This window comes from Bradyrhizobium sp. CCBAU 11434 (assembly GCF_028128895.1).
GTDB lineage: Bacteria > Pseudomonadota > Alphaproteobacteria > Rhizobiales > Xanthobacteraceae > Bradyrhizobium > Bradyrhizobium zhengyangense.
This window is the reverse complement of record NZ_LBJX01000075.1, coordinates 1-46,688: the sequence shown is the minus strand read 5'-3', so window position 1 is coordinate 46,688 and position 46,688 is coordinate 1. Positions and strand designations below refer to the sequence as shown.

Sequence of the window (46,688 nt, the reverse complement as noted above, 5' to 3'; positions counted from 1 at the left end):
TCAAACCGGCAGCAGCTCAGAATGGAAGCCTGTGCCGGAGCACACCACCTGGGTCGCAAGCTCGAGAAATTAGGCCACCAAGTAGGCCTCTTGCCCAGCATAGTATGTGAAGCCATACCTCAAGGGCCACAAAATGACTTCCGTGATGCCGAAGCCATCGCAGAGGCGGCGCAACGCCCGACCATGCGCTTCGTCCCGTTGAAATCGGCCGAGCAACTTGACTTGCAGGCGCTGCACAGAGTTCGCAGTCGATTGGTGACGCAGAGAACGGCGGTCATCAATCAAATCCGAGGTTTTTTGCTTCAGCGAGGGCTGGCAGTTCGGCAGGGAACGGCAGCACTCCGATTGGGACTTCCACAGATTCTCTCGATGCTCTAGGATAACCTGCCGACTCGAGTGGTTCGGCTCATTCAGGACTTGGCCGAGGGCAGGCGCTTTCTCGAGCGGCCGGTCGTATCGATCACAAAGGAAATTGACGAACTCGCTGATCAAGACACACACTGTCGCCGCCTGATAAATGCGCCGGGTGTCGGACCAATCATCTCAAGTGCAATGATCGCCGCGGTCGGAACTGGTGATGCCTTCCATCAGGGTCGCGACTTAGCGCGCATGGCTTGGCATCGTACCGAAACAAATCTCGACTGGCGATCGAACCATTCTCGGCCGCATATCGACGCGTGGCAACCGGTACCTGCGAACGCTCTTCAAGGGGCCAGAGCCGTACTTCTGAGACGCCAGAGTTGGCCCAGGCATGGCTTCGGAGCCTGATTGGAAGCAGCATCCAAGCGGCTGCACTCGAATGCACTGGTTGTCGCCCTGGCCGCAAAACTCGCGCGCCTAGCCTGGAGCATGCTCGCAAAGGGCCGTGATTACGACGCCAACTTCACGGGCCACCCCGCGTGCCGGGAAGGAAGAAGATCCACGATCCATCCCGAGACGCACAATATCCCGCCGAGGTTTGCGAGACGGAAAGGACGAATTGAGCAACGGTTGCACCGACATTTCTGAAGCCTGGTTCGACGCCATGGCCCTTCTTGAGGCCGACGAGTTATTGAGGACAGAAGTGGGCGGATATCGATAGTGGCTCGAGGCGAGAGCCTCAAATCGAAGCCGGATAGATTGGCGCAGACTGCTACATCCCTTTGTCGATTCCTCTCGCAACGCGGGCGTGGTCCATGGTTCGGGCGTCAGAGCCTCCATCGTCACCAACAACCGCCGTTCTCGCGGTGGCCTGTTCGTGCTGCAAGCCACGGCGCTACCCGATAACCCGCACGACTGTCACACCTTGCGGGACGTCATGGACCGCACCGAGACACTCACCGGCTGCGCGATCGAGCGGGCCTATGTCGACAAGGGATACCGCGGCCACGACGCACAAAATCCCCGACCGAATCTCCATCTCCGGCCCAAGCGCGGCGTCTTCGGTGTCATCAAGCGCGAGCTGCGCCGCCGCTCCGCCATCGACCCCATCATCGGACACCTGAAGGCCGATGGTCACCTCGCCCGCTGCTACCTCAAAGGCCGCGCCGGCGATGCGGCTAACGTCATCCTCTCGGCCGTCGGCCACAACTTCCGCCGCATCCTCGCCTGGCTCAGAGAACTCTGTGCCTCATCCTGCTCCAGCTATGGCGCACGTTCCGCCGTCCCGCCCCGCTCAATTCGCCTTCTCAACGGACGGCTGTTTAGCTCCTAAAAGGAAAACTTTCGCCTTCGCCATTGACTGCAAGCGCCTGAGTTAGGCAATTTTGAAAACCTTTGAACGCTCTAGGTACCCCTCAGTCCGGGAAGCGTTCGCGCAGTTTGATTTTCGAGAACTTACCAGTGGACGTTCGCGGTATGGCATCGATGAGCTCGAAGCGATCGGGCAGCTGCCACTTCGCGAAGCTTCGCGCCAGCAAATATTGCTCGAACTCCTTTGTGTCCACCTGCTTACCGGGCTTGAGCACGACACAAGCGAGCGGCCTCTCGCTCCATTTCGCGTTAGGAATCGCAATCACCGCAGCTTCGGCGACTGCCGGATGCTCCATTAGCACGGTCTCAAGGTCCGTCGAACTGATCCACTCGCCTCCCGATTTGATCAAGTCTTTGGTCCGGTCGGTGATACGCACGAAGCCGAGCGGGTCGACCGAGCCAACATCTCCAGTGCGAAGCCAGCCGTCCTCGGTGAACTTGTCGCGGGTTACGGGTAGCTCGTGGTAGGAACTCGTGATGAAGGGTCCCCGTACCTGGATCTCGCCGACGCTCTTCCCATCCCACGGCTGTTCGCCTTCCTCGCCCCAAAGTCGCAGGTCCACAAGCGGCACGGGTACGCCGGCCATGGCAGCGCGCCGGTACTTCTCGTCGGCACCGGCGGCGCGCAATTCGGCCCGACCATACGATCTGGTGCAGACCGGTGAAGTCTCAGTCATGCCCCATCCTTGATCCAGCCATACGCCGCGCTCGTCGTAAGCGCGAATCAGAGACTCCGGCACCGCAGCGCCGCCTGTCATTGCGCGCATTGTCCTCGGCAACTTCCATCGACCCCGGTCGGGAGAGGCTTCGGATTGTGCCGCATCGAACCTCTGCATTAAGGTCATCCAGATCGTCGGCACACCGATGGCGAGCGTCGGCGGTTCGGTCTCCATCAGATCGAGAAGGTCATCGGCGTGCAAATGCGGCCCAGGGAACACCAGCTTCGCACCCAGGTTCACTGCGCCGTAAGGAATTCCCCAAGCGTTTACATGAAACATCGGCGTGATTGGCAACACGACGTCCGTGCTACGCAGACCCCAGAAGTCGCCAAGGCTCGCGACAAGCGTATGCAGAATCGTCGAACGGTGGGAATACACGACGCCTTTCGGACGGCCTGTCGTGCCGGACGTGTAACACATCGCGACCGGATCGCCTTCATCGTGCACCTCGTATTCGAAACTGTCAGGATTCGCGCGCTCCAGCAGGACCTCGTAGTCTTGCAATTCGGGCGAGACCGGCGGGCCGGAGAATGGAAACACGATCACTTGTTCGAAGTGGTGCATGTGCGCGAATTGATTATACAAAGGCAGCAGGACGTCATCGACGATCAGGAAGCGATCCCTGGCGTTGCCCGCGATCCAGCCAATCTCGTAGGGCGCCAGGCGCAGGTTGAGCGTATGCATCACCCCGCCCGCCGCGGGGATGCCGAAGTAGCACTCCAGGTGAGCATGGTGGTTCCAGCACAGCGTCGCGACGCGGTCACCTTTCTCTAGACCAAGCCCCCGCAGCGCCGACGCAAGCGAGCGCGTGCGTCGATAGAACTCGCCATAAGTGTGGCGGCGAAGGCTCTTGTCAGGCATGCGCGAGACGATCTCGTTTGCGGCGAAGATTTTTCCGGCCCGCTCCAGCAGGTGATTGAGCGAGAGCGGCACATCCATCATGGTGCTTTGCAATGTCTGTCTCCCTCTCTGGTCAACGAAACTGCGGTGATACGACATTCTAGACGCTATACGCCCCGCGCGCCGCTGCGGGAACGACGCATCGGAGGCGCGAGTTCATCCCGGCCTTGGGTGGAGGCACTGAGCCGAGGGACTCGGCGACATTGCGCACATTGGTGCTGTAGTGGAAGGAGCGGCTCGCACTCCTGCCTGAGGGTATGATCGCGATTGGTGCTCGCGCTACTACCTGATTTCAGAGTGATCGCTGGAGGTCCTGCAGACCACAATCTAGATATTCCATATCGAGCATCTCAGGCGACCTCGAACAGACCGGCAGCTCCCATGCCGCCTTCGACGAATATCGTTACCACCAAATACTTCACACCGCGGCGCTTGCCCTCCATGAGTTCATAGCCCACCGGTCGGGCGCCGGTCATGCCAGAGGGAGGGCCGATTGAGATGCTTCCCTGCATTGACATTGTAGATGGCGGGGTCGATCCCGAGATCGTCCCGGCAGTAAATAGCCTGACAAGCAAAAGCATCGTTGAGCTCCCGACGTCATCAATATTTTGCCATGCAGCTTTATCAGCTTCGGATCGCCTAGATTGGATCAATCCCATTGGGGACACCCGGCGACCGCGATGCCACGGCGGCTTCCGAGCGGCTCTATGCCACGCCTCTCGGCGAGCGATCGCTCCATCCAACGCAGGGGCGGAGAGCTGGCTTGCGTTACCGCGCGTGACGACTCCCCCTCCATCAAGGGCTTAAGCCCTCGAAATGTCTCGAACGTCGATCCGGCCGATTTCCTTCGTCCGCAGTGAGAATGACCGTTATATAGCTTGTCTCACCTGTCGGCTTGTCCTTCAGCACGCGGTCGTAAGAGAACGATTTCGTCATCAAGTCGCCTGGATTCCTGGGCTGCCGCAGTACGCTGTTAGGACCGCAGGGCGTACTGATCCTGGGCCTCGCGGCTGACTTTGTATTTTTTGAGATGAATTCGGCGGTCCAAACGAAGTAATGCCTTCGACCTTTTGCGGCACCATGATACGGGGCCGACCGATCATGAGTACTTCTGGACAGACGAAGAGGCGGCGAAGGGAACATGGGTTCAATGGTCTGGGCGAGACTTCTACAGGGAGACCGGCGGCGATTACGCTGAGGCGAGCAACATTCATGCTCGCGGCGTCGGCGGCGCTCGCGACTTGATGCTATTGAAAGCGCCTCGCTGGCGGCCATAATGCATTTGAGAGTTTACTGGGCATCCACTAACCGAACTGTTTTCCTCATGCACGACCGTAAAATGATCCATCGTACTTTTGACCTCAGATAGTCCGATCCGGTCCGCTATAAGAGCCGGCCCACTCTGGTAATCGGGAAAGCCGTATCCAGCGGTCCACACAGTGTCGGCGAGATCCCCTCGTCAACAATCTGGAGCCCTCATTGATGAGCGTGTACACTGGCCGCCAGCTGATTTCCTGATCTGTGACGTCGTCGCGGCTCGCAATTCCATGCTCCCGTGCCAGATCCAGCGAGCGTCGGTCGGAAGATCCTGAATGCGCGCCGCAGCGCGTCAGCGAAGCACAAACGCCCTCAACGCTCGCGCGATACTGCTCAAATGTAGTTATTCGCGGGCCTCCAGCCGTTTACCTTTCCCGAACGGCAGATTCACAACTGTTTCAACAGCACGCACGATTGCACCGAGCGCCGAATAGTCCGCCTTCCTTGCTGCCCTAAAGCATGATGGCATTAGCTTCGATAGTCTGAGTTTTTGAGGTGGTTGGGCATTCCTCTGAGGTGAAGACATCGAGTGCATGGCCAATTGCAGCGCAGATGGCGTCGACGGTTCGCGCGGCAGCTTTGCGGACCAAGTGCTTAAGCTTGGAAAAGACCTGTTCGATGGGGTTCAGGTCTGGCGAGTATTTTGGCAGGAAGAAGAGTTTGGCGCCGGCCGGACGGATGAGCTGGCGAACCACTTTGCTCCTGTGGCTACCGAGATTGTCCAATACGACGATGTCATCGGGCTGAAGGGGTGGCAGGAGAACCTTCTCGACATAGGTACGGAAGCTTACGCCATCGATCGGCCCCTCGATGAACCATGGCGCATCGATCCGGTCATGGCGCAGGGCCGCCAGGAAGGTCATGGTCTTCCAGCGGCCATGGGGGACTTTCGTGTGAAGTCTGCTCCCGCGCGGCGCCCATCCCCGCAAGGGGGCCATATCGGTCTTAGTCCAAGTCTCGTCGATGAAGACCAGCCGTTCAGCTTTGACGCGATCTTGATACTTTGCCCACTGGGCTCGCCGCCGCGCAACCTCGGGACGATCACGTTCGCCAGCCGCCACGCTTTTTTTGAAGTTGAACTTCTCGGCATGCACGAAGCCCCATACCGAGTGATAATCGACTTTCAGGCCGCACCCGGCGAGCTCAGAAACGAGATCGCGTATGGTGAAATCGCCGTCCTTGATCCGCTGCGACAACCAAACTGCGTGCTCACCCGAAATTGCCTTTGGCTTGTAGCCGCCGATCTGGCCAGGCTCGACACTGCCGGTCTCATCAAGCCGCTTCATCCAGCCGATGGCCGTGCTGATTGCCACCCCAAACTGCTCGGCGGCCTGATTGCGGGACATCCCGCCCTCGATCGCGGCCACAACACGCTTGCGAAGATCAAGAGAGTACGGCTTGCCCATCCATACTGGCCTCCGTCCAGCCAGTAAGGTGAATCAGAAATCGACTGATTTGGGAATCCCAAATCGATTCAGACTAAACCCATCCCGCTTTAGCTACCGCTTCCGCGAAGGGCCTGCGTTGTCGCTGTGTGGGCCGTAATCTGCAAGGCGCTTAAGCGCCGCAGCGGCCTGTTCGCCTCGACCGGAGCGTTCGGCCGTTACGACACCGAGCGCACGCGGCTCTCCTTCCGCGATCTCATTGATAATGCCTGCGGCGAGCGCATCATTTGAGACCTACTGGTGGGTACGGATCAGATTGAACGCGTGCGACATTCCGGCCAGACGAGGAAGGCGCTGCGTGCCTTAGGGGCCGGGGAGCAGGCCACGCCTGACTTCCGAAAAGCCGAAAAGCGCGTCCGCGGCGCCAGACGATAGTGGCAGGCCATCGCAAGTTCCAGGTCCGCCGCCGGACGTGTCATGCAGCGTTGCAACAACCAGGCATCGCGGTGCATCCAGCCTCGTAAGCAGCGAGCATCAAACGCCGCAGATTCAAAGCTGGCGATGTCACCACTCGCAACGAAAGTGCGTCCTTCGCAATTAAATGACGAGTGCTCTCGCTTTGGCAGTGGTCTCAAAGGTCTGGCGAGCGCACCGCGCAGGCCTACACAACTCGGGCGCGATGGCGTGGACTGGAGGATTGGAGATGCTCACCAGACCGATGCCATTATGGTTGTCATAGCTGAGGGCGTTTACGGACGTTCTCTCGCTCGTTCTGTTGGATTCTGGGCAGGTCAAAGGCGAGCTTCCGGCATCGGATCGCCCGATAATCAGATCGCGGCGGGTATGACGTTGCTGGGGCATCGATGGACGAGACGACAGTCGCTCGTGGGGCGCCGCGTTCTGACGGTAGAGCTGCGGATTTGCGTCACTTCACCTTCCACGGGCAGCGTCTCACCGGCGAAGGTCATCGACTTCATCCTGAACGACAGTCGCGCGACGAAGGCTCGCGGCCCGGCCCGATCTATGACGGCACGCGCGAACAGTGCACCGAAAGTCTGCCCGTCAATGACAACATCCGGTAGTTTCATGGCCCGGGCGAACTCGATATCATAGTGGACGCGGCGCCGGTCTCAGGTGGTGGCTCCTAGTCGGCCTGATCATGCTTTTCCAATCGGCTGGTAGAAGACCGTCTCGTGGTTGATGGCCATCATCTCGCCCGTTGCGTCCCTGTAACGGACAACGGCCGCGCGATAATGGCACCGCGGCATGACCTGCGGCACCTCTGCCAGCGGACCTGTCATGACCGTGATCTGCCATCAGGCGAACTGGATATCAGTCATGCTCCTCAAAGATAAGGCCGTCCAGAGCGGCGAGCCGGCGCAAGTGATGGCTGGCATCGCCGAACAGCGTGTCGATCATGCTGACGCGCTTGAAATAGTGCCCGATGCGGTACTCCATCGTCATGCCGACGCCGCCATGGAGCTGGATGGACTCACAGCCGATCGTCTTTGCCGACTGGCCGATCTGCGCCTTTGCCGCTGACATCGCCCGCTCCCGCGCGGCCTGGTCATTTGCGCCCGCCATCATCGTGGCGTACATTGCCATGGAGCGCGATTGCTCCAGTTCGACGAACATGTCGACGCCCCGGTGCTGCAGCGCCTGGAACGAGCCGATTGTCGCGCCGAACTGCCTGCGCGTCTTCAAATAGGCAAGGGTGATCACCTGCATTTCAGCGAAGCAGCCGATCGCTTCAGCGCAAAGAGCCGCAACGGCCTCGTCTGCTACTCGAGCGATGACCGGAGAGGCGCTCGCCGGATGGCCAATAACGTGGTCTGCTTCGACCCGCACGTTATCCATCGTGATTTCGGCTGCACGTAACCCATCCTGGGTCTGATAGCCGCGGCGCGTGACGCCAGGTGCATTGCCTTCTATCAGGAATAGCCCGACCCCGTCCTTATCGCGCGCTGTACCGGCCGTCCGCGCCGACACGACGATCTTGTCGGCTGCAGCGCCGTGGAGCACGAGGCTTTTGATGCCGTTGAGTGTCCACCCGTCACCATCCTTCTCCGCCCGCGTCTCAACGTCAGAGAGGTCGTAGCGGGACTGCGGCTCGGCACAGGCGAATGCGAGCTTCAAACGGCCTTCTGCGATCGCCGGGATCAGTCCAGCCAGTTGCGCTTCGCTCGCTCCGTGTCGCAGAACGCCGCCGGCAAGTACCACGGTTGCGAAATAGGGTTCGAGGATCAGCGCCCTGCCAAATGCCTCCATGACGATCATCGACTCGACCGCGGTGCCGCCGAACCCGCCGTACTGCTCGGGAAAGGGCAGCGCCAGAAGCCCGAGCTCGGCATAGCGCGTCCACATCCTCTCGCTGAAGCCCGGGCCCTCGTCCTGGTACTTCCGTCGCTCGTCGAACCCGTAGCTGTCGAGCATCAGCCGCTCGACGCTTTCCTTCAGAAGCCGTTGCTCCTCGGAGAGATCAAAGTCCATGTCACGAATGCTCCTGAAAACAATGCTGTCCCCGTTGCCGTCCCGCGCTTTGCATAGCGACCCCCTTCCCCGCGTTCGCGAACTGATGTGCGAGCGTCAGAGGCCGAGGACCGCCCTTGCGATGATGTTCTTCTGGATCTCATCGGAACCACCATAAATCGATACTTTTCGCGCATTGAAATAGGCGGGTGCGATCGTCGCGGCCCAGTCAGGACCAATCGGCGGCCGATCCGTAAGTTGAAAACTCTCCTCCGGCTCGTACGGCAGGGCATAAGGACCGACCACGTCCATCAGAAGCTCCGACGTCGCCTGCTGGATCTCCGCTCCCTTGATCTTGAGAATGGAGCTTGCTGGATCCTGTGTGCCTTTCTGCCGTTTCGATTCGTTTGCGAGCACGCGAAGCTGCGTGATCTCGAGCGCCTTCAGCCGGATCTCGACTGCGGCGAGCTTTTCGCGGAAGTGGGCCTGGTCGATCAGCCGCCCGCCTCCGGCACGAACGCGTGAGGCGAGGTCCTTGATGCGCCGGATGCGCTCCTTGGAAACCCCGACGGCGGCGATGTGGAAGCGCTCATTGCCGAGCAGATATTTCGCATAGTCCCAGCCACGGTTCTCGTCACCAACAAGATTCTCGGCCGGCACCCGCACGTCCTCAAAGAAGACTTCATTGACTTCGTGGCTGCCGTCAATCAGCTGGATCGGACGAACGGTGATACCGGGCGACTTCATATCGATCAGGAGGAATGAAATGCCCTTTTGCTTCTTCGCCTTCGGATCCGTCCTCACCAGACAGAAAATCCAGTCGGCATATTGTGCGTGCGTTGTCCAGGTCTTCTGGCCGTTGACGACGTAGTGGTCGCCGTGATGCACAGCCCGCGTCGTGAGCGAAGCGAGATCGGAGCCGGACCCGGGCTCGGAGAAGCCCTGGCACCACCAGTCCTCCAGCGTGACGATGCGCGGCAGGAAGCGCTTCTTCTGGGCATCGTTACCGAAAGTATAGATGACCGGTCCCACCATGTTCACGCCGAAGGCGAGCGGGGCCGGCGCCGGCGTCTGGCTCATCTCTTCGGTAAAAATGTACTGCTTGACCGCGCTCCAGCCGGTGCCGCCATGTTCGACCGGCCAATGCGGCACGCCCCAACCCTTGTCAGCAAGTATCCGGGTCCAGCGCACCATATCGTTCTTGCTCGGGTGAATTCCCGCGACAAGCTTTTCGCGAATATCAACCGGAACGGCGGCGCGGAAGAATGCCCGGACCGTATTACGGAAGAACAGTTCGTCGGCAGTTAAGTTCAGATCCATCATTGCTGCCTTGTTAAAGGGTTTCTTGAAAGATACCTGCAGCACCCGTTCTGCCTCCGATTACATTCCGATCGGATACCTTGCAGCATCCAGGCCTGCCTTGCCCTTTGCAGAGTTTTCGGCCGACATAGATATCGCCTGCCGAAATCGCTTCGATGTTGGCAGTAATCAGGGGGCCAACAACGTAGTCACGACAAGAATGATCATTGGGGCGGCGACTCCGTCAAGGGAATGGCGCCTGCGCGCGCACTTGCGAACCCGACACTGATCTGCAGCCCGATCAACACAAGACGCGACGCAATTCTCTTGGTGAAACAGCCGCGTCAAATCGCGAACACCGCACCTGGTTGCCGAGCAAGGACCTTCTGAAGCGCAACGATCGAATGCTCTGTGCACCAAATCCCAGCTTCTGAGCTCTCGTCCCGCAATCCGATCGCCAGTGCTCCGTCGATGATCACCAGTCAGAAAGCCGTAAATGGTCACCCACATCCCTTCAGCGCAAGCAGATTGTCCTTCCAGATGCCATCCGCGTGGGTTTGCAGAAATTTATTACCAGCAGCGCTCGTACGCACGCCGACCCAGGCTGTCGCACCACCTTCCGCCGTGTAGAAGCGGTGCGCGCCCTCCTCGATGAACCGCACTACGTTCGGAACAGTATCCTTCCAACGCCCTCAGCTGTCAGGCCTGGGACCTCCCACGTGCGTGATGTGCTCGTGCGGGCTGTTACGGTCCGGCTTATTCACACAATCAATCCTGTAGTCAGCCATTGCTTGTCCTCTTTCATGAACACCCGTCCGAAACACCGGGCTACCGATTTCCATGCGGTCACTGGATTACAGTGCTCCGGGCTGAATGGCGGGGCCTCGACTTTGAGCTGCAAACCGTTTACGGCGCCGCCTGGACAGGCTGTCCCGTCCATCGAAATGCACAGCCACGCATTGCTGCCCTCCCTTCCCAAAGCCTCAACATCAACGAAAGGGCGGCAGCGCGCCTGATCCAGCCGCCCCGCTCGACCACCGCGCCGGACAATCGCCCGACGCAGCAGTGTCTCGATTCGGCGAGCATCGGCCCAGAACAGCTGAATGCTTCGCGAGCGCGCCCAACGGGACAAAGAATCAGGACGCAGCAGCTGGACAGAGAAAGTCGTGATGGCGGGGAGACATATCATCCGATGCATTCGCCGGGCTCTCGCTTGGAAGGCCATTGATTTCGTGCCGCGCCGCCGTTCGATTTCAGGCCGCGCACAATTTGTGTCTGCATCTCAGCTAGTCGAGCTCGACGACCCGTCAAAGGGACAGGTCTGCACGTAACGTACAGACCCGTTTCTTGTCTTGTGAGCTGTATCGCAAATGCATCGATTTCGTCCGATACGGACCAACTGAACTCCTCCGGCCGCTTGTCTCCTCCAAAGGGAACTCGCGCGCAAGCATGTCAGTCACGCGCTGCTCCGTTCCCCAGAAGCACTGGCCGTTGCTCTGCGCGAGTGGATTGTCGAGCGAGCCGGACTGATGCAGCGCCTGCCTTCGCGCAAAGAGACGCGTGCGAGCGGCTGCGTAAAGTCCTGTGACTTCGCCGAATCCTCATAGTCCAGTCCGATGGCGCCGGCCAGCCGATCGGCCTCGTCATCCAGATATTCTCATGAGAGAGCAGCAGCATCGAGCTGCCGGGCTCATGAAGAAGATATCGCGCGCATCGAGTGGCCAACTCGCCACAACTCAACATACGCAGTCACGAGTCAACGTCGCCATGCCACTCCACTATAATCGCCTCGCGCCGAGATCCTTAGCAGCCGACCTTCGCGGTCATCTTCCTCGCGCTGGTATCATCCAGCTACAATGTCATGAGGATGGGTATGTACGGCCGGGCCAACGTAGACCGTTTTGGAATCAGAGACGTTAGGCAAAGCTGCTGCGCGAAATATCATACAACGAACAGCCTGCAGGGGCGCAACCTCTTTATGATAACTTGTTATCACATTCTTGAAGAAAACTGGGGATGTACAGTGAACCCGCCAGCCACTTCATTATCTCTGTGGGACGGATCGCATCGCCGGCGCGAACGCCGACTGCGGCGGATGGAATGCTCCCACGGCTCTTCACTACCTGAGAAACACTCACTAGTTGGCTAGGTCTGGCCTCGTCTCCCTCAGCGCCTCCGCCAAAGACACTTCGAAGATGTCAATGCCCTGGTTTAGCGTCTCCAGATCGATCGTGAGCGCAGGCAAGAACTTTATGACCTGATCAATGGGCCCGCATCGCTCGAGCATCAACCCTTTCTCGAAGGCCTTGCGGGTCGTCGCCTCCGCAATTTCCGCTCTTTGGCAATCAAATCCAAATGCCATGCCTCGTCCTCGAACGGCAAAACTGCCTGCATCCCAGGATGCAATGGCCTCAAGCCGGCTCCGCACAATTTCTCCCATACGCTGCACTTCCTCCGCGAACGTTTTGCTGCGCCAGTAACTGTTGATGGCCGCGGTGGCAGATACAAGCGCAAGGTTGTTTCCCCGGAACGTGCCCGTGTGTTCTCCTGGCCTCCACGCGTCGCGCTCCTCCTTGATCAACAACATCGATAGTGGCAGGCCATACCCGCTTAGTGATTTCGACATGACGACAAGATCCGGCGAAAGCCCTGCGAACTCAAAGCTGAAGAACTCGCCCGTGCGGCCGCAACCCATCTGGACATCATCAACTATGAAGAGCGCACCAACATCTCTCGCTATGGCCTGAACCGATTGCAACCACTCTTTGCTAGCAACATTTATCCCCCCTTCTCCCTGCACAGTTTCGACGAGAATGGCGGCCGGAGCATCGACACCACTGCTCCCATCCAACAACACCTTACGTAGGTAGTCTGCCGTATCAAGGGCAGGTCCAAGATAGCCGTCATAGGGCATGAAGGTTGCGTCGGCCAAGGAGACGCCACTGGCCCTTCGATAGAAAAGATTGCCCGTGGCGGCCATCGCCCCCAGACTCATGCCATGATATCCACGGGTGAATGAAATGACGTTCTTACGTCCCGTGATCTTGCGCGAAAGCTTGAGTGCCGCCTCGACGGCATTGGCACCTGTTGGCCCCGTGAACTGGAAACGGTAGCGCAACCCCCGTTCGCGAAGTATGGCAGAATTAAAGGTCTCCATAAATTCGCGCTTCGCAGGAGTGGCCATGTCAAGCCCGTGGACGACGGCATCGGATGCCAGATACTCGGTGATGGCAGCTTTGATCAGGTGATTGTTGTGACCGTAGTTCAGAGCCCCTGCACCAGAGAGAAAGTCAATGACCTTCCTGCCATTGTCTGTCAGCATGAGGGATCCACGCGCCCGGGTAAAAATGGCCGGTAGCGACAATGGGTATGAGCGCACATTCGACTCCAGGGCTTCGAAAGCCCGCATGCCACATGGTTCGCCAATCACTCGACCCAAGATCGCCTCCGCAAAACAAGGACGCTCGCGCGGCTTTCTCGAGCTGCGGACACAGGGCAGCCGAACGCCTGCACATCTGGCAAGACTTATGTTGCGTGAAGCGTGTCTCCCGGATCACTCAGATATATGAGCCGCAGGAACAACCAACCTGCCAATACTGGTAGTTGGTTGCGTCAGAACGTTCAATTGTGTTCTGTCACATAAACGCGCTGTGTCCCTCGAAAAACTCCGGTCCCGGCGCCAAAATAACGACTGTCCGAAATATGAGATCTAGCGCCGTAGACACGCGGCTAGTGGCGATAGTCAACGTGGAAAGTATTGAAGGCGGAGCATTTTTTGCCCGGTCTTTGAAAATCACAGGAATGAGACTGCCCGCGGCTGCTAGATCTAACGGCCGCCTCTATCTGAAGAGGACAACGAGCCTTGTTAAGGATCAGATTATGATGGACTCGTCTGTTTGCGAGAATTTGGAAACGCGACACGTGGTCACGGTTGACAGGCCGATCCAGATACCAACGATGCGCAGTCCCATCTTCAAACCAAGCAGGTAACTGAGAGAGAAGCCAATCAGCCGGTAAGCGATCCCAATGAAGAGGAGCGGCACCCATTCCACGAAGACTTCCCGTCGCAATGAGCTGCGCGCCATCCGTGATAAAAAAGCTCGCACCGATCAAAAGTAGTTTTCCGGCCAGTCCGATTGTCGCCTCGGCATCGTCCTGCGATTCATTCAGGAACAATCCGGCAATCTCAAAATGCGCGGCGATCATGGCGAGCGTCAGTATCGCGGCGATCACGACACCAAGCAGAATTGGAGCCAGACCTGCGCGCTTGACGCCGGAAGGGTCGTGGCGGCCAACCGCATGGCCGACACGCACGGACGCCGCTATGCTGATACCGAAAGAAATCATGGACAGGATCGTGGGCACCTGAAGAGCGATCTGATGAGCAGCGAGTGCGCTGGTACTGATCAGGCCTGCCAGGAGCGCCGCTGCCGAGAACACCCCACGCCCATCAACGAGGCGATCGAGATCGGAGCTCCAATCACAACCAGTTGCCGCATGACGCGCCAACCAAATTGCAAAACATGTGCAAGTAGGTTGTAGTCACGGAAAGGAGGACGCATTATCCCGAACCACAGAATGGCTAGGAACGTCACACAGTTCACCAAGGTGGTCGCGAGCCCGGCCCCGAACAACTCAAGACGGGGCAACCCGAGCTTCCCGTTTATCAGCAACCAGGCTAGAAGAGCATTGACGGGAATCGCCGCGAGCGTGATCCACAAATCGGGCTCAGGCCGGTTGACCGCGCCCATGAAACCGCGGAGACCTAGAAAACCCGGGATCGGCGTCACGCCCCAGGTCAGTCCGAACAGATATTGCTGGGCGAGCCGCGCCGTATCGGGCGCTTGGCCGAAGGCCAGCAGTACTGGCTCTCCGCGCGACGCAAACGCCATGATCGGTAACGACAGTGTCATCGCCGCTCACAATCCCATGCGCACCGAGCGGCGTACCACAGCGAGATTATCTGCCCCAAACGCCTGTGCCGCCAATGATGCAATTGGCGCCAGCAGACCCGAGCCGAAGGTAAACGCGAGGACATTGATTCTGCTGGCCAGCGCTGCCGCGGCCACCGCCTCCGCACCGGGGTACCCGATGAACGCGAGATATGTTGTCATCATGACGATCTGGGCAATCTGGGTCAGCCTTATCGGCCATGCCAGCTTTGCTGTCTCGCTGAGCTCGACAGCGACGTGCGGATCATCCGTCTTATTCGTAAAAGCGAGACGGAGAACGGCTTTATTTCGGCTATCTTATGCATGGAAATTAATGCTGCCCGGTTTGCCTCATACCTTTTCCCGGCCTTGAATTCGAGGGTTGTTGCGATACTCGGCGAATTGCTGATGCGACGATGCTTCACGAGGTGCGCCAGAAGCCGGACGTGCTGTTGAGCTTAGGTCTGGTGCATCTTCGCCAACTGACGAGATATCTGCCTGCTGTTGCCCGGCGCTCATCTCGCATTGGAGCATGTCAGGCGCGAGGAATGAGGGTGATCCGCACAGCGGGCCGGTTGATCACCGGGATCGCGCCATGGATCGCGTACGAACCGAGACCCGGAAGTGGGCGATCACGGTAACGGAATCGTACGCCGCCACCAACCAGGACGAGAAAGTAGCGCGCTGGTCGACCTACCAGGCGATGCGACGAAAACTGACGGCGATGCACCATCACTTGAATTTCTTGAGCCGCGATGCGGAGTAGCATCTGGATGGCATGTTCTCTTCAAAGGTTGTGCCAAATGCGAGAGTCTCGTTGTCACGACTATTTGCGAGCGAACGTGTCGCTCCCCCAAGAAGGTCGCAGATGCGACTGTCCCGATATTGCAGTGATCACTCGACCGTAAGTTTGGCAGTTCGTCGCCCGGATCGTAGATTCTGGTCGATCCAGCCAATCGTGGCGAGCCGATGGCGCGGCGGCGGTCGAAAATCCAGTACCGAAGAGGTGTAATCTAGCGCGATCGCACCAGGCTGCCGCCGTGCGAGCCGATTCGAAACCGGAATCGGGAGGTGACAGTGTGGAGCTTTCGCCATCGGCTTCCCCGGTCTTCCATTAGCCATAGCCTCGGCCGATCGCCACGCCCGGCGCCATGCTAGGCAGTCTGAAACGCGATACTCGACCGCCGCACAGCTGCTATCCTGGATGTGACCGAAGACCTGACAACTGATGCCGCGCTCCCCACCGACTTTATCAGTATGCCTGTTTGCTTCTCTTTTCGCCAGGTCGCATCGCCTTACCCCTTAGGATCAGGCTTGGTTGGCGCCGATTGCCGGGCTCTCGCCAAAGGTGTGCCGCCACTCTGCGAATGGAGAAGTCGTCAGCCTTGCTGTATTGGAGCTTTGCTTGCTCTCTCCGCCGTGACTACAGCACCCTTTCGCTCGGCTGCTTGAGCTCCACGTGCAACAGCTGATTGACAGGCTCCATCTTCTTCCGCATCCCTGACCAAGGGTACCGGTTCAAGCCTTAGACCCGCCGTGACTGACGCACCCATGACTTCTTGCGCAACTACTGACGTGTCGAGTAGAGCCGTCTATCAAATTTCCAGGCTGCGAAATCCGAAACGCGGTTGCGAATCTGGCGACTATCGATCTTGGTAGTGTCAGAGCTTGGCTAGGTGTGTAGTCTACCCAACCTTACTAACCAACTTTGATGATGTGTTTTCGATGATCAAGCGGATGGAGCGTCATTTTCATGCAGGATAGCCACGCTTTTAGAAAGGCGGTGACAATGGGCGAGGTGCAATGCCGAACATTATGGTGACAGACGTAGTTCCACCTTCCATCGTAAAGGCAATCGAGGGGCGCCTTGATGATCCCGACGTTGTTATCACCAGCACCGGCGACGATCGTCCTCTTGTTGTGGCGTTGCAAGATCCCAAAACTCAACACGTCGTCGGAGGTGCGATCGGACTTTCGTCAGTCGGGTTGCTATTCCTGGATGCATTCTTTTTGCCCAAGCCATTCCGCGGAAAGGGCTTAGGAACGATGGTCTTGAACGAATTTGAAGATGAAGGCCGGCGGCGTGGCTGCCGATGGGCTTTCCTCTACACCATCAGTCTTTCAGGTTTCTACGCTCGAAGTGGATGGAAGGCCCTCGGGCGAACACCTTCCGACCGGCCCGGAACATTCCGGACTTTCATGACCAAGAGCTTGGAAGCATGTTCATAGGTCCTCATCCATGTTCTTTACCAACTGCAGACCTACTTGACCCAGAGTTCAAGCGCAGTCGGAGCGTGGGGCTCCCAGTGGAGCTCGGCTTGCGCGCCAGCGCAAGACTGTCGATCTGCAATCAGCCCCTGATTGCGTCTCGCTCGGCAGGGGTGTCGCTCGCTGGAGTGCCGGCGGCCATGGTGATGTCCGCATTTGGTTCGTCCTCCACTTACCTGTTCGACTAATAGAGCACATGAGAATAGCACAGCCTGGCTTTATTGAAGTCGTCTTCAGGGGTTCTCTCGCAGGAACTCCGCTCGATGCCGAATTCAGCGTGCCGGCCAATGGAATAACGGCTATTTCAGGTTGCGGCAACACAACCGTCGCGCGTTGCATTAGCGGTCTCGAGCGTCTGCCAACTGGATTCTGTGCCTTGGATGGGGAGGTTTGGCAGGACGAAGACACTTTCCGCCCGCCGCATCTGCGTCCCATAGGCCATATTTTCCAACGGCCGATCCTTTTTTCGGATCTGTCTGTCAGGCGTAACTTACTTTACGGCGAATCAAAATTCGAACGGACTCCGATAGAGCTTGATGCGGTAATCGAACTGCTCGATCTGGCGCCGCTGCTTGACCGTTCTCCCTCACTGATTTCCGACGCCGAGCGGCAGCGTATTGTCATTGGCAACGCGTTGTTATCGCAGCCTCGACTGCTTGTGATGGAGGAGCCGCTTGCCGGGCTCGATCGCTCTGGCAGGCGCGAGCTTCTGCCATTCCTAGAGCGATTGCATGAGAGACTCACGGTGCCAATAATCTATGTCAGCAATGACATGGCTGAGATAGAACGCCTGGCCGATCATCTAGTCATGATGAAACACGGTATGGTTACAGCGGCTGCGCCGCTGCATGTCCTGCAGAGCGACCTTGCGTTGCCGCTTGCCACACGCCAAGAAGCCGCCGTCAGTCTTGATGCCGTCGTCAGCGGCTATGACGAGAGCTATGGATTGCTCGTCCTCGTCTTTAAAGGTGCACGCCTGTTGATCCCAAGCAAGCCAGTTGCGCCGGGCACGCAGCAACGGCTTCACATCGCAGCCGGCGACGTTAGCGTCTCGCGTGAGGACCCACGCGGGAGCTCGATACTCAATGTGTTTCCGGCCCGCATTAAGGACTCGGTGCCGCTCGGCGGCGCGGAGGTCACCCTACTCCTTGCGCTCAAAACCAGTGGCTCCGGCGCGCAATTTTTATCGCGCGTTACGCGCCGCTCCTTTGATGTGCTGGAGCTCGAGGATGGGATGGACGTGTTTGCCCAAGTCACGGGCATCTCGCTCGTACCGACTTCTGAAGGGTTGCTGCGAGGGCTGCCAACTTACACGAGAGAGGAAGATCCTGGACCAAAAACGAAGGGCTGGTTGAGTCCATCAACATGTAAGGGCGGCATAGCCTTCTAGGAGATGAAATACGCCAGCTGTCGCCCGCAGGCGGCGTCCGAGCGTGGCTGATCCCAGTAGCGGATAATTGTACGCCTTCCTGAATATCACTCTCGATAGAAGTGATCGCCTGCTTGCCAGCGTTGGCCAGCAGCGTGGATATTCTAAGGCCCCCATGAGGGCACACTTTGAAGCTATTGAGATCGTTGGTCGGAGTTATTGTCAAGTGTTTATCCCTGGTCAGGCGCGACTGCAAAGAGCGACGTCGCCGCAACGACGTTATCCGAGAATATTGGTACTTGGCGGAAAGCCGTACTTTCGGGTGCGCGGCTGCTGGGCGGATCCATGGCGGTGATCCAAGACTATGCTCCTCACCCTTTGCCGCTGATGAATTCAGTCAGTAATAGGCGTCGCGCCCCTCCGCGTCAGTATGCATTGTGCGACGTATGATCTCAGGCAGAACTCCAGTACTTAGATGAGAACTGAGATCCTGCCTACCAAGGCCGGCAGTATCGCTGAGGTATCCACGCGCGGTAGACTCCACGACCAGAACAGGACAGGCCCTCTATTGCGATGGTGCAGCGAAACGCTCAAGCCCGACCCACTTCGATCGACGCAGCTATCAATTGCGGTTCCTCCGAGCCTCCGAACAGCATTAGAATTCCAACAGTGAGCGGATACCGGCCTGTCTCATACCCTTGGTCCGTGAGATGTGCTCGAGAGGATCCCACCATTGTTGATGGGCTCGCTCCGCCCTATCCGGACGAACTTCTGGTCTGTGCTCAATCGCCGCTGCCGCAGGCGGATATCAGCGGGACCCGATCAATGGGACGCCTTCGGTGGCGGCTCTCCAATAGGCGGCTGACCACGCGCATTGGGAGTCCTGTGCTCGGTGCAACACCCCACTGCCGGCAGCACGAAACGCACGTTCAAGGTGAGGCAAATTACGTGGCCGGGGTACCCCCCTCTCTGGTGGCTTCAGGGATTTTCCTCCCAACGAACGCAATGCATCAACTGGCGCTTGTAGGGACAGAACAGTGCAGACCACCCTGTCAAGGGATTAACCTTCAGCTGTCATTTCGGCGGCGACCGTGAATATTGATAGCGCCTTTCCCTGCGGGAGCCCCTCTCTCCCGGCAGGCCTTATTCAAGATGAGGAGCTGAATCATGATCATCGCAACACCGGTCCGTTGCACCAGCTACAGCCTCAACCCAGGTGACGAGCTGAACGACCTTCGCATGTCCGAGGGAGTGCGGCCATTGTACGAGCGGGTGCGCAAGTTCATCCGCGAAACCGTGGAACCGATTTCCGCCGAGCTCGAGAAGCTTCCCGAGGAGACAGCCGACCGCTGGAGCTTCACACGGACGCAGCTCGAAATGATCGAAAAAGCGAAATCGAGGGCCAGGGTGGAGGGCTTGTGGAACTTCTTTCTGCCCAATGCACACACTGGCGAAGGAATGAAGAATCTGGACTTCGCCTACATCGCCGCCGAGCTTGGCAAGGACCTGCTTGCACCTGAGACCCTGAACTGCGCGGCGCCCGATACCGGCAACATGGAGGTGCTTGAGCGTGTCGGCACGCCGGAGCAGAAGGAGAAGTGGCTGAAGCCGCTGCTCAAGGGTGAAATTCGGTCGGCTTTTGCCATGACTGAGCCAGACGCGGCCTCATCGGACGCCAGGAACATCTCGACAAGCGCAAGGCTTGTCGGTGACGAGTGGGTGATCAACGGCGAGAAATACTTCATCTCCGGCGCAGGCGATCCGCGCTGCAAGATCATGATCGTGATGGCGAGAACCAACCAGGATGCACCGCCCAGCAGGCAGCATTCGCAAATTCTGGTGCCGAAGGACACGCCCGGCGTCGAGATCCTCGGACCCATGCACGTTTTCGGGCAAGACCACGCGCCGCGCGGCCACATGCACCTGCGCTTCAACAATGTCCGGGTACCGAAAAAAAATATCCTGCTCGAGGAGGGCCGCGGGTTCGAGATCTCGCAGATCCGCCTCGGTCCGGGCCGCATCCATCACTGCATGCGCGTCATCGGCAAGGCTGAGAAAGCACTCGACATGATGGTGCGCCGTGGGCTCACCCGCGAGGCCTTCGGTCGGAAGATTGCTCGTCTCGGCGGCAATCTGCAAATCATCGCGCAGGCCCGATGCGAAATCGAAGCCATGCGGCTGATGGTCCTGAAGGCTGCGAGGGCTATGGATGTGCTCGGCAACAAGGAGGCGCGTGTCTGGGTCAGTATGATCAAGGCCATGGTACCGGAGCGTGCCTCCCGAATTATCGATCAGGCGATTCAGATGCACGGCGCAACCGGCATTTCAAACTGGACGCCGCTCGCCGAGATGTACACGGATGTCCGGCAATTGCGCATGACCGACGGTCCCGACGAGGTCCACTGGATGGTTGTGGGACGGCACGAACTGAGCATGGAGTAAAGGACGACGCGCGGCCGAATCTGATCTGCCGCGCACGATTCTTTGGGATGCTGTCTTGGCGGGCGCAAGGAAGCCGCCTCAGGCAACAGACCTCCCCCGTTGTGGGGAGGAGGGTGACTCAGGCCAGCGCCTTTCGGCTTTAGCGGTATGAGGACGCATTCGCGCATCGGGAGGAAAGATGCAAGAGGCCCAAATCGATAAGAAAGCTCGCGAAGGCGAGCGGATGCGGCTTTAGCTCTCTTGGAAAGGCATCCTGGACAGCGAACGTTCGGATCCTGCACCTCGCGAAATTGGGCTTCCGCTCACGTGTCCCTGCGTAGTCAGATTGCTTCATGCGGATTCCGCTCGATGTCGCCCAGCATTCGGAGATGATCTCGCCCAGTATTCCGGGATGATGTCGCCCGGGTGACGAGGCCTCTTCTGGCTCCCATAGGGTCAACCCTTTCGGCTTTGCGAAGGGACCCTGGATGCCGACGGAGAGGTGCGATGCGCCGTGTGCGCGATGTGATCAGGATGAAGGCGGCGATCGGCGAACTGCTCACCAGTCTCAATGAGGAACGACCGATCCGGCGGCTCGGCGTGACGCGCCGCCGGCTGCTTGAGGAGGTCGACCGGCCGGCGCTCAAGCCGTTGCCGGCGAGCCCCTACGTACTCGCCGAGTGGCGGATCCGCCGCGTCAGCCTCGATTATCACGTCGAGCTGGAGAAGCATTACTACGGCGTCCCGCATCGCTTCGCGCGTGCCGAGGTCGAGGTGCGGTTCACCACCCGCACCGTCGAGATCTTCCACAAGGGCGAGCGGATTGCCGCGCATCAGCGCATGAACGGCAATCACAAACACACCACCGTGCCGGAGCACATGGCCCCCGTCATCGGCGTTACGCCGGCTGGACCATCGCGCGTATCCGCCAGGACGCTGCCGCGTCGGGCAGGCGACCAGCGCGTTGTGCGACCTCATTCTCGACGAGCGCTCGCACCCCGAGCAAGGCTTCCGCGCCTCCCTCGGCATCCTCAGGCTTGCCGCCTCATATGGGCGCGAACGGCTGGACGCCGCGGTTGCGCGGGCGATCGACATCGGCGCGCGCACCTACGGCTCGGTCAAGTCGATCCTCGCCAACAATCTCGATCGGCGTTCCGCTCCCCAGCGCTCCGCGGACGACGCGCCGATCCTGCATGCCAACATCCGCGGACCGCGCTACTATAATTAGGAGACCCTCTCTTGCTCACCCGTCCGACCCTCGACCGCCTCAACGCCTCGGCCTCCACGGCATGGCCAAAGCCTTCGTCGACATCGAAGCCCCCGGCGAAGCGGACAGCCTCGGACACGCCGAATGGCTCGCCCTGCTTCTCGAACGTGAAGCCTCGCTGCGCTATGACAAGCGGCTCGCCACGCGCCCGCGCTACGCGAAGCTACGCCAGCAAGCGTGCGTCCAGGACATCGACTACCGCACTCCGCGCGGCCTCGACCGTCCGCTGTTCGCCAAGCTTGTCGAGGGGGATCGACGACCATGCCAACCTGCTGATCCGCGGCCCGGCCGGCGTCGGCAAGAGCTGGCTCGCCACGACGCTCGGCAAGGCCTGCCGTGACAACCGCTCGGCGCTCTATCAACGTGTTCCGCGGCGGTTCGATGATCTCGCTCTCGCGCGCGGCGACGGCCGCCATCCGCGCCTATTGCGCGGGCTCGGCCGTGTCGATCTGCTGATCCTCGATGAGCCGCTCGACGCCGGTGCCCGCCACGACCTCCTGGAAATCCTTGAAGACCGCTATGGTCATCGTTCCACCATCGTCACCAGCCAGCTCCCCGTGGACCAGTGGCATGTGCTCATTGGAGATCCCACCTATGCCGACGCCATGCTCGATCGCCTCGTCCACAATGCTCATCGGCTCGACCTCACCGGCGAGGGCCTGCGCCGAAGCCGCCAACCCGCCCGAACGGTCTGAGCTCATTACACTGTGGACATGCCACTTGGTCAGTCCCTTTCCCAAGGACCGCAGGGGCTGTGCGGCCGCAAAGTTGATCGGCCGGAGCGGAAGTGAGCGGTTTGGCGAAACGGCGAAGCCGGCGCGGAGCTTCCACAAGCTAAAAAAGAAAAGGTTGCCAACAAGCAAGCGCACTCGGACAAGCCACGGCGCTCCGACAGGTTAACTTTGAAGTTGCTCATCTTCGCTGCGCCCAAAGAGGCCATGCCAGATGTACAGCCCCAAAATTCGAGCGACTGAAATATCGCACTGGATTTGATGGCACTGACAGGCGGGGTATCCTAAGGCAAAGCAAGCATAGGAGACGCTCGATGGAGCACGAAGAATGTCCCTTTAAATGGGGAGACCGGGTCAGCCACAAGCTGTTCGGATTTGCCACCGTGAACGGCGAGCCAACAGCCGTTGTTGGGCCCGATGCCACGCTCCGCAGAACGGTGCCCAGGGGCTGGACCGTTCCGGTTGAGTGGGATGATAAAGGCCAGGCGCCCGCTCGTTTAGCCAGTGACCACCTCACCAAAATATCTCGCCCGATGCCAAAGGTGCTCAGTACTGTCACCAGGAATGGCAAAAACGCGTGAATGTGTTCGCGGAACTGCGGCGCAAGACCGACGCCGCTATCAGCAAGAGCTTTCGCTCAACGCCATCGATAACGTCCGACGATCTGACCGAGTTGTTCGCCCACGAGCAAACGGCATTGAAGGACCTGGTGGAATTCCTGCGCCAAGACGCTGTCGGCGAGCACCAATAACTAGATCGCGAACATCTAAGGCATTCGCACAACCATGCTGCCCGCGATCAGGGGAAAACGAGTACGTGTTTCGTATTACCTGCCGCAATCGCCTGGTGGCGCGGCCGTTTTATTCCTGCAGAAGGTGTATTCGGAAGCGGTCATCAATCACCGCCTTAACGTGTGGGATGTTCACGTGAGTGACGGGCGTTGGTGGATCATCACCAACCCAACCAATCTTCATTCGCAAGAGCAGTTCCGATTGCGGATGGGCAGGCATTCCGGCTCGGTGGCCGAGTGCGATGATTACGACGCAGCCCTTTTTTACAGGCATCGAAACGGGCGATGATGAGCATGTACTACCGAAGCCTGCTCCATACAGGGAGCACGTCTTCACGTGATAGATCGCTTTGCCTTCACCGAAAGATGGGCGGGGCTTGCGCTCCAGCGCGGCGAACATCGCCGCAGAACAAGCTCTTCGTCAGTTTCATTGATGGACCTCCAGGTTGCGAGAACATGCGTCCCGTCCCATACGATCCGCCTTGCGCCCTCATTGGTGCTTGACGGAACGAAACCCCAAGGCCCGCCGGCCTCGTCTTGCGAAAACGCTAGCCTCATGTATCGAAATCGACGTTTATTAATCCGGGCCCTCGCGGCTGCCAAACTTTGCGCGTAAGCCGGAACACTCGCGTTTTTTTTTGCGATCAGACCGTCAGCCTGAGCTCGACAGTGGCTGGTCGACTGTGGACTTTGCCGGCGGCATGATCCGCACGGTCGTTGTTTCAGAATGGCGGCTGTCCTGACTGGCGTGATCAATGGCGCAATGCGGACAGATGCTGGACAAACGCTGGGAGAGGCAAGCTCATTATCCCTATGCACGCCCCCGTCTCCGACGCGCTTTTCCCATCAGAGATGGAACGGCGCGGTCTCACCGGCGGGTTGCCTGTTGCTCTCGAGAGCACCGGCATCATCTTAAAAGCACGCCGAGATTGGGCTGCGCGCCCGCCGCGCAACCAACCTTCAGCGCGAGCCAATTGAAGGAGAACCGCCTCGCGAGAGCTCGCAGCGATCAGTCGATGCTGAAACAGCTTTCAGGCAACGGCTGATTCCCTTGAGAGCTCATCGAGCACCTGCCGTGTCGCCCCGTGCGCCAGTTCGACAATCTCGTCGATTTCGGCTTCGGAGACAACGAGAGGCGGTGCAAAACCAAGAATGTCGCCATGCGGCATCGCGCGAGCAATGAGCCCGCGATCACGTGCAGCTTTCGAGATGCGGGCACCGATCTTGAGCTGCGGATCAAATCGCCGTTTCGTATGGCGATCTGCAACGAACTCGATCCCGCCGAGCAAACCGACGCCTCGCACTTCCCCGACATTCTCGAGCTGCGCGAACCGCTCCCTGAGTCTGTTCTGGAAATGCGCGCCGACGATTCTGGCGCGATCGCTCAGTCGCTCCTTTTCAACAATATCGAGTACGGCGTTGGCGGCCGCGGCCGCGATCGGGTGACCTGAATAGGTATATCCGTGCGAAAATGCCCCCACTCTGTCCCCAGCTTCCTCCATGACGGCGTAAACCTTTTCACCAACGATAGCTGCCGAGAGCGGCACGTAACCGGAGGTCAGGCCTTTGGCGACGGTCACGAGGTCAGGCTCGATTTCGTAAAGCGTGCTGCCGAAGTCCGCCCCGGTTCGCCCGAACCCACAAATCACCTCATCGGCGATCAGCAGCACGTCGTAACGACGAAGCACGGCCTGGATTTCACGCCAGTAGGCCGCCGGCGGCGGGGTGATGCCGCCCGTCCCGAGCACCGGCTCGCCGATGAAGGCGCCAACCGTTTCGGGCCCCTCCCGCAAGATCAGCTGCTCGAGCTCGGCAGCACGCCGGCGAGAGAAGGCCTCCTCGCTCTCGCCTTGCTCGGCGCCCCAATAATGGTGGGGTGCACCGGTATGCAGAATGCCCGGAAAGGGAAGGTCCATATGATCATGGTAGAACGACATTCCGGTCATCGAGCCGGAAACCACCGAACAGCCATGGTAGCCGCGGTCGCGAGAGATGATCTTTTTCTTCTTCGGCTTGCCACGCAGGTTGTTGTAGTACCAGACGAGCTTAGCCTGGGTTTCATTGGCGTCCGATCCGGACAAGCCGAAGAACACCTTGGCTGGCTTGCCCGGCGCCATTCGCACGAGACGATCAGCCAGCTTTGCCAGCTCCTCAGTCGTGTGGGCGGCATATGTGTGGTAGTAGGCCAGCTTATGAGCCTGCCGCGCGATGGCGTCAGCCACTTCGGTCCGACCGTAGCCAATGTTTACGCAGTAGAGGCCGGCAAAGGCATCGATGTAGCTGCGTCCAGCGGCATCTTCAATGCGGATGCCTTGCCCGCCCGTGACGATCGTCGGATCACCGATCTTGCCTGTGGCGAATTCCTTGAGCTGGGTGAATGGATGCAGGACACTTGAGCGATCCCGTTCGGCGATGGTTTTCATGTCGATCATTCCAGTTCTCCTAAGCTACCAGATCGCCGAAGCAGACGTATTTTAGTTCCATGTATTCCGCCAGGCCGTGGCGCGAGCCCTCGCGGCCGAGACCGGACTGCTTCCACCCGCCAAACGGGATCGGCGCGCCCGTGAACGAGGCCGTATTGATACCGAGCATGCCGCACTCGATCTGCTCGGAAAGGCGAAGCGCCCGACGCAGATCGTTCGTGTAGATGTACCCGGCCAGTCCCATTTCGTTGGCATTTGCCCGGGCGACAACCTCTTCTTCAGATTCGAACAGAAGTACGGCAGCTACCGGTCCAAACGTCTCCTCACGCGCAATGAGCATGTCTTCAGTGACATCGCCCAGCAGCGTCGGCGGAACGAAGTTCGGACCCAGACTGGCGCCTTGATGAGTGCAAAGAATGCGGGCGCCCTTTTTCACGGCATCATCGATCTGGGCCCTGCACTTGTTGGCGACTGACAACCTGGTCATTGGTCCAATGTCTGTTGCAGCTTCGAGACCATGCCCGACTTTCAGTTGAGCCATCGCCGCAGCAAAAGCCTCAACGAAGGCGGGATAGATGGCTTTTTGAACATAGATGCGGTTGGCGGCGAGGCAGTCCTGGCCTGACGTAGCGAACTTCGCGGCCATTGCCCCGTTGACGGCCTTCCCGAGGTCAACATCATCAAAGATGAGGAAAGGGGCATGTCCGCCCAGCTCCAGCGAGACCTTCTTGATCGTGTCGGCCGCCCCCTCGAGAAGCAGGCGGCCGACCTCGGTAGAACCGGTGAATGAAAGGGCACGTATCCTCGCATCGCGCAGCAGCGGCATCGACAGTTCGACCGGATGACCAACCACCACCTGAAACACGCCGCGCGGGAAGCCGGCCTCTTCAGCGAGCCTGGCCACGGCAAGTGCAGTAAGCGGCGTCTCCGGCGCGGGCTTCACAATGGCTGGACAACCGGCCGCAAGGGCGGCCCCGGCCTTTCGAGTAATCATCGCGACAGGAAAATTCCACGGAGTAATCGCCGCCGCCACGCCGATTGGCTGCATTCGCACCTGAAGCAGGCTTCCCGCCTTGTGGCTCGGGATCGTCTCGCCGTATGCACGCTCGCCCTCTGCGGCGAACCAGTCGAGAAATCCAGCACCGTATGCAATTTCCTGGCGAGCCTCCCGGAGTGGCTTGCCCTGCTCGCTCGTCACCAGGACGGCAAGCTCTTCCGAATGGTCGAGCATCAATGACGCCCAGGACCTGAGGAGCGTTCCACGCCTTGCTGGCAACAACCTTCGCCACGCAGCAAACGATCGATCAGCCGCCGCGATCGCAAGACTCATATCCGAAGCTGAGCAACGAGCCACATCCGCGATCTCTTCCCCGGTCGCCGGATCGACCACCACGTCCCTCTGGTCGCTCGAAACCCAGCGGCCATCGATCAGCGCGTCTCCTGCCAGAAAATCGCGACGACGCAGGTCCTGCAGGTAGCTGGCTGCAAGACCGGGCAAATTAGGGCTTTTGTGCCGGCTGGTTTCAAGGGCCATTCGAAGGTCCGAAGTGTACAGTTTGTTGAAGTTTCCTGTGCATTCAGGATACTGGCGCCGCAGGAGACATTTGCGTCGCATTACCTGAGGCTAGGATGATTTCCTGCATCGCGCAGGCATTTTGCGACGAAACTCACCAAGGCTGGAGACGACATGCAGTACGATCGGATAGACGCTCGAATCCTCGAGATCGTGCAGAAGAACAATCGTTTGACATCCGAGGTGATCGGCGAAATGGCAGGCCTTTCCCCGACCGCGTGTCAGCGACGACTGAAGAGGCTCCGTTCGGAAGGTATCATCGAGGCCGATGTCTCCATCGTTTCTGCGAAGGCGGCGGGAAGGCCCATTCAAATGCTCGTGCTAGTCAACCTAGAGCGGGAGCGTTCGGATATCATCGACAGGTTCAAGAAGGCGATCAAGTCGTCTGTTGACGTCGTCAATGGCTTCTACGTCACCGGCGAGGCCGATTTTGTCCTGTATGTCACCGCCCCCACCATGGAAGAATATGAGCAGTTCACCCGGCGGTTCTTCTATGCGAACCCGGACATCAAGGGCTTCAAGACGATGGTCATCATGGACCGCGTCAAGGTAGGCTTTGCTGTTCCAATTGCGGCTCCGGCCGAGGGTTGATGTGGCTGTCCCCTCTCGCGCATCGGTGCATCGAGTCCTCTTCATCTAGAGGCGTGCTGATCCCGGACGAGCCGCAGATCATTTTGACGCGATAACTCAGCTTGCCTGACTTGTCGGTATGACCCCGCGGAGCTCAGTGACAAACCGAGCTGCGCCTCCAGCCTGACGTGATAGCAAGCGTGTACACGTGAGGAGTGCTCAGCCGGTCGTCATGCAGGACGCACTTTCGTACGTTGCGTACGGATTAGCGCCGTCGAAATGATGCTGCCCGACCATCCGGAAGTGTTCGGATGTCCTGAGCTGTCAGGGAAGGCATATAATGTCACGCACCAATCGGCAGCGCAGGTGACGCCGCCGCAAGGCAGTTTCGTCCAGAGTCGAAAGGCTGGAGCAGAACGTCTACAGTGACTTTTTCAGTCGGCTGCCCCCTCCCCTGAGATCACGGACCCGGACGAAGAATAAGCCTCCGAAACAAGCTTGTAACAGCCACACGCCATCCGTTCGAGATTACTGCGTTCATCGATGTGCAAGACGCCGCGCATCTTGCGAATCAATCCCTGTTCTTCGAATCGGATCAGGGTTTCCGTTACGGTGGCGCGGCGCAATCCCAGGACAGACGAAAGGTACTCATGGGTGACTGGAAGTACTTGAGTGCCAGCAGCGTCACCCGCCAGACATAGCCAGCTCGCAAGCCGCTCTTCGCGACGGTGCCGAACGGCGCATAATCCTGTCTGGGCGCAATGCAGGGCCAGCGCCTGAGCGTACCGAAAAAGGCTTCCCCGGATTTCAGGACGCTCGTTCATCATTCGACGCAAGTCCTCGACACGAATTCTGTGTCCGCTTCCAGGAAAGAGAACAACAGCTTCAAGCGTCGAAAGATGTCCTCCCGTGAAGAACGAGGCACCGACCGCCCCCTGATATCCGATCACTGCAGTTTCAAGGATGCTTCCCGCTGCGACAATTCTCAGCGAGACGAGCCCTGATTCGACGAAGTAAACATACTGAGGAGGCTTTCTCCGCTCCTGCAGAACCATGCGCTCGTTCAGGACGACCGGCTCGAGAAACTTCGTCATTGCTGCGAGATCCTGAAGGGAGACTCTCGCCAGCACCGCATTTCTGACACAGGGGTACGTCCCGGGGCCAGGCCGCTGAAGCAACCAATGAGTGCTGGGCCCCGGCTTGAGAGCTGCATCTGCGGAGCGATCACGCACGTCCAGGCCGGCGGGCACGCGGTCAGCCATAGTAACTCCGTGTCCTGACATTCGATCGTTGCGAGCTAAGCTCGCCAAGTGTCGCAATGTCTGAATCTTGATAAATGCAAAGAGCCTCCCGTTGACACTCAAATCCCGCTTTTTGGGCGTCCTTTTCGATGGATTTCGACAAGCCGACGGTTTGTTTGTTGTAATCTGGCTTGAAGCAGGCGCCGCCAACTTGCCTGGGCGCAATCAAAAGCGGCTGTTTGCGAATCCGGTTGTCGTGCACGTCACGCTCGCTTGTGATGGTCTTGCCATTGAAGACAAGCTGTCTCGGGAGCATGTTCGCCAGTTACTCTGCTTGGCTGGTCCTGCTCAGGACTAGGCAAACGCCGTCAGCTGCCTTCTGAGCAAAGTCATCCTGTCGTTTGTGCCGCACGCGACTCCGCTAATGAAGTGACTGCGCCGCAGCACGGAAGTTGAATGGCGACTTGGACGCACGATCCGCAAAACAACAATACCTGTTGGTCTTCATGACAGATTGTGCCGCCCGCGAAACGTCGACCGCGCAGGTAAAAGGACCTGGACGCACCCGCGGCAACAACACCGAAGCCGGCGGATGTCCTTCGCCATGAAGGCTACAGGCATGAACAAAAATCCTCGATCAAAGTCAAATTATTTTTTTTGTTTGACTATTTATTTTCATTCTCGATAGTGTCCGAATATGGGCATCCCATTTTCCGCCAATCAGCTTTTGCAGCCATCATGACCGTGCGTGAAACAATAAGGCGTGAAAGCGCCAATCTGACCGCCAGCGAGCGCAAGATTTCCAATGCCGTGCTCGCGGACTATCCATTCGGCGCCCTCCAGACCATCCAGGAGCTGGCCGAGCGCACGGGGGTTAGTGCGCCGTCGATCACGCGCTTCGTCACCAAGATTGGCTTTGCCGGCTATCAGGAGTTTCAGCGCCAGTTGATAGGAGAATTGCGCGAAAGCCGACGCTCGCCGCTGGAGCTCAAGGCTACTGAAAAGCCAGGCAGCCGTCGTGCCTTTCTGGCCGACTACGCCCGGCGGGCTTCCGACCGGCTACATGAGATGAGCGCCAGCGTTCCGCAGGAGCAGTTCGACCGGATCCTTGGGCTCATTGCCGACCCCACCCGGGCAGTTTTCGTGCTTGGCGGGCGCGTCAGTGACAGCATCGCCCGCTTCTTGTCGGTGCACCTCAAGCAGATTCGACCGAAGGTCTATCATCTTCCATCCAATCCCGAGCACTGGCCCGACCAGCTGCTGGCGATCCGCAGGCAGGATGTCCTCGTCCTGTTCGACTTTCGCCGCTATCAGCCCGACCTGCAGACGCTTGCCGACATCGTCGCAAGGGAATGCCGGCCGTCGATTGTGCTGATCACTGACAAGTGGATGTCGCCAATCGCTCGCCATAGCGACCATGTTGTTGCCCTGCCGATCGAAATTGAAACAGCGTGGGACACGCTCGTCTGCGCACTCACCATCGTCGAGGCCTTGATCGTCAAGGTATCGGAATCGAACTGGTCGACGACAAAAAAACGGCTGGAGGCCTGGGACAGACTTCGTCTGGTGCCGCCGGCTCAGCCTTCGGAGGAAAGAGATGATCGCTGAGGAAATGCTGATCGCATGCTGCACGGATCTTGCCGGCAAGGTTCGTGGCAAGGCGTTTCCCGCTTCGCAGCTCGACAAGCGGGCAAAGCGGGGCATTGGCTGGACGCCGACCAACGCCCAGATCACCTGTTTCGACACCATTGCGGAAAGCCCGTTTGGCTCGCTTGGTGATCTCGTCCTCATTCCCGATGAAGCTGCAAGGGTGTGCGTACAACTGAGCGAGGATTTGCCGGCGGAGCATTTCGCGCTCGGTGACATTCGTCACACTGATGGCAGGCCGTGGGAATTCTGTACCCGTTCGATCCTGAGGGGTGCTCTCGATCGCCTCGATCGGGTGACAGGCCTGACGCTATTCGGGGCTTTCGAACACGAATTCCAGTTCCGGAACGATGCAGGTCGCATTGGAGAGGCCTACAGCGTTAACGGCTTCCGCATCGAGCGACGCCTGGCCGAAGCACTTGTGGCAGCGATGCGCGCCGCAGGGCTGGAGCCGGACACATTCATGAAAGAATTTGGCGCGGGGCAGTATGAAGTCACGATGGGACCCTCGCGAGGGATCGCCATAGCGGATCAGTCTGCGATACTGCGCGAGCTCGTCCGCCTGGTTGCCAACGCATTCGGGAAGGACGTCACATTCACCCCGATCAGGGACCCGGCCGGCGTGGGCAACGGCGTTCACATCCATCTCAGCTTCCTCGATGACGACAGGCCGGCAACGTGGGATCCAAACGGCAAACATGAGCTTTCCAGGACCGCAGGCCAATTTGTTGCTGGCATCCTCAAGTATCTTCCCGCGATCGTCGCGATCACAGCGCCGAGCGTCGTGTCCTACCTGCGGCTCACACCACATCGCTGGAGCGCGGCCTTCAATAACCTCGGCTTCCGCGACCGCGAGGCTTCAGTCCGGATCTGCCCCGTTTCTGATCTGAGTGATGTTTCCAAGGCAGCTCAGTTCAATTTTGAATTTCGCGCTGCCGACGCCACCGCGAGCCCGCACCTGCAACTCGCCGCCATCGTACACGCCGGCGTTCAGGGCATTGAAGACGAACTGCCGACACCAGACGCAACCACCGAGGACCTTTCGCTTCTCGATCCATCGGCTTTGGCGAGACGTGGATACTGCCGTCTGCCCACATCCTTACCGGAAGCGCTTGATCGCTTGCTGGCGAATCCCACGGTAATCGAGTGGTTTCCGGTCGGGTTCGCTGAGACATACGCAAAGCACAAAAAGGGAGAGATAGCGTTCGTGGAGGGAAAAACTCAACAGGAGATCTGCAGCTTGTACGAGCAAGTCTACTGACAGACCCAAAGCTCCATCATCAGTCCGATCGGCGATTCCCGTATCAGCCATTTTGTCACGGAATGATAACTGGCAACGCTGTATGAGCGCAACTGGACGGGGGAGTCCGCCTGAAAGTTACAGCCAGTGTTGGGACTTCGCTGGCGACGCGTTAGCCGTCACGATTGAGCTCATCAAGAGATGACCGGGAGGACGCCAGGCCGAAGCACCACATGGTCTACCGCCCCGGGCAGCCCGTGCACGTCTGGTATGGCTCTGCCAGTACACGGCGCATGACGGCCGAGAACTCTTCAGGAACTTTCTGCACCTTGCCATCGCCCTCCATCGTTCATTTGATCCGCAGGCCATCGGAGGGCTGGCAGGGCCGTCTTTCCAGTCCGAGCGGACATCTCCTGATCAAAGCCCTGGGCGGGCATGATCACAAGTCGCGCTGCCGCAGCTGAAAGCGACGAGCCGCGCCAACGGCGAGGAGGACTGCCGCAACGATGCGGTAGCCGACCGACCGCATTCTCGATACTGCGAGCTATCTGGAGTTCGCGCGGCACACCAGGAGCTTCTGTTCGGAAACAGACCTGCGACCGTCAGTAATCTGACAATTTGTTGCAAACGCGACAATTACCTGGACGTCTCGCAGCAGTTTTCGTCGACATACCTGGCCCAACTCATGCACGTGGGTAACTCAGGTCAATCCATCATCGGGAGCGCCACAGCCCTTGAGCCTTCTCGCTCAAACCGGATCTACGCTCGGGCGCCTTGTCGATGCGGCCTCTCCCAGCATCTGCGCTCTTGATGCGAGCCGAATCTGCCAGATGCCGTGGAACGAACACTCCCTCTTCGCTTCGCAACGGGGATCGCCGGGTCCATCGTGTTGCGTCACGAAGGATGGCGCCACGTGCAGATCAAAACAGGCGAGCTCTCCAGTGGAGTTCTGTCCGCAATTGCAGCAAAAGGACACGCAGGGATGGCGTCAGGGCCACGCTGCGCCATCGTGGCAAGCTCGCGATGCCCCCTAACGAGACCTGGGCCATGGACGTCGTCATTGATCAACTGGCGAGGCGGCGTTTTTCAGCAAGACCGCCGGCTCAATTGCCGGTCACCCATGGCGGCCGCTCTTCATTTTGGTATCTGCGCCCTCCATCCAAATGTCGAGGCAAAGAGAGACATGGGGCGCATGGGCGCCATCGGCCAGAACAGCAGCCCAAAGCGATGGAGTGCCTGGTTCCGGGAAGCAACCCGATATTCCCGCGGAAAAAAGCACGTAAGGAGAACTGTTTCCCATGATGATTGAGACGGTTACGGGGGCGATCCCGGTCGAGAGCCTCGGACGCACACTGATGCATGAGCACCTGTTCATCGCCTTTCCAGGCGCCTGGTTCGATCCGCTCGCTACATTCAGCCGTGCGGACTTGATTGCGGAGGCCGTCCGGCGACTGGTGCAACTGCGTACTGACCATGGCGTACGTACCTTCGTCGACCCCTGTCCAATCGAGCTCGGCCGCGACGTCACCCTGATGAAAGAGGTTTCTGAAAAAGCCGGCATGCAGATCATTTGCACCACCGGATTCTACTACGAGGAGAGGGGGCTGCCGTTCTACTGGCGCGCCCGCACCGAAGATGAGATCGCGGAGCTCTATATCCGCGAGATCACCCATGGGATCGGCGAAACTGGCGTGAAGGCGGGCGCCCTCAAAGTCTCGACGAGCGCGCCGGCTGTCACCGATCAGGAGAAGAAATTCCTCGCCGCCGCCTGTATCGCACAGAGAGCAACGGGAGTGCCGATAATTACTCATACCACGGATGGGTACGCCGGGCCCGAACAGCAGAAGCTGTTCGCGATCGGCGGCGTTGCCGCCCATCGATGCCTCATCGGGCATTGCTGCAGCAACGCCGATCACCTTTACCATCGACGGATCGTCGATCGTGGTTCTTACATCGGGTTCGATCAAATCGGGGCAAACCACTTCCAGCCTGACGAGGTTCGCGCCAGCAATGTGGCGAAGCTCGTGCGCGATGGTTTTCGCTCGCAGGTGATGTTGAGCATGGATCGCCTCTGCGGTCACCTTGGCAAGCCTTCGGCGCTCCGGCTGACTTCCGAGGAGATCGCCAGAATCGAAGAATTGAAGTCACAAAGGCTTTGGAAAGAGCACACCTACATGTTCACCGACTTCATCCCGATGCTACGTGCCCGCGGCGTCAGCAAAACGGATATCGTCTCAATCCTGGAGGACAATCCTCGACGTTTCTTTGCCGGTACGGTTTTGCCGGAAAATGCAGAAAACTAGAGCGCACACTACATTGCATCATGTAACGACGGACCCCTTTCGTCGGCGCTTTTGGCTTGATGATTGCAGTGCAGTTGCACGAATGCATGCAGTTGAATGGCTCTGCTTACGGCCAGCTGGTGGCCGATGCCGGCGCTGGCAAATGGGTCGACGAAGTCACCGCGCGTGGCAGGTTCCCGTTTGCAGACAGCCTCGCCTGAAGTTTGATAGGACGGCCAGGCTTCCCTCGAATCGATCAGCGACATCTCTCAGAATAGGGGTCGCTTCCCCACTGAGCGAACACCGCAGATCGCATCCGTTCCCCTTGATACAGAGCGTTCCAGCGCCATGCAGTTCATGCCGGATTCTGCAAGGCGCATCGGAAAACGATACTCATGCCATGCCCTCCTGAGGAGCCCATGGACCAGAAAGTTAACCCGATTGACGTGGACTTCATTCCTGCTCGAAGCCGCGCTGACTACCATCGGCGGTCATTACTCAGGCTATGGCACAGGGCAATCCGACATCCTAGCACGCGCCATCAATTCCCGGCAGGGTCCGCGCAACCGACATTGGCCGACATCGATCTGTCCTGGGAAATGGTGGGCGTGAGCGACGTCTGCGATCACCTCAGGCATCTGCGTTCGCGCGTTCCGCCGGAAGCCGGCCGATCATTCCCTGCCTCTGACGTTATCCTTTTCACAGAAGGGTCGCCGAGGAAACCAAGGCCCCTCATCGGAACGCATGAAGAGATGTTGTACAATGCATGCTTCGATGGAAAGGCGTACCATCTTTCAGGCATCACCTGTGACGACAGGGTGCTCGTACTATCGCGGAGCGGGACATCTCAGGCGGATTATTGCAACCTGTACGCCTTGTCACGAACGGCGTGCACGATCATACCCGTCGAGGATTGCAAGAGAGGACGAGAGAATGTTGAAATCATGCGAGCGGTGTGGGCAACCGCAATCCTTGGATCTGTGAGCGCTCTCCTTCCACTGCTGTCGTACATGGAACTTGGCGGTCTGGTTTACGACGGGATCAGGCACATTGTTCGAGGCCGCGAGCCCTTGTCCGGGCAGCTTCGATCGAGACTCGTGCAGCGATTCGGGGAAGATCTGTCGTTCCACTCGGTATTTGGGACACCAGACCATGGTGCGCTGGGCTTCCAATGCTCCTCGTGCGGCCCTGGCGAGTACCACCTTCATGAAGGCCTTGTCTACGCGGAGCTCAATCCGCGGAATGATGAGAGAGCGACAGAGCTCGTTATTTCGAACCTGCACCGCTCCCGCATGCCCGTTGTCCGGCTCCGGACCGGCGATTACGCCGAATGGGCTGATCCGGAGGGACGCTGTCCGTGCGGGCTGACCTCCAGAAAAATACGAATTCTGGAAAGGATCAGTGATCACGCGCCATAACTTGCTGCGTGCGCAGCTGATTGCAACACCGACAAACCGTCTTGATGGTAGCGTCGATCCTGGTCGAGCGCCGCGGCAGCAGTCGTCACCATCGAGAGCATCTCACGCGTAAGCGTCGCCTGGAACACCTTATTCCTGATCGTGAGCGCCTGTTGCCGGGCGCCGCATGTCAGCAAGCCGCACCGACTTCCTCAATCAGCGCGTTCGTGTAGACCTGACGGCAATACCCCTCGGTCACCCGCAAACTGTTGTCATGCCGCTCCTGGCTGTAGGTGGCGCAGGCATCTGGCACGAGCGTCACGAGATAGCCAAGATCGCAAGCGTCACGCACGGCAGATTCGACGCACTCGTCCGTAACGACCCCCACCAAAACCAGCTGTTTGACGCCCAGATTGCGCAGCAGGTAATCGATGTTGGTGGATACGAAGACGCTCGAAGACGATTTCGAGAGCACGATTTCGTCATCGCCAGGCGCAATCTCGTCAATCACCTTGGCATCCCATGAACCTCTTGGGACGTTGAAGCCGACGATCTTGTAGTTCAGACCACGATCACGGCCATCCTTTGTGAGATTCTCGATCGTTGTATAAAGGACTTCTATGCCCGCCACACGGAACGCCGTCTGCAAGCGCTGCATGTTGGGAATGGCAACGCTTTTCAAGCGATCAAAATAATAGCCGTACTTGCCGGCACTCTCGGCGCCCGGCACATCCTTGAACTCGCCGCCATCACGTCGAACGCAAAAGTTCTGTACGTCAATGAACAACAACGCCGATTCCGGCGGTTTGAGTGGCACCTCGCGTGTTGTCGGGCGTTCAGCCGTTGACATCCTTTTTTCTCGCACGTCGACCAGCCGGGTTCGCGATCAAGACCGCATCTGCGCTGTTCTCCCAGATCACCGACCAAGAAATTAGCCATTTAGAACAGCAGGTGCGGCGACTTGCATGCTCAGCACCGTAGGTAAGACTAACGAAGGCTACGAGTTCTCTCATCCGAAACCTGCAATGCGAATGGTCCTGTCCCTTTCTTTTCGGGCGCGAGGACTGGTCAGATTTGACTTCGCAAGGCGTTTTATGGATGCCGATGCGCCGACGAAGGTCCCGACGCCAGCAAGAGCCCGGCCTTTTGCTCACGAACAACACGGCTCCTTAACTCGTCGCCGGTCAGCCAGATCAGCCAATCATCGTCGATGATTTCCTCTTCCACCAGCCGCAATATCGACCCGCCTCTCTCATGGTGTAGATATCCGTATTGTGAAATGACGCCCTTATCGATTATCCAGCGCGCGACCAGTCCACATATGAAGTCAGGCGCCCACATGGCAAAGGACACTCCGAATGCTATTGCTGCCATGATCCTGGACACCCCCTTTCCTCTATAGTCCTGTCGGACCCAGCCGTCGCCGTGATAGGCCACTTTACCGGACATCGTCCTCGCACTCGGTGCAACACAACTGCACACGTCCTGACGATGGGCATGTTTGGCCGGGTCTGCGTAGAACGCTTTTAGGGATTCGAGATGCTCTGCAAAGTTGCTGCGCGAAAGATCATAAAGTCGAACAGCCTGCAAAACCGCTACCTGGTTATTCTTGTCAACGCCTGCCATCCAGAAGCCCTCGCCTGATCTGATTGGTGAGCGGTCCGGTCGGAAATTGGGATATGTGGGCCCCTTCGTTGGAGTCGCCTGCGTAATCGAGATATACTCGTGAAAGTCGGCGCCCAACGAAAGCCTGATGCCTTTTTGGGCGGCAGCGGCGTCATAGCTGCGAATGAAGTGCAAGACGTCCAGCAGGTCCGCTACGTTCATCATTCTGCACTTCTCCATTGTAGTGCACCGAGCGCCTTAGGCTGCTACAGCATTGACGAGGATCGAGACACTATCAATTCTGGTAGGAAGAACGGCGCGAACTTCGATGAAGTGGCATTCGCCGTTCAGGCCGCCATCGCCCGATATGACAATCGGACCGCGACGGACTATCGAGAATCATCGATTTCGTGCACGGCACCACATCGCTGTTCGCCGCCCTCGACATTGCGACAGGCTGGAGACATTCAAGCTCTCCACCGATCCGAACTTCGTCGCCAAGGCGCGCGACGTCGTCGGCCTTTACGTCTCGCCGCCGGCACATGCCATCGTTCTTTGTGTGGACGAAAAATCCCAAATCCAGGCGCCGTGCGGCTGGAGCCCGAAGGCCCGCCAGATGCGTTGCACCGTCGACACCGACAGGCCGCTGGCCTTTCGCCATGCCCCGAGAACTCCAATGGGTGGCGTTCTCGGGGCAGTTTTCAGCGTCCGCACGATCACGGCTTCGATGCGGCCATCGTCAATGGTGCGCGGTGCTCCCGAGCGCGGCTCATCGTGCAGCCCAGCCACGCGCTGCTCCACAAAGCGCCGCCGCCATTTGCCTACCGTCCCCCGCTCCGGGCCTAGCTTGGCCGCCACTTCCTTGTTCTGACCGCCTTCCGCGCAGGCCAGCACACGATCCGGGCTCTGAGAGCCAACGCCTGCGCCGTCTTTCGCCGCATCATCAGCGACTGAAGTTCAGCACGCTCATCATCGCTCAATACCAAGGGCGCAAGTCGCTGGGCCGCCATCAGATCGCCCGTCGCTGTTGCAGCCGCCATCCCTGGCACAGCGACGCGAATCTAATGCGAATCTACGATTGCGAACTTGTGACTCGGGAAACTAGCTTCTGATCTAACCTTCTTCGCCCGGGTGTCCGCGTCAGACACTTCACAACATCCGTCGACATTCTCGTTTGACATTTACAAAACGCTCGAGTGCCTATCGCGCGTGACTAGACTAGGCTCCGCCGCGATGTGAGCGGATCGGGCTGGCCGGCCAAAACTTAGGACCGAATGGGAAAGATCGGGCGTCCCTCGCGGGCCGCGAATTCGGCTGTCGAGATTCGGATGTGCCCTTGCGGCCCGCACTGCTGTGACTGCGCAATCCGGGTAGCGTCTCAGTTTGAATTTTCGTAGGTCTGCCTGACGCATCTGCCGAAGCAGTACCAGGCGCTGCCGGTGAAGCGGTTGACGATATAGGTGCCGCCGCTACTGCTCGATATCGAGTAGATGCCCCCACTCAAAAAGCCCGCCAAAATAAACGCCGTCGCCAGCACGTAAAGCCTATCCATTGCCCCCTCCCTTGCGAAGCTTACCGCTAGCCCTTTTTCCAACGGGCAGAAGCGGCGGCTCTGGCGATCTCAGAGCGCTGCTCAGGGGTCAGAACTCGGCTACGAACCTTGGCGCCCTTCTTGCCGCCTTTAGCGCGGTTAGGGGCCTTGCCTCTGGGTTCTTCGATTTCCCCGGTAGCGATTCGGCCAACCATAATTGCGGCGCCTATTACGTCGCCCGGACGCTTCTCACCCTTTGGTCCACGGGGCATTTAAGCCGCCTCATCCTGATCGTCTTCGCTGTCCCTATTCAATAGATCGGCCGCCCGGCGCTCCGCAACGTCGTCCGCAAAATCCATGAAGAAAGTTAGCTGCGGGTCTTCGGGGAACACCTTGTTCATGTGCTCCATGTCGCAGACCGCCCGATATACATCGCTGGCGATCCCATCACGACGCTGCCGGACGGCCTTTTGCCGCAGATTTGGCGTTCCGCCCTTATCAGTATCAAACCAAAACCGGTGCTGCTTGCCATCTTCCTCAAGAGAAAGCACGGACTGCTTGGCCCTGTAGGCGAAGCCAGCTTCGTCCATTCGTGTGGCCTGCCGCAGAACACGCGAGACCTGCCGACGAAGAAACTTCCTAACGTCTTGCGGTCTCGGCGCTAGGCGTCGATTCTCAACGGCCCAGGTAATGAAGTCATCCGGGTCGTTCGCAGCCGCGCCGGTGATCTCTTCCCACTCATTCCACGCTTGAAGCAACTGTTCATCGAAATTAGCCATTCTGGCCTCCTAAAGCCCAGTGGGGCATTTCCGCCCCCATCCATCGACGAATTTCCAATCCATCAGGTAGTCGCGAATACTCGTTTGATATTTGCGCAGCCACGCATAGTTCTGGCGCTTATGCTGGATTTGCCCAACTACGATTGCAGGATGAATTTCCAATCGCGCAGCAAACCCAATTACATCTTGCTCAGAGATGTACTGTCCCTTCCTCGCCAAGAAAGAGTGCAACTGCGCCTTCGGTATACAGAAATCGGCCGCCGCATCGTTCGCTCTAACTTCTTCCTCAGGCTTGTCTGAAGCCCCCGCGACATCCGATGCGTCCAACTCATCAACGGGCGCGAACGATTCCTCCCTGCCGTCACCTTGCAGTACGTGTTCGATTTCATGTCGGAGGACAAAAGCGAAGTTATCTAGCCGATCAAGACGTGTCGTCATGCCGATGGCTGGCTGACCATCAATCCATACGCACACGCCATCAATTTTCGACTTGGAAAGAGCTTCAACCAGCGAAAAGCGAACGCCGCAGCTACGAAGAATTTCAGGGATGTGCGCCAAATCTTCTTTATCGAGAAGATGCGCCCTAATGCGCCCAAGGTTTTTCCTAAGGGTTTCCTCGGAATAAAGCGGCGCCTCCTGCATCTTCGCAATCGTCATAACGCGATGCAGCCAAGCATACTGAATTTCCGTTGGGGCGGCATACGAGCTGCTCTTTTTCGGCGCGTGCGCAGCTATCGCACCGCTCCCAATAAAAGGCACGTCTTCAATTCGATTCTTGCCAAAGAACCGGAGCATCTGAACATCAAGCAAGGTTGGTTCGGTGTCTTCGATCCAACCACGGTTTATCATCTCGCGAACAGGAAAGTGCGCCGCCCAAGTCGCGCGTGTTCGCACTCCTGGATCTACCGGTTTGGCCCGATTAAGTTCGTAAAGCTTCTGTAAGTTTGCAAAGAACTCCGCAGGCATATCGAAGGCATCGCCGAGCGCAGCCGCCCAGTCGGCGGTGATATTGGCCTTTCCGTTAAGCAACGGGTTGAGCTGCTGCACCTTCATGCCAAGGATGTACGCAAGATCGACCTGAGACCACCCACGGGCCTCAAGCTCCTCCGCGATGAATGTGCCCGGATGGTCTACGGACGCGATTTTGACCTGAGCCATCAGTGATAATCCTCGATTGCAATTATCGTGACGGTGGGCGGCCTAGTGGTTTCGTCGAGCGAGAACACAATCCGGTATTTTTCGTTGATCCGGACTGACCGATAGCCATCACGATTCCCCTTAAGTTTTTCGTAGTGCAAGCTTTTCCAGTTCCTCAATGCACGGTCATCCGGCGCGGCACGAATGACGGTCAGTTTTCGCCTGGCAGACTTGATGACTGGAACGGGAAGGCGCGTCTGTCCCGCGTCCTCCGTCTCGATCAATGCAAGCATTGGGTCGGCGAACAAGATATCCATCCGAGCCGTATGACATTGAATCTTATATAGTTCAAGCCGGTTTAATGCAATGTCTTAAAATGAACTTTATGCTTGACAATGCTTATTTATTTTAGCCGAATGTGTGTCATGAACAGGCTTCCAACCGAAACCCGCGTCCAAATCCTCCAGATGCTCTGCGGAGGCAGCAGCATGCGGTCGATCAGCCGGATCACCGGAGGCTCGATCAACACGGTTTCCAAGCTGCTGATTGACGCCGGGCTGGCTTGCGCTGCCTTCCACGACAAGACCGTGCGCAATGTCGCTGCAAAGTCCGTCCAGTGCGATGAGATTTGGTCGTTCAGCTACGCCAAGCAGAAGAACGTCAAGTTCGCCAAGGCTGCTCGTGAGGCCTCTGGCGATGTCTGGACTTGGACGGCTATTGATACCGACTCCAGGCTGATCGTCTCTTGGCACGTTGGCGACCGCAGCCAGCATACCGGCATCGCCTTCATGGGCGACTTGAAGGCGCGGCTCGCCAACCGCGTCCAGCTTACCACGGATGGCCACAAAGCCTATTTGACGGCCGTGGCAGCGGTCGATTTCGACGCCGATTGTGCGATGCTGAACAAGATTTTCGCCACAGACTACGCCGACGCGGGCCGCTACAGCGCGCCCAAACGCATCGGAGCTATCAAGCAGGCCATCATGGGAGAGCCGGACCCGGAGCTCATCAACACATCCTTTGCCGAGCGCCAGAACCTGACCACGCGTATGTCAATGCGCCGGTTCACCCGCCTCACGAATGCGTTTAGCAAGAAGTTTGAGAACCACTGCCACGCGCTGGCGCTTTATTTCGTGTTCTACAACTTCTGCCGCGTCCACAAGACGCTTGGCGCCACCTCGGCAATGGTCGCTGGTTTGATCGACCGCGTCATGAAGATGGTGGACGTGGTTGAACTGATCGACGCCGCCAACCCGGTCCCGGCTGTTCGCGGCCCCAACAAGAATCGCGAAGCCGACGAGATTTCAAACTGAGACACTACCGCAATCCGGGCAAAAAGGGAGGAATCGACCGGGTCATTCGAAGCGAACCGGCAGGTCAATTCTCCTCGTGGTCAGGGGTGGCCGCACTCCGTAATCCGCGGCGACGGTCACCGAATGCCCGAACCGCGCGATGGGAACGGTCCGCGTGGCCCAAGCCGGCCTTGGTTCCTGCCCCAAGGGCAGCGCGAAGCAGTTCCGAACAACCAGTTGAGAACCCACCACGGAGACGGGAACCGGCAGAGCCTTCGGGAGGCCGTTAACCTCTTGCAAAATAGGCAAAAAAGCCCATATTCGAAAGAAACCTACCTTGCAGGGCCATCAAAAAATTCCCTTGGAAGAACTAGGATGACCCTGTAGGGTTATGCGTGTGGGAAGTGATTTTGAGGTGAGAACGGCCTCCTCACGCGGCTCGCGGCTGCGAGGCAAAGTAGCCGAAAGGTGAAGAGATCCAGGTTGGCGTCTGGCAAACTTCATTTCCCGAACTTCTAACGATCTGGGGCTCCGCCGAATGGCGGGGCCCTGGACGTTTGGGGTAACCTTTAGAAAACCCTTCTGCCGCCGGCTTTCGATTTTCTCGGCCTTCACTGGATAGAAGCTCAAGAGTGGTAGCGACCCTGCTCGTCCCGGTCGAGGTTGATTGTCACGAGAACCATGCTATCGGCCGCAACAACCCGGCTGATCAGCTCGAGTCCAGGGTTCTTGCCCGGCAGCCCTGCCGAAACGACTTCGTCGTCATGCCAGCCTGCAGCACCGGCTCCCGTGTCTCCACTCATCTGTGATGCTTCCGCGCATCGGCGTCACAAACAGAATCACAGGCGATTCAACCGATGCAAATCCTACGCACGAGATATGGGTAATCGAAAGCCTCACCGGACGGTTACCGTGCTTCATATTGATGATTTGGTCCAAGCTTGCCGGACAGATCGCCCGATCTTGTCGTCTTGTGCTTCTTCGGTCGCATCGACCACCTCCTATGCGATCACGGCATCATGGTTGGGCGATTCGACGGAATCCTGAAAATGAAATTGCAAGGTTCCGACGCCCGAAGCATCAAAGCCCTGCAAACGCAAAACAGTCCACAACGACAAATGCGATTCTAGCTCAATCGCTTAGCCACTCTTCACGGACGACGAGCAAAGCTCGCTGTACTTCGGCGCGGCCCAGCGGTAGGCCAGCCGACCGGTGGGCATGAAATCGCGGCGAAGCGCATTCTGTCGTGCCGATCACTCGGTGTCGCGATGCATCAGACATCCAATACGAGTTGCGAAGTCCGCCAGATGAGCTGAGCAACGAACGAAAAAACTCGATCTCAGTCTGCAGTGCTCCGGTTTCTGCGGTCCGGCGGTAAGTGGACCCCTTCGAGTAGACATCTCGGCTCGCAGCTAAGGTTGATCATCTGGGTTGCCGGCCGTGCATTGTTCGACTTCCTTCCTGCTACATGAAACGAGAGGCCCTTGGTCCAAAGAGGACCGGGAGCACCTAATTCCGATGTGGTATTGATCGTTCCTAAATTGGTATTGGTCTGTTCGGAGGCGGTGCCATCACGATCAAATTGTAAACCTTCAGAGGAGGAAGCCTTATGCGCCCGACACCGAAGCTCTCGCTGTTAGTCCTGCTGTGTACATTGATTGGCTGTTCCTTGCCGGTATTTGCAGAGACGGACGGCACTCTTTTCGGCTCGATCCGCAAAGCCGGCGAGGCGAAGGTGGCGCTGGCCTCGGTCCCTCCCTACATCAACGTCTCCCCGAGCGGAGAGGCGACGGGTTCTTCGGTTGATCTGCAGAATATGGTGCTCAAGAATCTCGGGCTTCCTGCTCTCAAGCCGGTTCTCACCGGCTGGGATTCCATGATCCCCGGATTGCAAGCCCAACAGTTCGACTACATTGGCGCGGGCCTGAACATCACGGAGGCGCGCTGTAAGGCGGTCATCTTTTCGACGCCGTTTTACGCGGCGCAAAGCGGTCTGTACGTTTTGCCAGGAAATCCGAAGCACCTGACGAGCGTGGCAGACTTTGTGCACAGACCCGAGATTAAACTCGCCGCTATTGCCACCTCAGCTCAGCAAGCGTACGCGCTTAAGCAGGGCGTCAAATCCGATCAAGTGATGATCGTCACGGATATTCAGGCGGGTGCGGCAACGGTCATCGGCCGTCGAGTGGATGCATTTGTTGTCGGACAATTCAGCATTCCCAATCCGGAGCAGAAGGGTCTCGAATTGATTGTCGACAAAGAATCACCAATCGACGGGTCCGGCGCTGCGTTCCGGAAGGAGGACAAAGCGTTCCGCGACGCATTTAATGAGCAGCTCAACCGCCTGATTCGAAGCGGAACTATCCAGACACTGTACGAAAAGTATGGAATCGCCAACGGCGATATCGAAGCTGAGCTGCTCGCCAAATTCAGCAAGGCCAGCGATCTGGTACCAAGCTGCGAGTAAGATCAATCCTAAATGGGTACAATTAAGCCGAGGTCAATTATCGACAGAGGCGTTTGCGTAAATTGCATCTGCCCTCGCACTGCAAGCAAGCGAGGGCGTCGATTGGTCGAGGAGCCGATCGGAATTGCTCCACTGGCTTACGCCGCTGTATTCGAGATGCCAGGCTGCTGCGGTCACTGTAGTGGGCGTGATGAAGCCGATCTTAGGCCCTTCACGCTGACGTGCGCGCAAGCTGACTTAGCTTTTGTCGCCTCCAGGGCCTTCTATCGTACAAGCGGTGATTCCAATCGGTATTGATGTCGCTGAAAATGGTATCGGTGGACCGGCGCCAGGCGCTCCCAAGGTAGCAAAAGTTTGTTCGCAAGAATTGCTGTATTAAATAGTCGCCTGTGAACAAGCCTCTAAGCGATTGAGCGGGAGTCTGTTTTCGGGATTTGATGGCGTTTGAGATTGCAGGGATTTGAGGCTTGAGCTCCGCAAACCTTGCAAATTCGTTTTTTGTGGATTCCTCTCCGTTGTGAACCGTGCTTCTGTGGTGCATCGGAGGGACGATGCGGCCGAAGAAGCACAAGACGACGGGATCGAACGATCTGTTCCGGGCGCGGTTGGACCAGATCATCAACATGAAGCACGAGCTGGTTCTGCTTGCCGGCAAGATCGATTGGGACCGGATCGACGGGGAGATCGCGCCGCTCTACAGCGAGAACGGCAGGCCGGGTATCGAGGCCCGCTTCATGATCGGACTGTTGTTGCTCAAGCACATTTACGGGCTGTCCGATGAGGGAGTGTGCGAGCGCTGGGTCCACGATCCGTACTTCCAGTTCTTCACCGGCGAAGAGTTTTTCCAGCACGTTTTCCCGCACGAGCGCTCAGACCTGAGCCATTGGCGCAAGCGGCTCGGCGACAAGCTGGAGCGGTTGTTGGCGGAGAGCCTTCGCGTGGCGCACGAGGCCGGTGCGTTGCGCAGCCAAGACCTCAAGCGGGTCACGGTCGACACGACCGTGCAGCCGAAGGCCATCAGCTTCCCAACCGACGCCAAACTGCTGCATGCAGCGATCCGGGGGTTGAACCGCCTGGCGAGGAAGCACGGGGTCAGGCTGCGGCAATCCTATGCTCGCTTGGCCAAAAGCGCGGCGATGATGGCGGGCCGTTACGCCCATGCCAAACAGTTCAACCGGCATCAGCGACAGCTGCGTATCCTGCGCAGCCGGCTCGGGCGGATCATCCGCGACATTCGCCGCAAGATCGAAGGCCAGGCGACGCTGGAGGAGGCGTTCGCCCTCCCGCTTGGCCGGGCTTCGCAGATCCGCTCGCAGCAGCAGCGCCAGCGCGGCTTCAAGCTTTATTCTTTCCATGCTCCGGAGGTGGAGTGCATCGGCAAGGGCAAGGCCGCCGCACCTTACGAGTTCGGGGTGAAGGCCTCCATCGTCACCAACAATCGCCGCGCGCCCGGCGGCCTGTTCGTGCTGCATGCCAAGTCGCTGCCCGATAACCCTTACGACGGTCACACGTTGCGGGACGTTATTGACCGCACCGAGACACTCACCGGCTGTGCGATCGAGCGGGCCTATGTCGACAAGGGCTACCGCGGCCACGACGCGCAAAATCCCCGCCGCGTCTTCATCTCCGGCCAGAAGCGCGGCGTCTTCGGCGCCATCAAGCGCGAGCTGCGCCGCCGCTCCGCCATTGAGCCCATCATCGGACACCTCAAAGCCGAGGGACACCTTGGCCGGTGCTACCTCAAAGGCCGCGCCGGCGACGCCGCCAACGTCGTCCTCTCAGCCGTCGGTCACAACTTTCGCCGCATCCTCGCCTGGTTCAGAGAACTTTTGCGCCTGTTGCTGGTCTCGCTCTGGCGCGCTCTCAACTGTCCAGCTCAGCTCAACCCGGCTTCTTAACGGTCGACT

General features: G+C 58.5%; 38 protein-coding genes and 6 pseudogenes. 24 read left to right on the top strand and 20 right to left on the bottom strand.

Going from position 1 to position 46,688, the window contains the following annotated elements; all coding sequences use genetic code 11:
• The 3 genes and pseudogenes from XI06_RS43845 to XI06_RS16180 all read left to right on the top strand — a co-directional run.
• On the top strand, window positions 1–378 hold a 378-nt coding region (locus XI06_RS43845; RefSeq protein WP_442869454.1), incomplete at its 5' end, for an IS110 family transposase.
• A gap of 241 nt (window positions 379–619) precedes the next feature.
• Window positions 620–730, top strand: a complete 111-nt coding sequence (locus tag XI06_RS43840; RefSeq protein WP_442869455.1) for a transposase — start codon at window positions 620–622, stop codon at window positions 728–730.
• Between the two features lie 453 nt (window positions 731–1,183).
• Window positions 1,184–1,686, top strand: a pseudogene (locus XI06_RS16180) (IS5/IS1182 family transposase); the annotation flags it as partial.
• A gap of 89 nt (window positions 1,687–1,775) precedes the next feature.
• Here the strand turns inward: XI06_RS16180 and XI06_RS16175 are convergent.
• The 3 genes from XI06_RS16175 to XI06_RS16165 form a co-directional block, all read right to left on the bottom strand.
• Window positions 1,776–3,404: a long-chain fatty acid--CoA ligase gene (locus XI06_RS16175; RefSeq protein ID WP_271605874.1), complete on the bottom strand. Its 1,629-nt coding sequence runs from the start codon at window positions 3,402–3,404 to the stop codon at window positions 1,776–1,778.
• A 296-nt stretch (window positions 3,405–3,700) separates the two neighbouring features.
• The gene (locus XI06_RS16170; protein WP_271605873.1) at window positions 3,701–3,931 is read right to left on the bottom strand and encodes a hypothetical protein; all 231 of its coding nucleotides are present in this window, start codon (window positions 3,929–3,931) and stop codon (window positions 3,701–3,703) included.
• Window positions 3,932–5,119: 1,188 nt separating this feature from the next.
• Window positions 5,120–6,073: an IS630 family transposase gene (locus XI06_RS16165; protein ID WP_271605872.1), complete on the bottom strand. Its 954-nt coding sequence runs from the start codon at window positions 6,071–6,073 to the stop codon at window positions 5,120–5,122.
• A gap of 126 nt (window positions 6,074–6,199) precedes the next feature.
• On the opposite strand from XI06_RS16165, the gene XI06_RS16160 reads away from it, so the two are divergent.
• The gene (locus XI06_RS16160; protein WP_271605871.1) at window positions 6,200–6,343 is read left to right on the top strand and encodes a hypothetical protein; all 144 of its coding nucleotides are present in this window, start codon (window positions 6,200–6,202) and stop codon (window positions 6,341–6,343) included.
• Between the two features lie 629 nt (window positions 6,344–6,972).
• On the top strand, window positions 6,973–7,134 hold the full coding sequence (locus XI06_RS16155; protein WP_271605870.1) for a hypothetical protein: 162 nt from the start codon (window positions 6,973–6,975) through the stop codon (window positions 7,132–7,134).
• A 250-nt stretch (window positions 7,135–7,384) separates the two neighbouring features.
• Here the strand turns inward: XI06_RS16155 and XI06_RS16150 are convergent, their stop codons facing one another.
• The 6 genes and pseudogenes from XI06_RS16150 to XI06_RS43480 form a co-directional block, all read right to left on the bottom strand.
• Window positions 7,385–8,542 (bottom strand): acyl-CoA dehydrogenase family protein, encoded by a 1,158-nt coding sequence (locus tag XI06_RS16150; protein WP_271605869.1) that lies wholly within the window; start codon window positions 8,540–8,542, stop codon window positions 7,385–7,387.
• Window positions 8,543–8,638: 96 nt separating this feature from the next.
• Window positions 8,639–9,841, bottom strand: a complete 1,203-nt coding sequence (pimC, locus tag XI06_RS16145; RefSeq protein ID WP_271605877.1) for a pimeloyl-CoA dehydrogenase large subunit — start codon at window positions 9,839–9,841, stop codon at window positions 8,639–8,641.
• Between the two features lie 479 nt (window positions 9,842–10,320).
• A pseudogene (locus tag XI06_RS16140) lies at window positions 10,321–10,608 on the bottom strand (DUF3892 domain-containing protein).
• A 1,349-nt stretch (window positions 10,609–11,957) separates the two neighbouring features.
• The gene (gene ectB, locus XI06_RS16135; protein WP_271605868.1) at window positions 11,958–13,229 is read right to left on the bottom strand and encodes a diaminobutyrate--2-oxoglutarate transaminase; all 1,272 of its coding nucleotides are present in this window, start codon (window positions 13,227–13,229) and stop codon (window positions 11,958–11,960) included.
• A gap of 320 nt (window positions 13,230–13,549) precedes the next feature.
• On the bottom strand, window positions 13,550–14,185 hold the full coding sequence (locus tag XI06_RS43485; protein ID WP_333909339.1) for an MATE family efflux transporter: 636 nt from the start codon (window positions 14,183–14,185) through the stop codon (window positions 13,550–13,552).
• 41 nt (window positions 14,186–14,226) lie between these two features.
• Window positions 14,227–14,961, bottom strand: a pseudogene (locus tag XI06_RS43480) (MATE family efflux transporter).
• 385 nt (window positions 14,962–15,346) lie between these two features.
• On the opposite strand from XI06_RS43480, the gene XI06_RS16125 reads away from it, so the two are divergent.
• The 9 genes and pseudogenes from XI06_RS16125 to XI06_RS16085 all read left to right on the top strand — a co-directional run bounded on the left by XI06_RS16125 (window position 15,347) and on the right by XI06_RS16085 (window position 23,886).
• Window positions 15,347–15,517 (top strand): hypothetical protein, encoded by a 171-nt coding sequence (locus tag XI06_RS16125; protein ID WP_271605867.1) that lies wholly within the window; start codon window positions 15,347–15,349, stop codon window positions 15,515–15,517.
• Between the two features lie 1,037 nt (window positions 15,518–16,554).
• Complete coding sequence (locus XI06_RS16120) at window positions 16,555–16,980, top strand: GNAT family N-acetyltransferase (protein ID WP_271605866.1); 426 nt, start codon at window positions 16,555–16,557, stop codon at window positions 16,978–16,980.
• A 235-nt stretch (window positions 16,981–17,215) separates the two neighbouring features.
• A complete protein-coding gene (gene modC, locus XI06_RS16115) occupies window positions 17,216–18,409 on the top strand; it encodes a molybdenum ABC transporter ATP-binding protein (protein WP_271605865.1) in 1,194 nt (397 codons plus the stop codon).
• A 1,146-nt stretch (window positions 18,410–19,555) separates the two neighbouring features.
• Window positions 19,556–20,830 carry an acyl-CoA dehydrogenase family protein gene (locus XI06_RS16110; RefSeq protein WP_271605864.1) on the top strand — a complete coding sequence of 425 codons (1,275 nt, stop codon included), beginning with the start codon at window positions 19,556–19,558 and terminating at the stop codon, window positions 20,828–20,830.
• 513 nt (window positions 20,831–21,343) lie between these two features.
• Window positions 21,344–22,037, top strand: a pseudogene (locus XI06_RS16105) (Mu transposase domain-containing protein); the annotation flags it as partial.
• Window positions 22,038–22,048: 11 nt separating this feature from the next.
• A pseudogene (locus XI06_RS16100) lies at window positions 22,049–22,771 on the top strand (ATP-binding protein).
• Window positions 22,772–23,121: 350 nt separating this feature from the next.
• Entirely contained in the window at window positions 23,122–23,388 is a 267-nt protein-coding gene (locus XI06_RS16095) for a hypothetical protein (protein WP_271605863.1), read from the top strand.
• Window positions 23,385–23,558: a hypothetical protein gene (locus XI06_RS16090; protein WP_271605862.1), complete on the top strand. Its 174-nt coding sequence runs from the start codon at window positions 23,385–23,387 to the stop codon at window positions 23,556–23,558. Before XI06_RS16095 ends, XI06_RS16090 begins: the two co-directional genes overlap by 4 nt.
• A 34-nt stretch (window positions 23,559–23,592) precedes the next feature.
• Window positions 23,593–23,886, top strand: coding sequence for a hypothetical protein (locus XI06_RS16085; RefSeq protein ID WP_271605861.1), 294 nt, complete (start codon window positions 23,593–23,595; stop codon window positions 23,884–23,886).
• Between the two features lie 742 nt (window positions 23,887–24,628).
• On the opposite strand, the gene XI06_RS16080 is transcribed toward XI06_RS16085, so the two are convergent.
• On the bottom strand, window positions 24,629–26,029 hold the full coding sequence (locus XI06_RS16080; RefSeq protein ID WP_271605860.1) for an aminotransferase: 1,401 nt from the start codon (window positions 26,027–26,029) through the stop codon (window positions 24,629–24,631).
• A 10-nt stretch (window positions 26,030–26,039) separates the two neighbouring features.
• A complete protein-coding gene (locus tag XI06_RS16075; protein ID WP_271605876.1) occupies window positions 26,040–27,518 on the bottom strand; it encodes an NAD-dependent succinate-semialdehyde dehydrogenase in 1,479 nt (492 codons plus the stop codon).
• Between the two features lie 189 nt (window positions 27,519–27,707).
• On the opposite strand from XI06_RS16075, the gene XI06_RS16070 reads away from it, so the two are divergent.
• Entirely contained in the window at window positions 27,708–28,184 is a 477-nt protein-coding gene (locus tag XI06_RS16070) for an Lrp/AsnC family transcriptional regulator (RefSeq protein WP_271605859.1), read from the top strand.
• A gap of 413 nt (window positions 28,185–28,597) precedes the next feature.
• Here XI06_RS16070 and XI06_RS16065 read toward each other — a convergent pair whose 3' ends face one another.
• Window positions 28,598–29,257 (bottom strand): Crp/Fnr family transcriptional regulator, encoded by a 660-nt coding sequence (locus XI06_RS16065; protein WP_271605858.1) that lies wholly within the window; start codon window positions 29,255–29,257, stop codon window positions 28,598–28,600.
• Between the two features lie 259 nt (window positions 29,258–29,516).
• Between XI06_RS16065 and XI06_RS16060 the strand changes: the two genes are divergently transcribed.
• From XI06_RS16060 to XI06_RS16040, 5 genes are all read left to right on the top strand, one after another.
• Complete coding sequence (locus XI06_RS16060) at window positions 29,517–29,762, top strand: hypothetical protein (RefSeq protein WP_271605857.1); 246 nt, start codon at window positions 29,517–29,519, stop codon at window positions 29,760–29,762.
• Between the two features lie 299 nt (window positions 29,763–30,061).
• Window positions 30,062–31,012, top strand: a complete 951-nt coding sequence (locus XI06_RS16055) for a MurR/RpiR family transcriptional regulator (protein ID WP_271605856.1) — start codon at window positions 30,062–30,064, stop codon at window positions 31,010–31,012.
• Window positions 31,002–32,312 carry a glutamine synthetase family protein gene (locus XI06_RS16050; protein WP_271605855.1) on the top strand — a complete coding sequence of 437 codons (1,311 nt, stop codon included), beginning with the start codon at window positions 31,002–31,004 and terminating at the stop codon, window positions 32,310–32,312. Before XI06_RS16055 ends, XI06_RS16050 begins: the two co-directional genes overlap by 11 nt.
• A 1,277-nt stretch (window positions 32,313–33,589) precedes the next feature.
• Entirely contained in the window at window positions 33,590–34,594 is a 1,005-nt protein-coding gene (locus tag XI06_RS16045; RefSeq protein ID WP_271605854.1) for a phosphotriesterase family protein, read from the top strand.
• Window positions 34,595–34,650: 56 nt separating this feature from the next.
• Window positions 34,651–34,794: a hypothetical protein gene (locus XI06_RS16040; RefSeq protein ID WP_271605853.1), complete on the top strand. Its 144-nt coding sequence runs from the start codon at window positions 34,651–34,653 to the stop codon at window positions 34,792–34,794.
• A 1,366-nt stretch (window positions 34,795–36,160) separates the two neighbouring features.
• Here the strand turns inward: XI06_RS16040 and XI06_RS16035 are convergent.
• Both XI06_RS16035 and XI06_RS16030 read right to left on the bottom strand, forming a co-directional pair.
• Window positions 36,161–36,820, bottom strand: coding sequence for an isochorismatase family cysteine hydrolase (locus XI06_RS16035; protein WP_271605852.1), 660 nt, complete (start codon window positions 36,818–36,820; stop codon window positions 36,161–36,163).
• 242 nt (window positions 36,821–37,062) lie between these two features.
• Complete coding sequence (locus tag XI06_RS16030; RefSeq protein WP_271605851.1) at window positions 37,063–37,800, bottom strand: hypothetical protein; 738 nt, start codon at window positions 37,798–37,800, stop codon at window positions 37,063–37,065.
• Between the two features lie 229 nt (window positions 37,801–38,029).
• On the opposite strand from XI06_RS16030, the pseudogene XI06_RS16025 reads away from it, so the two are divergent.
• A pseudogene (locus tag XI06_RS16025) lies at window positions 38,030–38,161 on the top strand (IS630 family transposase); the annotation flags it as partial.
• On the opposite strand, the gene XI06_RS16020 reads toward XI06_RS16025, so the two are convergent.
• The 5 genes from XI06_RS16020 to XI06_RS16000 form a co-directional block, all read right to left on the bottom strand.
• Window positions 38,098–38,469, bottom strand: coding sequence for a helix-turn-helix domain-containing protein (locus tag XI06_RS16020; RefSeq protein WP_442869453.1), 372 nt, complete (start codon window positions 38,467–38,469; stop codon window positions 38,098–38,100). The pseudogene XI06_RS16025 and the gene XI06_RS16020 overlap by 64 nt on opposite strands.
• A 484-nt stretch (window positions 38,470–38,953) precedes the next feature.
• The gene (locus XI06_RS16015) at window positions 38,954–39,127 is read right to left on the bottom strand and encodes a hypothetical protein (protein WP_271605850.1); all 174 of its coding nucleotides are present in this window, start codon (window positions 39,125–39,127) and stop codon (window positions 38,954–38,956) included.
• Window positions 39,128–39,378: 251 nt separating this feature from the next.
• Window positions 39,379–39,885 (bottom strand): hypothetical protein, encoded by a 507-nt coding sequence (locus XI06_RS16010; RefSeq protein ID WP_271605849.1) that lies wholly within the window; start codon window positions 39,883–39,885, stop codon window positions 39,379–39,381.
• Between the two features lie 9 nt (window positions 39,886–39,894).
• The gene (locus XI06_RS16005) at window positions 39,895–41,043 is read right to left on the bottom strand and encodes an ImmA/IrrE family metallo-endopeptidase (RefSeq protein ID WP_271605848.1); all 1,149 of its coding nucleotides are present in this window, start codon (window positions 41,041–41,043) and stop codon (window positions 39,895–39,897) included.
• Window positions 41,043–41,330: a type II toxin-antitoxin system RelE/ParE family toxin gene (locus XI06_RS16000; protein WP_271605847.1), complete on the bottom strand. Its 288-nt coding sequence runs from the start codon at window positions 41,328–41,330 to the stop codon at window positions 41,043–41,045. The genes XI06_RS16005 and XI06_RS16000 overlap by 1 nt, the downstream gene beginning before the upstream one ends.
• A gap of 117 nt (window positions 41,331–41,447) precedes the next feature.
• On the opposite strand from XI06_RS16000, the gene XI06_RS15995 reads away from it, so the two are divergent.
• Complete coding sequence (locus tag XI06_RS15995) at window positions 41,448–42,335, top strand: IS1 family transposase (protein ID WP_333909338.1); 888 nt, start codon at window positions 41,448–41,450, stop codon at window positions 42,333–42,335.
• A 605-nt stretch (window positions 42,336–42,940) separates the two neighbouring features.
• Here the strand turns inward: XI06_RS15995 and XI06_RS15990 are convergent.
• Window positions 42,941–43,117, bottom strand: coding sequence for a hypothetical protein (locus XI06_RS15990; RefSeq protein WP_271605845.1), 177 nt, complete (start codon window positions 43,115–43,117; stop codon window positions 42,941–42,943).
• A gap of 806 nt (window positions 43,118–43,923) precedes the next feature.
• Here XI06_RS15990 and ehuB point away from each other — a divergent pair.
• Together ehuB and XI06_RS15980 are read left to right on the top strand one after the other, a co-directional pair.
• Window positions 43,924–44,781 carry an ectoine/hydroxyectoine ABC transporter substrate-binding protein EhuB gene (ehuB, locus tag XI06_RS15985; protein WP_271605844.1) on the top strand — a complete coding sequence of 286 codons (858 nt, stop codon included), beginning with the start codon at window positions 43,924–43,926 and terminating at the stop codon, window positions 44,779–44,781.
• Window positions 44,782–45,332: 551 nt separating this feature from the next.
• Entirely contained in the window at window positions 45,333–46,679 is a 1,347-nt protein-coding gene (locus XI06_RS15980) for an IS5 family transposase (protein ID WP_271605843.1), read from the top strand.
• Window positions 46,680–46,688 lie beyond the last annotated feature (9 nt).

Excerpts from the sequence above, each read along its gene's own strand:
- ehuB (WP_271605844.1), top strand. The coding sequence starts at position 43,924 with ATGCGCCCGACACCGAAGCTCTCGCTGTTAGTCCTGCTGTGTACATTG.
- modC (WP_271605865.1), top strand. The coding sequence starts at position 17,216 with ATGAGAATAGCACAGCCTGGCTTTATTGAAGTCGTCTTCAGGGGTTCT.
- XI06_RS16120 (WP_271605866.1), top strand. The coding sequence starts at position 16,555 with ATGCCGAACATTATGGTGACAGACGTAGTTCCACCTTCCATCGTAAAG.
- XI06_RS16015 (WP_271605850.1), bottom strand. The coding sequence starts at position 39,127 with ATGGATAGGCTTTACGTGCTGGCGACGGCGTTTATTTTGGCGGGCTTT.
- XI06_RS16165 (WP_271605872.1), bottom strand. The coding sequence starts at position 6,073 with ATGGGCAAGCCGTACTCTCTTGATCTTCGCAAGCGTGTTGTGGCCGCG.
- XI06_RS16065 (WP_271605858.1), bottom strand. The coding sequence starts at position 29,257 with ATGACGAAGTTTCTCGAGCCGGTCGTCCTGAACGAGCGCATGGTTCTG.
- XI06_RS16045 (WP_271605854.1), top strand. The coding sequence starts at position 33,590 with ATGATGATTGAGACGGTTACGGGGGCGATCCCGGTCGAGAGCCTCGGA.
- XI06_RS16010 (WP_271605849.1), bottom strand. The coding sequence starts at position 39,885 with ATGGCTAATTTCGATGAACAGTTGCTTCAAGCGTGGAATGAGTGGGAA.
- XI06_RS16150 (WP_271605869.1), bottom strand. The coding sequence starts at position 8,542 with ATGGACTTTGATCTCTCCGAGGAGCAACGGCTTCTGAAGGAAAGCGTC.
- ectB (WP_271605868.1), bottom strand. The coding sequence starts at position 13,229 with ATGCGGGCTTTCGAAGCCCTGGAGTCGAATGTGCGCTCATACCCATTG.
- XI06_RS16110 (WP_271605864.1), top strand. The coding sequence starts at position 19,556 with ATGATCATCGCAACACCGGTCCGTTGCACCAGCTACAGCCTCAACCCA.
- XI06_RS16125 (WP_271605867.1), top strand. The coding sequence starts at position 15,347 with ATGGATCGCGTACGAACCGAGACCCGGAAGTGGGCGATCACGGTAACG.
- XI06_RS15980 (WP_271605843.1), top strand. The coding sequence starts at position 45,333 with ATGCGGCCGAAGAAGCACAAGACGACGGGATCGAACGATCTGTTCCGG.
- XI06_RS16170 (WP_271605873.1), bottom strand. The coding sequence starts at position 3,931 with ATGCTTTTGCTTGTCAGGCTATTTACTGCCGGGACGATCTCGGGATCG.
- XI06_RS16005 (WP_271605848.1), bottom strand. The coding sequence starts at position 41,043 with ATGGCTCAGGTCAAAATCGCGTCCGTAGACCATCCGGGCACATTCATC.
- XI06_RS15990 (WP_271605845.1), bottom strand. The coding sequence starts at position 43,117 with ATGAGTGGAGACACGGGAGCCGGTGCTGCAGGCTGGCATGACGACGAA.
- XI06_RS15995 (WP_333909338.1), top strand. The coding sequence starts at position 41,448 with ATGAACAGGCTTCCAACCGAAACCCGCGTCCAAATCCTCCAGATGCTC.
- XI06_RS16030 (WP_271605851.1), bottom strand. The coding sequence starts at position 37,800 with ATGATGAACGTAGCGGACCTGCTGGACGTCTTGCACTTCATTCGCAGC.
- XI06_RS16050 (WP_271605855.1), top strand. The coding sequence starts at position 31,002 with ATGATCGCTGAGGAAATGCTGATCGCATGCTGCACGGATCTTGCCGGC.
- XI06_RS16085 (WP_271605861.1), top strand. The coding sequence starts at position 23,593 with ATGCTGCCCGCGATCAGGGGAAAACGAGTACGTGTTTCGTATTACCTG.
- pimC (WP_271605877.1), bottom strand. The coding sequence starts at position 9,841 with ATGGATCTGAACTTAACTGCCGACGAACTGTTCTTCCGTAATACGGTC.
- XI06_RS16070 (WP_271605859.1), top strand. The coding sequence starts at position 27,708 with ATGCAGTACGATCGGATAGACGCTCGAATCCTCGAGATCGTGCAGAAG.
- XI06_RS16095 (WP_271605863.1), top strand. The coding sequence starts at position 23,122 with ATGGAGCACGAAGAATGTCCCTTTAAATGGGGAGACCGGGTCAGCCAC.
- XI06_RS16035 (WP_271605852.1), bottom strand. The coding sequence starts at position 36,820 with ATGTCAACGGCTGAACGCCCGACAACACGCGAGGTGCCACTCAAACCG.
- XI06_RS16080 (WP_271605860.1), bottom strand. The coding sequence starts at position 26,029 with ATGATCGACATGAAAACCATCGCCGAACGGGATCGCTCAAGTGTCCTG.